This window comes from Agrobacterium sp. NPDC090283 (genome assembly GCF_044769685.1).
Lineage (GTDB): Bacteria > Pseudomonadota > Alphaproteobacteria > Rhizobiales > Rhizobiaceae > Agrobacterium.
This window is the reverse complement of record NZ_JBIVYG010000003.1, coordinates 228,692-286,362: the sequence shown is the minus strand read 5'-3', so window position 1 is coordinate 286,362 and position 57,671 is coordinate 228,692. Positions and strand designations below refer to the sequence as shown.

At 60.4% G+C, this 57,671-nt stretch carries 51 protein-coding genes and 1 other RNA gene (2 of these 52 running past the window's edge); 15 read left to right on the top strand and 37 right to left on the bottom strand.

Annotation, left to right across the window (positions count from 1 at the left end; translation table 11 throughout):
- Window positions 1-58 carry the 3' end of a hypothetical protein gene (locus ACIQUH_RS06850; RefSeq protein ID WP_003522343.1) on the top strand. Its footprint begins 116 nt before the window's first position, so the window shows 58 of its 174 coding nt (coding positions 117-174); its start codon lies beyond the left edge, outside the window; its stop codon occupies window positions 56-58.
- Window positions 59-205: 147 nt separating this feature from the next.
- Here ACIQUH_RS06850 and ACIQUH_RS06845 read toward each other — a convergent pair whose 3' ends face one another.
- The 3 genes from ACIQUH_RS06845 to ACIQUH_RS06835 all read right to left on the bottom strand — a co-directional run bounded on the left by ACIQUH_RS06845 (window position 206) and on the right by ACIQUH_RS06835 (window position 2,201).
- Window positions 206-1,084, bottom strand: coding sequence for a 50S ribosomal protein L11 methyltransferase (locus tag ACIQUH_RS06845; RefSeq protein ID WP_400813328.1), 879 nt, complete (start codon window positions 1,082-1,084; stop codon window positions 206-208).
- A gap of 80 nt (window positions 1,085-1,164) precedes the next feature.
- Window positions 1,165-1,773 (bottom strand): cytochrome oxidase assembly protein Sco, encoded by a 609-nt coding sequence (gene sco, locus ACIQUH_RS06840; RefSeq protein ID WP_400813327.1) that lies wholly within the window; start codon window positions 1,771-1,773, stop codon window positions 1,165-1,167.
- Window positions 1,774-1,913: 140 nt separating this feature from the next.
- The gene (locus ACIQUH_RS06835; protein ID WP_400813326.1) at window positions 1,914-2,201 is read right to left on the bottom strand and encodes a hypothetical protein; all 288 of its coding nucleotides are present in this window, start codon (window positions 2,199-2,201) and stop codon (window positions 1,914-1,916) included.
- A 97-nt stretch (window positions 2,202-2,298) separates the two neighbouring features.
- Between ACIQUH_RS06835 and ACIQUH_RS06830 the strand changes: the two genes are divergently transcribed.
- Window positions 2,299-2,766 carry a chemotaxis protein CheW gene (locus ACIQUH_RS06830; protein WP_004430791.1) on the top strand — a complete coding sequence of 156 codons (468 nt, stop codon included), beginning with the start codon at window positions 2,299-2,301 and terminating at the stop codon, window positions 2,764-2,766.
- Between the two features lie 235 nt (window positions 2,767-3,001).
- Here ACIQUH_RS06830 and ACIQUH_RS06825 read toward each other — a convergent pair whose 3' ends face one another.
- From ACIQUH_RS06825 to gcvA, 3 genes are read right to left on the bottom strand one after another with little or no spacing between them, the layout of a single operon-like run.
- Window positions 3,002-3,493, bottom strand: coding sequence for a CreA family protein (locus ACIQUH_RS06825; protein ID WP_035220532.1), 492 nt, complete (start codon window positions 3,491-3,493; stop codon window positions 3,002-3,004).
- Between the two features lie 46 nt (window positions 3,494-3,539).
- A complete protein-coding gene (locus ACIQUH_RS06820; RefSeq protein WP_400813324.1) occupies window positions 3,540-4,148 on the bottom strand; it encodes a 3'-5' exonuclease in 609 nt (202 codons plus the stop codon).
- Between the two features lie 43 nt (window positions 4,149-4,191).
- Window positions 4,192-5,094 (bottom strand): transcriptional regulator GcvA, encoded by a 903-nt coding sequence (gene gcvA, locus ACIQUH_RS06815; protein ID WP_400813322.1) that lies wholly within the window; start codon window positions 5,092-5,094, stop codon window positions 4,192-4,194.
- 198 nt (window positions 5,095-5,292) lie between these two features.
- Between gcvA and ACIQUH_RS06810 the strand changes: the two genes are divergently transcribed.
- Window positions 5,293-6,219 carry a DMT family transporter gene (locus tag ACIQUH_RS06810; RefSeq protein WP_400813321.1) on the top strand — a complete coding sequence of 309 codons (927 nt, stop codon included), beginning with the start codon at window positions 5,293-5,295 and terminating at the stop codon, window positions 6,217-6,219.
- Between the two features lie 38 nt (window positions 6,220-6,257).
- On the opposite strand, the gene ACIQUH_RS06805 is transcribed toward ACIQUH_RS06810, so the two are convergent.
- The 9 genes from ACIQUH_RS06805 to ACIQUH_RS06765 form a co-directional block, all read right to left on the bottom strand.
- Entirely contained in the window at window positions 6,258-7,154 is an 897-nt protein-coding gene (locus tag ACIQUH_RS06805; RefSeq protein ID WP_400813320.1) for an aminoglycoside phosphotransferase family protein, read from the bottom strand.
- A 65-nt stretch (window positions 7,155-7,219) separates the two neighbouring features.
- Window positions 7,220-9,394, bottom strand: a complete 2,175-nt coding sequence (gene ligA, locus ACIQUH_RS06800; RefSeq protein ID WP_400813319.1) for an NAD-dependent DNA ligase LigA — start codon at window positions 9,392-9,394, stop codon at window positions 7,220-7,222.
- A 115-nt stretch (window positions 9,395-9,509) separates the two neighbouring features.
- Complete coding sequence (gene recN / locus ACIQUH_RS06795; RefSeq protein WP_400813318.1) at window positions 9,510-11,183, bottom strand: DNA repair protein RecN; 1,674 nt, start codon at window positions 11,181-11,183, stop codon at window positions 9,510-9,512.
- Between the two features lie 15 nt (window positions 11,184-11,198).
- A complete protein-coding gene (locus ACIQUH_RS06790; protein ID WP_400813317.1) occupies window positions 11,199-12,065 on the bottom strand; it encodes an outer membrane protein assembly factor BamD in 867 nt (288 codons plus the stop codon).
- Between the two features lie 233 nt (window positions 12,066-12,298).
- Complete coding sequence (gene lpxC / locus ACIQUH_RS06785) at window positions 12,299-13,258, bottom strand: UDP-3-O-acyl-N-acetylglucosamine deacetylase (protein WP_400813316.1); 960 nt, start codon at window positions 13,256-13,258, stop codon at window positions 12,299-12,301.
- A 265-nt stretch (window positions 13,259-13,523) separates the two neighbouring features.
- Entirely contained in the window at window positions 13,524-15,278 is a 1,755-nt protein-coding gene (gene ftsZ / locus ACIQUH_RS06780; protein ID WP_400813315.1) for a cell division protein FtsZ, read from the bottom strand.
- Between the two features lie 92 nt (window positions 15,279-15,370).
- Window positions 15,371-16,702: a cell division protein FtsA gene (ftsA, locus tag ACIQUH_RS06775; protein ID WP_004442783.1), complete on the bottom strand. Its 1,332-nt coding sequence runs from the start codon at window positions 16,700-16,702 to the stop codon at window positions 15,371-15,373.
- Window positions 16,699-17,631: a cell division protein FtsQ/DivIB gene (locus tag ACIQUH_RS06770; RefSeq protein ID WP_400813313.1), complete on the bottom strand. Its 933-nt coding sequence runs from the start codon at window positions 17,629-17,631 to the stop codon at window positions 16,699-16,701. Before ACIQUH_RS06770 ends, ftsA begins: the two co-directional genes overlap by 4 nt.
- Window positions 17,619-18,545 (bottom strand): D-alanine--D-alanine ligase, encoded by a 927-nt coding sequence (locus ACIQUH_RS06765; RefSeq protein WP_400813312.1) that lies wholly within the window; start codon window positions 18,543-18,545, stop codon window positions 17,619-17,621. Before ACIQUH_RS06765 ends, ACIQUH_RS06770 begins: the two co-directional genes overlap by 13 nt.
- Before the next feature lie 543 nt (window positions 18,546-19,088).
- Here ACIQUH_RS06765 and ACIQUH_RS06760 point away from each other — a divergent pair.
- Entirely contained in the window at window positions 19,089-20,393 is a 1,305-nt protein-coding gene (locus ACIQUH_RS06760) for an MFS transporter (RefSeq protein ID WP_400813311.1), read from the top strand.
- A 71-nt stretch (window positions 20,394-20,464) separates the two neighbouring features.
- Here the strand turns inward: ACIQUH_RS06760 and ACIQUH_RS06755 are convergent, their stop codons facing one another.
- From ACIQUH_RS06755 to ACIQUH_RS06665, 19 genes are all read right to left on the bottom strand, one after another.
- Window positions 20,465-21,274 (bottom strand): GGDEF domain-containing protein, encoded by an 810-nt coding sequence (locus ACIQUH_RS06755; RefSeq protein WP_400813310.1) that lies wholly within the window; start codon window positions 21,272-21,274, stop codon window positions 20,465-20,467.
- A gap of 203 nt (window positions 21,275-21,477) precedes the next feature.
- Window positions 21,478-22,443: a UDP-N-acetylmuramate dehydrogenase gene (gene murB, locus ACIQUH_RS06750; RefSeq protein ID WP_400813309.1), complete on the bottom strand. Its 966-nt coding sequence runs from the start codon at window positions 22,441-22,443 to the stop codon at window positions 21,478-21,480.
- The gene (murC, locus tag ACIQUH_RS06745) at window positions 22,440-23,855 is read right to left on the bottom strand and encodes a UDP-N-acetylmuramate--L-alanine ligase (RefSeq protein ID WP_400813308.1); all 1,416 of its coding nucleotides are present in this window, start codon (window positions 23,853-23,855) and stop codon (window positions 22,440-22,442) included. The genes murB and murC overlap by 4 nt, the downstream gene beginning before the upstream one ends.
- Window positions 23,852-24,988: an undecaprenyldiphospho-muramoylpentapeptide beta-N-acetylglucosaminyltransferase gene (gene murG, locus ACIQUH_RS06740; protein WP_400813307.1), complete on the bottom strand. Its 1,137-nt coding sequence runs from the start codon at window positions 24,986-24,988 to the stop codon at window positions 23,852-23,854. The genes murC and murG overlap by 4 nt, the downstream gene beginning before the upstream one ends.
- Before the next feature lie 6 nt (window positions 24,989-24,994).
- A complete protein-coding gene (gene ftsW, locus ACIQUH_RS06735; RefSeq protein WP_004430748.1) occupies window positions 24,995-26,149 on the bottom strand; it encodes a putative lipid II flippase FtsW in 1,155 nt (384 codons plus the stop codon).
- 5 nt (window positions 26,150-26,154) lie between these two features.
- The gene (murD, locus tag ACIQUH_RS06730) at window positions 26,155-27,564 is read right to left on the bottom strand and encodes a UDP-N-acetylmuramoyl-L-alanine--D-glutamate ligase (protein ID WP_400813306.1); all 1,410 of its coding nucleotides are present in this window, start codon (window positions 27,562-27,564) and stop codon (window positions 26,155-26,157) included.
- A 3-nt stretch (window positions 27,565-27,567) separates the two neighbouring features.
- Window positions 27,568-28,668, bottom strand: a complete 1,101-nt coding sequence (mraY, locus tag ACIQUH_RS06725) for a phospho-N-acetylmuramoyl-pentapeptide-transferase (protein WP_003522196.1) — start codon at window positions 28,666-28,668, stop codon at window positions 27,568-27,570.
- Between the two features lie 23 nt (window positions 28,669-28,691).
- Window positions 28,692-30,125, bottom strand: coding sequence for a UDP-N-acetylmuramoylalanyl-D-glutamyl-2,6-diaminopimelate--D-alanyl-D-alanine ligase (locus tag ACIQUH_RS06720; protein WP_400813305.1), 1,434 nt, complete (start codon window positions 30,123-30,125; stop codon window positions 28,692-28,694).
- On the bottom strand, window positions 30,122-31,591 hold the full coding sequence (locus tag ACIQUH_RS06715) for a UDP-N-acetylmuramoyl-L-alanyl-D-glutamate--2,6-diaminopimelate ligase (protein ID WP_400813304.1): 1,470 nt from the start codon (window positions 31,589-31,591) through the stop codon (window positions 30,122-30,124). The genes ACIQUH_RS06720 and ACIQUH_RS06715 overlap by 4 nt, the downstream gene beginning before the upstream one ends.
- A gap of 57 nt (window positions 31,592-31,648) precedes the next feature.
- A complete protein-coding gene (locus tag ACIQUH_RS06710) occupies window positions 31,649-33,391 on the bottom strand; it encodes a peptidoglycan D,D-transpeptidase FtsI family protein (RefSeq protein WP_400813303.1) in 1,743 nt (580 codons plus the stop codon).
- Complete coding sequence (locus ACIQUH_RS06705; RefSeq protein WP_400813302.1) at window positions 33,391-33,951, bottom strand: hypothetical protein; 561 nt, start codon at window positions 33,949-33,951, stop codon at window positions 33,391-33,393. The genes ACIQUH_RS06710 and ACIQUH_RS06705 overlap by 1 nt, the downstream gene beginning before the upstream one ends.
- A 1-nt stretch (window position 33,952) precedes the next feature.
- Window positions 33,953-34,978: a 16S rRNA (cytosine(1402)-N(4))-methyltransferase RsmH gene (gene rsmH, locus ACIQUH_RS06700; protein WP_400813301.1), complete on the bottom strand. Its 1,026-nt coding sequence runs from the start codon at window positions 34,976-34,978 to the stop codon at window positions 33,953-33,955.
- A gap of 14 nt (window positions 34,979-34,992) precedes the next feature.
- Window positions 34,993-35,433, bottom strand: coding sequence for a division/cell wall cluster transcriptional repressor MraZ (mraZ, locus tag ACIQUH_RS06695; RefSeq protein WP_400813299.1), 441 nt, complete (start codon window positions 35,431-35,433; stop codon window positions 34,993-34,995).
- A gap of 400 nt (window positions 35,434-35,833) precedes the next feature.
- An RNA gene (gene rnpB / locus ACIQUH_RS06690) (RNase P RNA component class A) lies at window positions 35,834-36,235 on the bottom strand.
- A gap of 56 nt (window positions 36,236-36,291) precedes the next feature.
- A complete protein-coding gene (locus ACIQUH_RS06685) occupies window positions 36,292-37,482 on the bottom strand; it encodes an NAD(P)/FAD-dependent oxidoreductase (protein ID WP_400813297.1) in 1,191 nt (396 codons plus the stop codon).
- A 59-nt stretch (window positions 37,483-37,541) separates the two neighbouring features.
- The gene (locus ACIQUH_RS06680) at window positions 37,542-38,729 is read right to left on the bottom strand and encodes an NAD(P)/FAD-dependent oxidoreductase (RefSeq protein ID WP_400813296.1); all 1,188 of its coding nucleotides are present in this window, start codon (window positions 38,727-38,729) and stop codon (window positions 37,542-37,544) included.
- 92 nt (window positions 38,730-38,821) lie between these two features.
- Entirely contained in the window at window positions 38,822-39,361 is a 540-nt protein-coding gene (locus ACIQUH_RS06675) for a lytic transglycosylase domain-containing protein (protein ID WP_400813295.1), read from the bottom strand.
- 247 nt (window positions 39,362-39,608) lie between these two features.
- Complete coding sequence (locus ACIQUH_RS06670) at window positions 39,609-40,388, bottom strand: N-acetylmuramoyl-L-alanine amidase (protein ID WP_400813294.1); 780 nt, start codon at window positions 40,386-40,388, stop codon at window positions 39,609-39,611.
- Window positions 40,385-41,125: a DnaJ family molecular chaperone gene (locus tag ACIQUH_RS06665; RefSeq protein ID WP_003522185.1), complete on the bottom strand. Its 741-nt coding sequence runs from the start codon at window positions 41,123-41,125 to the stop codon at window positions 40,385-40,387. Before ACIQUH_RS06665 ends, ACIQUH_RS06670 begins: the two co-directional genes overlap by 4 nt.
- A gap of 319 nt (window positions 41,126-41,444) precedes the next feature.
- On the opposite strand from ACIQUH_RS06665, the gene ACIQUH_RS06660 reads away from it, so the two are divergent.
- The 7 genes from ACIQUH_RS06660 (at window position 41,445) to ACIQUH_RS06630 (ending at window position 49,094) form a co-directional block, all read left to right on the top strand.
- A complete protein-coding gene (locus ACIQUH_RS06660) occupies window positions 41,445-42,656 on the top strand; it encodes a pyrophosphate--fructose-6-phosphate 1-phosphotransferase (protein WP_400813293.1) in 1,212 nt (403 codons plus the stop codon).
- 52 nt (window positions 42,657-42,708) lie between these two features.
- Entirely contained in the window at window positions 42,709-43,344 is a 636-nt protein-coding gene (locus ACIQUH_RS06655; RefSeq protein WP_400813292.1) for a LysE family translocator, read from the top strand.
- Window positions 43,345-43,480: 136 nt separating this feature from the next.
- The gene (locus tag ACIQUH_RS06650) at window positions 43,481-44,563 is read left to right on the top strand and encodes a transglycosylase SLT domain-containing protein (RefSeq protein WP_400813291.1); all 1,083 of its coding nucleotides are present in this window, start codon (window positions 43,481-43,483) and stop codon (window positions 44,561-44,563) included.
- A 199-nt stretch (window positions 44,564-44,762) separates the two neighbouring features.
- The gene (locus tag ACIQUH_RS06645) at window positions 44,763-46,013 is read left to right on the top strand and encodes a DUF3419 family protein (RefSeq protein ID WP_059756626.1); all 1,251 of its coding nucleotides are present in this window, start codon (window positions 44,763-44,765) and stop codon (window positions 46,011-46,013) included.
- Window positions 46,010-46,729 (top strand): class I SAM-dependent methyltransferase, encoded by a 720-nt coding sequence (locus tag ACIQUH_RS06640; protein WP_400813289.1) that lies wholly within the window; start codon window positions 46,010-46,012, stop codon window positions 46,727-46,729. The genes ACIQUH_RS06645 and ACIQUH_RS06640 overlap by 4 nt, the downstream gene beginning before the upstream one ends.
- A gap of 234 nt (window positions 46,730-46,963) precedes the next feature.
- Window positions 46,964-47,743, top strand: a complete 780-nt coding sequence (locus ACIQUH_RS06635; RefSeq protein WP_400813288.1) for a GH25 family lysozyme — start codon at window positions 46,964-46,966, stop codon at window positions 47,741-47,743.
- A 124-nt stretch (window positions 47,744-47,867) separates the two neighbouring features.
- Window positions 47,868-49,094, top strand: a complete 1,227-nt coding sequence (locus tag ACIQUH_RS06630; protein ID WP_400813287.1) for a lytic murein transglycosylase — start codon at window positions 47,868-47,870, stop codon at window positions 49,092-49,094.
- Window positions 49,095-49,559: 465 nt separating this feature from the next.
- On the opposite strand, the gene metF is transcribed toward ACIQUH_RS06630, so the two are convergent.
- The 3 genes from metF to ettA all read right to left on the bottom strand — a co-directional run bounded on the left by metF (window position 49,560) and on the right by ettA (window position 53,278).
- Entirely contained in the window at window positions 49,560-50,453 is an 894-nt protein-coding gene (gene metF / locus ACIQUH_RS06625; protein WP_400813286.1) for a methylenetetrahydrofolate reductase [NAD(P)H], read from the bottom strand.
- 1 nt (window position 50,454) lies between these two features.
- Complete coding sequence (locus tag ACIQUH_RS06620; protein ID WP_400813284.1) at window positions 50,455-51,468, bottom strand: ArsR/SmtB family transcription factor; 1,014 nt, start codon at window positions 51,466-51,468, stop codon at window positions 50,455-50,457.
- Window positions 51,469-51,628: 160 nt separating this feature from the next.
- The gene (ettA, locus tag ACIQUH_RS06615) at window positions 51,629-53,278 is read right to left on the bottom strand and encodes an energy-dependent translational throttle protein EttA (RefSeq protein ID WP_400813283.1); all 1,650 of its coding nucleotides are present in this window, start codon (window positions 53,276-53,278) and stop codon (window positions 51,629-51,631) included.
- Window positions 53,279-53,424: 146 nt separating this feature from the next.
- On the opposite strand from ettA, the gene ACIQUH_RS06610 reads away from it, so the two are divergent.
- From ACIQUH_RS06610 to ACIQUH_RS06595, 4 genes are all read left to right on the top strand, one after another.
- The gene (locus tag ACIQUH_RS06610) at window positions 53,425-54,405 is read left to right on the top strand and encodes a lysophospholipase (protein ID WP_400813456.1); all 981 of its coding nucleotides are present in this window, start codon (window positions 53,425-53,427) and stop codon (window positions 54,403-54,405) included.
- A 169-nt stretch (window positions 54,406-54,574) separates the two neighbouring features.
- Window positions 54,575-55,777 carry a CaiB/BaiF CoA transferase family protein gene (locus ACIQUH_RS06605; protein WP_400813280.1) on the top strand — a complete coding sequence of 401 codons (1,203 nt, stop codon included), beginning with the start codon at window positions 54,575-54,577 and terminating at the stop codon, window positions 55,775-55,777.
- Window positions 55,774-57,441 (top strand): thiamine pyrophosphate-binding protein, encoded by a 1,668-nt coding sequence (locus tag ACIQUH_RS06600; protein ID WP_400813279.1) that lies wholly within the window; start codon window positions 55,774-55,776, stop codon window positions 57,439-57,441. The genes ACIQUH_RS06605 and ACIQUH_RS06600 overlap by 4 nt, the downstream gene beginning before the upstream one ends.
- A gap of 195 nt (window positions 57,442-57,636) precedes the next feature.
- Window positions 57,637-57,671 carry the beginning of a HugZ family protein gene (locus ACIQUH_RS06595; protein WP_400813278.1) on the top strand. Its footprint extends 730 nt past the window's final position, so only the first 35 of its 765 coding nucleotides appear in the window; it begins with the start codon at window positions 57,637-57,639; its stop codon lies beyond the right edge, outside the window.

The following is a 57,671-nucleotide window of genomic DNA, read 5'->3' as shown; positions in this document are numbered from 1 at the left end:
GCTCGGCATGAACCGCGCCGATCTGCGTCGCAAGGCAAAGTCCAGCTACGTATTCTGATCACATCAGGCGCGGCGATCCTCCCTCCCCCGCGTCTGAACAAGAATACGTCGACCCGCTTGAGCAAGCTCCTCCCATGCTCGTGGGTTCCCAGGCGGCGCGAAAGCGCCGCCTTTTCTTTTGTCCGAAAGGGATGTTGCGAAAACTTCAGTCCTTGCGCAGATGCAGCGTCACCCAGCCATTGCGCCAGATGGTGCGGACGTGGGAAAGCCTTGCGCCATTATAGGCGGAAAGCACCTTCCAGCGCTGTGATGCGAGAATTCCCGACAGGATGACGGTGCCGCCGGGTGCCAGATGCGTGACGAGCTGCGGTGCCATCTTGATGAGCGGCCGCGCCAGAATATTGGCGATGATGAGATCGAACGGGCCATGCTTGCGGAAGGCATCCGAATGGAAACCCGGCGCGGTCTCCAGCGCCATCCCCGAGACGATACCGTTCAGCCGCACATTCTCCTTCGCCACCTTCACGGCGATGGGATCGATATCCGTCGCCAGCACCGGAATGGGACGCATCTTGCGCACGGCGATGGCAAGAACGCCACTGCCGGTGCCGAGATCGAGCGCATTGCGCACGGTCCGTGCCCGCAGAACCTCCTCGATCATTTCAAGGCAGCCTGCCGTCGTGCCGTGATGGCCGGTGCCGAAAGCCTGACCCGCCTCGATTTCAATCGCCAGATCGTTCGCCTGCACCTTGTCGCGATCATGCGCGCCATGCACGATGAAGCGCCCCGCCCGAACCGGCTTCAGCCCCTCGAGAGACTTGGCGATCCAGTCGACATCAGGAACGGTCTCCTTCTCGATGACGAGACCGGGGAAGACAGGAGCAAGCAGCGCGCTGACGCGCTCGCGGAACTCCTCTTCCTGATCGGCCATTAGATAAACCGAGGCTTCCCAGATGTCGCGCTTCTCATCCACCTCGGTCGTGGCGATCGCGACATCCTCCTCACCGAAATAGTCCGACATGAGATCGAGGATTTCACCAGCCTGGATTTCGGTCGTGGTGACATAGAGGCGGATTTCGCTCACGGCGGGCTGCTTTCTCTGGCTAGGGCTACTCAATCTGCCTTTGCCACAAAACCTTCATCAGTCCAATAAGCCCGGTGCAATTATGCCTTCGCGCCCTTCAGAAGATTCTGGAGCTTCTGCTCGGCAACATCAGGGTTTTCACCATAGGCGATCGTTCCGGCAAAGCGGCCATTGGCGTCAAGCAGGATCACCGATGCGGTATGATCCATGGTGTAATCGCCATTTGGATCCTTCTCGTCCACCGGCACCTTCTTGGCATAGATGCGATAGCCTTTCAGCGTCTCGGCAATCTTGTCGGCCGGGCCGGTGATGCCGGTGATCCGCTTCGAGACGTTGGAGACATATTGCCGCATGATCTCAGGCGTATCGCGCTCGGGATCGACGGAAACGAAATAGGCCTGCAGCTTGTCGCCGGCCGGATCCACCTTTTCCATCCAGCCGTTCAGCTCGAACAGGGTTGTGGGGCAGACTTCCGGGCAATGGGTGAAACCGAAGAACAGCGCGGTCGGCTTGCCCTGAAACGCCTTTTCGGTGATCGGCTGGCCGTTTTGCGCGGTCAGTTCGAACGGCACGCCATAGGCCGTCTCGACCATCTGCTCGCGGGTCTTCGTCATCTCGATCGTCAACCAGCTGACGACACCGGCGAGAACGAGCACAACGGCCCACAATACGATGCGAATGTTTCTCATTGTCCAATCCTACCCCGAAAGCTGGCGGCATGTCGCAAGCCTGGCAGACAGATAACGAAAGGCGACGGGGACGGCAAATCAACTGGACGTATTTGGACTAACCGCGCTGATTTGTCACAAAGCCCGGACTGGAAAACGCGTCACAGACACCAGGCAATGCCGCTCTGCACCGTGGACAGGAAAATATCCGTGCTGTGCCGCACCCAGCCGTCAAAGGCAAGAAGCACAACGGCAAGTGAGGCCGCCACCGCAAGACTTGCCAGAATAAACTTCAGCGGATGGGAAACGAGCATGTTCATATGCTCATCATAACCTGTTTGCGTGAGCGCGAAAACCGCCAAAATACCGGGTTTTGCCGGCGGGACCGGGGCAATTGTTAGGGAAAGTTTAAAATCTTGCTGTGCATTATGACCATAGCGGTTTTTCAAGCCTCGACATGATGTCTCCCGGTCCATTCTCCGGCCACCGCATAAAGCTCAATCCTGCGCGGGCCTGTTAGAGAGCCATCAGAGGAAACCTGCCGTCATGTCCAACGCCATCAAGCAATCCGGCGCATATCTCGAAATCGTTTCCTTCCATCTGAGCGATCAGGAATTCTGCATCGACATCATGGCGATCCGCGAAATCCGCGGCTGGGCACCGGTCACCCCGATGCCGCACACGCCGCCCTATGTTCTCGGTCTCATCAACCTGCGCGGCGCCGTCATTCCCGTCATCGACATGGCCGGCCGCCTCGGCATGAAGATGACCGAACCGTCCGAGCGCTCCGCCATCATCGTCACCGATATCGGCGGCAAGCTGGTCGGCCTCCTGGTGGAACAGGTCTCCGACATGATGACCATCCGCTCCGAAGATCTGCAGCCCGCGCCCGATATCATTCCCGAAGAGCAGCGCAGCTTCTGCCGCGGCATCGTGGCGCTGGAAAAGAGCATGGTCTGCTTCCTCAACCTCGACACGGTCATTGCGGACGAGCTGGCGCGCGAAGCGGCCTGACTGGGCCGGCTATTGCCTCTTGATAGGATTTGGAGCGCCTAGCGCCAGCACCGTTGAAGCGGCGCGGGGCTCATAGTCTGGCAGTCCCGTTGCATCCGCACACCGTCACCCCGGACTAGATCCGGAGTCCAGCGCGATCAAGTCCTTTATCGCAATAGACTCTTCTCACGGCGCAGACGCGCCGTGGCTGGATGCCGGATCAAGTCCGGCATGACGGACAGGGTCTGACAAACCCTCAAGGCTTGCCCTTCTGCCACGTCACCTGCTGATTATAAAGCGGCACCGTCGATATCGCCATCTTGGCCGAACCGTCGGTCAGTTCCCGCGCATGGACCAGGTAGATCAGCGTGTCATTCGCCTTGTCATAGACGCGGCTGACGACGAGCTTCTTCCACACCAGCGACATGCCCTGCCGGAACACCTCTTCCCCGCCCTTCGACAGATCGATATCGCCGATCTCCACCGGTCCCGTCTGGCTGCAGGAAATGGCGTTGTTGGACGGGTCTTCGAACCAGTTGCCGTTCTTCAGCCGATCGATGACGCCGCGCTCGAAATAGGTAACGTGGCAGGTGACACCCTTGATCTTCGGATCCGCGATCGCCTCGATGACGATGTCATTGCCGATCCAGTCGACGCCGACCTCGCCAACGACCTGCGAATGCGCCGCTGTCACCGGAAGCAATGCCAGAAAGCCCGCAAACAAACCCGACAGAGTTTTCATCGTCATCGCATCTTCTCCGTTACGCTGCTTCAAACATAGGTGGAAGAAGGCGTTACGCAACCCGGGAGACAGCGCGTTTTTTCATGCTGCAGGGCTGGTAACCGGTGGAAGTGAGACGGCCGACCACCATGCCGATCTTTTCCGGCAGGTCGCGGACATGGGCAACCCGCAAGGCCTTGGCAGCGGCAATAGACGCAGCCGCGCAGACAACCGCGTCTTCGGCGGCATTGTGATGCACGAAACGCAGCTGGAGGTGATGGGCAATCACATTCAGCTTGTGCGATGCCAGATTGGGCCAGACATGGCGGGCAATCTTGACGCTGCACAGGTAGGAAAGATCCGGATAGGACTGCCGGTATTTGTCGAACGACGCCCGCATGACGCTGAAATCAAAGGCGGCATTATGGGCGATCATGGTGGCGCCCTGGATATCGTCGATGAACTCCTCCATCACCTCGGGAAACTCCGGCGCATCCTCGACATCATCGGGGCGAATGCCGTGCACGGCAATGTTGAAGGGCGAAAACCGCATGTCCTTCGGACGGATGAGACGTTCTTCCACGCGAACGATCTCACCCTCTTCTATCCACGCAAGCCCGACGGAGCAGGCGCTGCCCCGTTCCTCATTGGCGGTTTCGAAATCGATGGCGATGGTTTTCAAGAGTGATTCCCGTTGTTTCATTCCGGCATAGACCGTATTGGCCTCAAAGAGAACCGGCCTCGGTCGAACGCGCCTCCGAAAGCATCCAGTCAATCAGCGTCACCAGATCGGGATTATCCAGCATGCGCCGCGGATAAACGAGAAAATAGGCGAGCGTGCTGGCCATGTCCTTCCCGAAGGGCGCAATCAATGCGCCTTCAGCCAGTTCGCGGGAAACGAGCGAACGCCGGGTGAGCGCAATGCCATGCCCAGCTTTTGCCGCATCCAGCGCGCCATTGCTGTCGATGAAGACCGTGCCTCCGGAGGCATCGACCTCGGATGCTCCTGCCGCCTCCAGCCAGCGCCGCCACTCATTGCGGTTTTCATCATGCAGAAGCGGCACGGATTTCAGATCTCCCGCCTCCTGAAGCGGCCCATATTTTTCCAGAAGCTGCGGCGAACAGACCGGCAGGGTGCTGTCATCGATGAAGCGGATGCTCTCCAGCCCTTCATATCGGCCAAAACCGTGCCGCACGGCGAGATCGACATCGTCCCGCGAAAAATCCACCAGCCGGTTCGTCACGCTGATGCGAACATCCACATGCGGGTGTTGCTGCTGAAAGGCAGGCAATCTCGGCATCAGCCATTGCACGGCGAAAGTCGGCGTACAGCTCAGCGTCAGAACCGTGATCTCGGAGCGCGCCGTCAATTCCGCCGTCGCTTCGCGCATCATCCGAAAGGCGGTGCGGAGCGCGCCGTAATAACGTTCCCCCTCCCGCGTCAGCTGGATGCTGCGCGGCTTTCGGGAAAAAAGCTGCACGCCAAGGCGCGCTTCCAGCTCCCGGATCTGCAGGCTGACCGCGCCGGGCGTGACGTTCAATTCGTTGGAAGCAAGCGTTACGCTGCGATACCGCGCTGCGGCCTCGAAGGCCTGCAACCCTTTCAGAGAGGGAAGTTCGGCTGCCATGATTTAGCTCATCTCAATTATCGCGCGAGAAACAATCGTTTGAATACACCATAAAACAGGGAGTAAATAGGCGCAACAGGACATGAAGCGTGGCGAAACACACACATTATCAGTTTGAGATAAACTCAACCGATATCGGGTGGATGACGGCAGTCCCGTCTGCGATCATGTCGATACTGATGCTTTTGGGAGACGACGATGGCGATACAGAAACAGATGGATGCCGGTGAATGGGCGATGCTCGTCGCGCTTTCGCTCCTGTGGGGCGGATCGTTCTTTTTTATCGGCGTCGCCGTCAAGGAACTGCCGCCCGTCACCATCGTCACGCTGCGCGTCAGTCTTGCGGCAATCGCGCTTCTGATCGTCTGCCGTCTCATGGGCCTTCGCCTGCCGCGCGAATGGGCGGTGTGGCGCGCCTTTTTCGGAATGGGGCTGCTCAACAACATCATTCCCTTCTGCCTGATCGTCTGGGGCCAGACCCAGATTGCCAGCGGGCTCGCCTCGATCCTCAATGCCACCACGCCCCTCTTCACCGTCATCGTCGCGCATTTTCTGACCGCTGACGAAAAAATGACCGGCAACAAGCTCACCGGCGTGCTGATCGGCTTTGCCGGCGTGGCGACGATGATCGGCCCGGCCGCCTTTGCCGGCTCGTCCGGCCTCTGGGGTCAGATCGCCATTCTCGGCGCCGCCATCTCCTATTCCTTCGCGGGCATATTCGGCCGCCGTTTCAAAGCCATGGGCGTGCCGCCGCTGATGACCGCCACCGGCCAGATTTCGTCTTCAACACTGATGCTGATCCCGGCCGCCCTCCTCATCGACAAGCCATGGACGCTCGCCATGCCGAGCCTTGGCACCTGGGGCGCGCTGATCGGCATCGCCCTCCTGTCGACGGCGCTCGCTTACCTCATCTTCTTCCGTATTCTCGCAAGCGCCGGCGCCACCAACCTCGCTCTCGTCACCTTCCTCATCCCGGTCAGCGCCATCCTGCTCGGCTCGCTGCTTCTCGGGGAACAACTGGAAATCAAGCACTTCGCCGGCATGGCGATGATTGCTGCCGGGCTGGCGGCGATCGACGGCAGATTGCTTTCCAGATTGCGCCCGCCTCGCCAGCGGCTGCAGTGAAGGCGATACCTATTGCATGGCGCGTCTGCGATAGCGGTTCAGACGGCGGCGGCGTGATCCGCAAACACGTGCCGAATGGTCCGTCGCGACCATTCGGCCATTTTTTCGTGACGCCCGCGCTCGGCATCCAGCACGATCAGCGCCTTCCACAGTGCCCAGCCGCGCCCGCGCTGCCATGCAGTCTCATCCAGATCAAGCGCCCGGCGAAAAACGGCGCGGCTTTCGGCATCAAGCACATTCCATGCGAGAATAAGATCGGACGACGGGTCACCCACACCGGAACTGCCGAAATCGATAACGGCCGACAGGCGGCCGTCCTGCACCAGCAGATTACCTTCGGCAATGTCGCCATGCACCCACACGCCCTGCCCCTGCCAATGGCTCGAAAGCGCGAGCTGCCATATCTCCATGGCCAGCGCCTGATCCACCTCATCGGAAAGGCGCATCGCCGAGGCCCGCGCTTCTCTATCATAAACCGCGAGCGAACCGCCGCGATGAAAGTTATGCGCACCGGCCCGCGGACCGTCTGAAGCATCGATGTGATGCAGCGCCTTCAAAAACGCCGCAACATCACCGGCTATGGCCGAAAGATCGATGCTGTCCAGATGCCGGGCGAGAGGTTCGCCCTTTAGCCAGCGATAAACGGACCAGCAGAACGGATAAGTTTCGTCCGGCCGCCCCAGCGCCAATGGCACCGGGATTGGGGAAGGCAGAAACGGTGCAAGGATCGGCAACCACCGATGCTCCTTCTCCACCTGCGCCACATAGCGCTCAGCGCTCGGCATGCGGACCAGCATATCGTCACCCAGGCGAAAGCTGCGATTGTCCCAACCGCTCAGTTCCACCGGCTGAACATTGAGCGCCGCCCATTGCGGAAACTGGCTGGCGATCAGCGCCCGGACCTGCTGAGCGATGACAACGATACGGTCATCCATGATGCACTTCCCCGTTGCGGGCGCAAACCTCTGGCGGTGCAAGACAACACGGCGATGACGGCATATCAGCCGCCGATCAGCGCCAGCCACTCATCCTCGTCCATGGTTTGAACGCCCAGTTCCGTCGCCTTGGCAAGCTTGGAGCCCGCTCCCGGTCCTGCGACGAGAATATCGGTCTTTTTCGAGACGGAACCGGCCACTTTCGCGCCAAGGCTTTCGGCGCGAGCCTTCGCCTCGTCACGAGTGAATTTTTCCAGCGAGCCGGTGAAAACCACGGTCTTGCCGGCCACCGGGCTGCCTTCGGTCGAAGGCTTTTCAGCCTCCTTCGGCTGCAATTCGCGTATCAGCCGGTCGATGACATCGAGATTGCGCGGTTCCTTGTAGAACTCGATGATGGCGCGGGCCACGACCTCGCCAATGCCGTCGATACTGTTGAGTTCGGCCCAGGCGTCGCTTGCCAGATCCGCCGCCGCCTTCATGCTCTCTTCGAAATGGTCGTAGGTGCCATAGGAGCGCGCCAGAAGCTTCGCCGTCGTCTCGCCCACATGGCGGATGCCGAGCGCGAAAATCAGGCGATGAAGATCGATCTCGCGGCGGGCATCGATAGCATCGAACAGCTTCCTGACGCTGACCTTGCCGAAACCATCGATATTTTCGAGCTTGGTCAGATGGGATGCTTCCTGCCGCGCCTTCAGCGTGAAAATGTCAGGCGCGGTCTTGATGGAGAGTGCCGGATCGTCGCTTTCGAAGAAGAAATCGATCTGTTTGGTGCCGAGCCCTTCGATATCGAAGGCATTGCGCGAGACGAAATGTTTGAGATGCTCCACCGCCTGCGCCCGGCAGACGAAACCGCCCGTGCAGCGCGTGACCGAATCGAGCTTGCCGGTCTTTTCATTGCGCTCCCGCACCGCATGGCTGCCGCAGACCGGACATTTCTCCGGGAACGCATATTTCACCGCCTCGGCCGGGCGTTTCTCCAACAGCACGTCCAGCACCTGCGGAATGACATCGCCGGCACGCTGCACGATGACCGTGTCACCGATGCGAATGTCATGATCCTCAGGGCGAATGCGCTCACCGCTATTGCCGATGCCTTCGATATAATCGGCATTATGCAGTGTCGCATTGGTGACCACGACACCACCGACGGTGATCGGGGTAAGACGTGCCACCGGCGTCAGCGCGCCGGTGCGTCCCACCTGGATTTCGATATTCTCGACCGTGGTGAAAGCCTGTTCGGCCGGAAATTTATGCGCGGTCGCCCAACGCGGGCTGCGCGAACGGAAGCCCAGCCTTTCCTGCAGATCGAGCCGGTCGACCTTATAGACCACGCCATCGATATCGTAATCGAGATCGGGCCGCGCGATGCCGATTTCATTATAATGCTCAAGCAATTGTTGGGCGGAGGTGAATCGCTTCATCAGCGGGTTGACCGGAAATCCCCACTCCCGGAACTTCTCGACAATGCCATATTGCGTATCGGCAATCCGTGCCGGCTGACCGCCATTCGAAACCTCACCCAGGGCATAGGCAAAGAACCGCAGCTTGCGTTTCGCCGTCACATTGGCGTCGAGCTGACGCAGCGAACCGGACGCCGTGTTGCGCGGATTCACATAGGTCTGCTTGCCTTCCGCCTCCATCTGGGCGTTGAGCGCCATGAAGTCGCTCTTGGCCATATAGACCTCGCCGCGCACCTCCACCACATCGGGCGCATCGGCAGGCAGGCTATTCGGAATTTCCTTGATGGTCATGATATTGGCGGTGACATTTTCGCCCGTTGTGCCATCGCCGCGCGTCGCCGCTGTCTTCAGCCTGCGATTCTCATAGCGGATGGACATGGAAAGTCCGTCGATCTTCGGCTCGGCGGTAAAGGCGATGGAATCGTCGGGCAGATGCCCGAGGAAACGATAAACCGAAGCGGCGAAATCCCGCAGATCCTCTTGCGAAAACGTATTGTCGAGCGACAGCATCGGCCGCGCATGCACGATGGGTGCGAAGGTCGGAAGCGGCGTGAAACCGACTTTTTTCGACGGGCTGTCGGCCCGCACCAACGCCGGGAAAGCCGCCTCGATGGCATCGTTACGCCGCTTCAGCGCGTCATATTCCGCATCTGAAATCTCCGGCGCGTCGTTGCCGTGGTAAAGCGCGTCATGGCGCGCAAGCTCAGCCGCCAGAAACGCAAGCTCGGAAGAGGCTTCAAGCTCGGTGAGGTTTTCGACGGATTTCTGGTCTTTCGACATGACGGCCTCTTTTCGAAATTACCGAACGCTTTTAGCCGAAATAAAACACAATAAAAACAGGTTTTGCCGTTGGACTCACAAGCCCAATCCGTCCGCGCAGCGCAGTCGGCAGCCGTCAGTCCTTGGCGGCCAGCAGCCGCGCCGCCGCAGCCCTCGCCTCGTCCGTCACCGATGCGCCGGCGAGCATGCGGGCGATTTCTTCGGTGCGGTGTTTCGGCTCCATCGTCGCGACGCGGGTGGCGATGCGCTCGCTGCCGTCGCCGGATGGACCCTTGGAAATGAGAAGATGGGTCGCCGCCCGCGCCGCCACCTGCGGCGCATGGGTAACGGAGAGAACCTGCACGGTCTTCGACAGGCGCCGCAGCCGCTGGCCGATGGCATCCGCCACCGCGCCGCCGACACCCGTATCGATTTCATCGAACACCAGGGTCGGTGCCGAACCGCGATCCGCCAGCGCCACTTTCAGCGCCAGCAGGAAGCGGGACAATTCGCCACCCGAAGCCACTTTCATGATCGGGCCGGGGCGCGTGCCCGGATTGGTCTGGACGTGGAATTCCACCGTGTCGATACCATCGGCCGTCGCCTGCTCGGGATCGGAGGTCACCTCGACGGTAAACCGCGCCCGTTCCAGCTTGAGCGCCGGTAATTCTGCCATGACAGCATTGGAAAGCGCATCCGCCGCATGGCGGCGTTTATCGGAAAGCGACTGGGCGGCCCGGTCGAAATCGGCCTTCACGACGCCGAGATTTGCTTCCAGCTTGCCGAGCTTTTCTTCACCGGCATCGAGATCGGCGAGATCGGCCACCATTTTTTCGGCAAGAGCCGGCAGGTCAGGCACGGCGACATTATATTTGCGACCGGCGGCGCGCAGCGCAAACAGCCGCTCCTCCACCCGCTCCAGCTCACGCGGATCGAATTCGGTGCGACGCAGCGCCGCCTCCACTTCCATCTGCGCGTTGGAGAGGCTGTCGAGCGCGGCATCCAGCAATTGCACGGTGTCTTCCAGCAGCCCGGGCGCTTCGTGGCTCTTGCGCTCCAGACGCCGCATCATCGAAGCGATGACAGGCACGGGCGAGGCATTGCCGTTCAGGAATTCGCTGGCCTCGGCGATATCGCCGGCAATGCGTTCGGATTTCTGCATCACCGCCCGGCGCTCGGCCAGTTCTTCCTCTTCACCATCCCGTGGCGAGAGTGTCTCCAGCTCCTCGACGGAAGAACGCAGGTAATCCGCCTCACGGGCGGCGGCCTCCACCTTGGCGCGATGCGTCTTGAGCGCACGCTCGGCATCCTTCCAGGTGCGGTAAAGGCCCTGAACGGTACGGGCTTCATCGCTCAGCCCGGCAAAGGCATCCAGCAGCGTGCGGTGGGCATCGGTGTCGACAAGCGCGCGATCATCATGCTGGCCATGGATTTCGACCAGCAATTGCCCGAGCTGGCGCATCATCTGCACGCTGATGGCCTGATCGTTGATATAGGCCTTGGTGCGCCCGTCCGAGGATTGCACCCGGCGGAAAATCAGGTCGCCATCGTCATCGAGACCGTTTTCGCGCAGAAGAAGCCGTGTCGGGTGACTGTTCGGGACTTCGAACGTGGCGGTCACCTGCCCCTTGTCCTCGCCATGCCGCACAAGGCCGCCATCGCCGCGGCCACCAAGCGCCAGCGAAAGGCTGTCGAGAAGAATGGATTTGCCGGCGCCCGTTTCACCCGTCAACACGGAAAGGCCCGCCTCGAAACCGAGGTCGAGCCTTTCAATCAGGACGATATCGCGAATCGAGAGCTGGACCAGCATGGCCTATGCCCCGTCTCAGGCGCCGATAAGCTTCTTGCCGGCGCGCGAAATCCAGGACCCCTTGTTTTCCCGCGGTTCCAGCCCACTGCCCTTCAGCAGCTTGTAGGAATCCGAATACCATTGGCTGTCAGGATAGTTGTTGCCGAGAACGGCGGCAGCGGTCTGCGCCTCGTCCACCAGGCCCATCGCATAATAGGCTTCCGTCAGACGCGCCAGCGCTTCCTCGATCTGGTTGGTGTTCTGGTATTGCTCGACGACGATGCGGAAACGCGAAACGGCGGCGAGATATTCCTTGCGCTCAAGGTAATAACGACCGACCTGCATCTCGCGGCCGGCGAGCTGGTCGCGGGCGAAACGAATCTTGGCCTGCGCGTCGGCGACATATTCCGAATCGGGATAGTCGTTGACGACCTTGTTCATCGCCTCGACGGTGCGCTGCGCTGCGCGCTGATCCTGTGTCACGTCGGAAATCTGCTTCGAATAGGCAAGGCCTATCATGTACTGAACGTAGGCCGCATCCTTGGAGCGCGGATATTGCCGCAGGAACCGGCTGCCGGTCGCAATGGCCACATCGTTCTTGTTTGTGCGCGTGGCGATGAAGGTCTGCATGACAAGCGCCTTCTGGCCCCATTCGGTGAAGGGATATTGCTTGTCGATCGCCTCGAACTTGCGCGAAGCTTCCGTCATGTTGCCGGCGTTCATGTTGGCAAGCCCCTGCTTGTACAGAACGTCAGGCGGATCGGTCTCGACGCCGAGCTTGGTAATGTCGATATCCGGATCGGACTGGCAGGCCGTGACGGCGACACTCGCGCCGACCAACAACAACGAAACGGCGATCCCCCGCATCGTACCCTTCATCGCACCAGACCCTACATGCTTCATTCGACAGTTCCCACTTCCCGCGCAAATACATAAGCATCGGCTTTGCACTGGCGTTCTAGCCATAAAAGCATCCGCAGGGCAACGCAATGATGACGCATTAACGCATTTTTATGGCATCGACCCGTGCAATCGCATGAATATCAGACGATATAACGCAACTTCTTGTTCGCATCACAAAAAAGCCGCCCCAAAGGGAGCGGCTTTTTCTGTCAATTGATAGCCTGCGAACAAACTCACGCAGACCAGGGTGCGAATTCCGGCATGTTGACCGCAACGAATTCGCGGGCGCGCACCATCTGGTGGCGGGCGGCCGGCGCTTCGACGATCTCATAGGCGGTGCGGTCGCTCAAAAGCGCCTTCAGCGCATTCGCATTGACCTTGTGACCGCCGCGATAGGAGCGGTAGCAGCCGATGAACTGCGCGCCGGCAAGCGCCAGATCGCCCACGGCGTCCAGCGTCTTGTGACGGACGAACTCGTCCTTGGCGTAACGCAGGCCTTCCATGTTGATGACGCTGTTGTCGTCGGAGATGACGACCGAATTCTCAAGCGAGGAACCGAGTGCATAACCGGCAGCCCACAGACGCTCCACGTCACGCATGAAGCCGAAGGTGCGGGCGCGCGACAGCTCGCTCTTGAAGCTCTCCGCGGTCAGGTCACCCTTCCAGGACTGCCTGCCGATCAGCGGCGTATCAAAATCGATATCGACCTCGAAGCGCGTGCCGTCATAGGGGCGGAACTCCGCCCAAGAGGCACCCGAATCGATACGCACCGGCTTGATGACGCGAATATAACGACGCTTCACGCCGAGGTTCTTGATGCCGACCGACTCGATCGCTTCGATGAAGGGCGCGGAGCTGCCGTCCATGATCGGCGCTTCCGGACCGTCGACTTCAACGACGAGGTTGTCGAGGCCCATGGCGTAGATGGCAGCCATGACATGCTCGATCGTCGCCACCGACTGGGAAAGCGAACGGCCGAGCACGGTGCACAGGTCGGTATTGCCGACATTGGCCGAAACCGCCTTCAACTCGGTAACGCTGCCATTGTCATGAAGGCGATGGAAGACGATGCCCGTTCCGGCTTCTGCGGGCTGGAACGTCATCGAAACCGGATTGCCGGAATGCACGCCAATGCCTTTAAGCTGAACAGCATGGGCGATAGTTGTCTGAAATCCGAGCAGTCCGATAGTCATGCGTATATGCCTTGTTTTGCAAACCGCGCCGCCTGGCGCCGTTCAAGTTTTCAAGCCGGTTTTGGCAACCGGCCAAGTCCGTATTTTCCCTTACCCAGCCTCATACATACGCACATGTAGGTGCCACGACAAATCACTGTTCGTTTCGGATTGTTACACGCGTAAACCTTTGAAAAGGCGAATTAATTTAGTGTTAATAACGTAAAATAAACAAAACGCCCGGATCGTGAAACCCGGGCGTTTGAAGAGGCGGATGGAATCGCTCTTAGTTGGACTGGCGGCGCAGGAAGGCCGGGATTTCCAGCTGGTCGTCGTCGTGATGGCTGGACGATGCAGGCGTTGCACGACCGTGGTCGTCAAGCTGGCCACGACGCGGCGCGTAGAGGCTGGCTTCCGGCGAAAGCGGTGCGCGGCGCTGCTGCGGAGCCATGCTCGGCGCATCCATCATGTCGGAGGGAACTTCTTCTTCTTCGCGGCGGCCAAGCGAGTTGGTGATGCGCTTCAGAAGACCCATCGGGCCACGCTCTTCCTGGGCAGCAGGAGCAGCGTGGGTGCGATGGTCCAGCTCGGCTTTGACGACCGGCGGGAAGTCTTCGACCTTCGGCATGCGAACCGGCTCGGGCTGGCGGGCAACCGGTGCGGGTTCCTGATAGACCGGAGCCTGCGGCTGCTGCATGCGCGGTGCCGGAGCGGCGACCTGTTCCGGAGCATGATAGACCGGTGCCGGAGCAACCGGAGCCGGAGCGGCCTGCTGAACCGGCTGGGCCGGACGAAGGGCCGGTGCTTCAGCCGGAGACGATGCGAACAGCTTGCTCTGCGGACGGAAGTCCTGGGCGGGCTGCTGGTGCGCGGCAAAACCGAGTTCACGTTCCATTTCAGCTTCCGCCGAACGGATGGTCTGGGCGATCGGGTCTACGGCCTTCGGTGCCTGCGAGACTGCTGCAGGCTGTACTGCGGCCGGAGCGGAAGCAACGGCCGCGGAAGGACGGATAAGCGGCTTGGCAACGGCAGCTGCGGCGCGCATATCGGCGATGTTCTGCTCGCCAACGCCTGCAACGCGATCGATGCCGGTTGCAACGACGGAGACGCGGATGAGACCTTCAAGCGCTTCGTCGAAGGTCGCGCCGAGGATGATGTTGGCATCCGGATCGACTTCTTCGCGAATGCGGGTAGCCGCTTCGTCGACTTCGAACAGGGTAAGGTCGCGACCGCCGGTGATGGAGATCAGCAGGCCCTGCGCACCCTTCATCGAGGTTTCGTCGAGCAGCGGGTTGGCGATTGCCGCTTCCGCAGCCTGCATTGCGCGGCCCGGACCGGAAGCCTCGCCCGTACCCATCATCGCGCGGCCCATTTCGCGCATGACCGAACGGACGTCGGCGAAGTCGAGGTTGATGAGACCTTCCTTCACCATCAGATCGGTGATGCAGGCAACGCCGGAGTAGAGAACCTGGTCGGCCATGGCGAAGGCGTCGGCGAAGGTCGTCTTGTCGTTGGCAATGCGGAAGAGGTTCTGGTTCGGAATGACGATCAGCGTATCGACGGACTTCTGCAGTTCCTCGATGCCCTGTTCGGCAAGACGCATGCGGCGACCGCCTTCGAAGTGGAAAGGCTTGGTGACGACGCCGACCGTCAGGATACCCTTGTTGCGGGCAGCCTGTGCAACGACCGGGGCAGCACCGGTGCCGGTGCCGCCGCCCATGCCGGCGGTGACGAAGCACATGTGGGTGCCGTTCAGGTGATCGATGATCTCATCGATGCATTCTTCAGCGGCGGCGCGGCCGACTTCCGGCTGGGAACCGGCGCCGAGACCCTCCGTGACGTTGACGCCGAGCTGGATGACCCGATCCGCCTTCGTCATGGTCAGAGCCTGCGCATCCGTGTTGGCGACAACGAAGTCGACGCCCTGGAGGCCGGCCGTGATCATGTTGTTGACAGCGTTACCGCCACCGCCACCCACACCGAAAACGGTAATGCGTGGCTTCAGCTCGGTGATATCAGGCTTTTGCAGCTGTATCGTCATTTTACCATTCCTTCTTTCTCTGGCCGCATCGCCCCGCTGGCCGATTCTTGAAAACTCAACTCTGAAACCTCCGGCTTACGCCACGAAGCCACTCAAAAACTCTCTTTCAGCCATTGCCCCACCCGGGCTATCCGGCCGCTACCGTTACCAAACGGCGAGAACATTCCGCCTTGCGCCGCATGAATTTCGATATCTGCCACCTGCGGATAGATCATCAGTCCGCAGGCGGTTGAAAATGCCGGTCCCTTCGCCGCTACCGGAAGACCGGCCACGCCCATCGGGCGGCCGATACGAACGTTGCGGGCGAGAATGCGCCGTGCCGTTTCCGGCAGCCCCGTCAGCTGGCTTGCGCCGCCGGTGAGGACCACGCGCTTGCCGACAATGGGGCTGAAGCCGGACTTCTGGATACGATCACGGATCAATTCCAGCGTCTCTTCGATACGCGCCCGCACGATGCGGGTTACAAGGGCTCTTGAAACCTGCGATGGTTGATCGCGATCATCTTCGCCAATCGGCGGGATCGAAATCATGTCGCGCTCATCCGCGCCATTCAGCAAAGCCGAACCATGCACCACCTTCAGTCTCTCCGCATCTTCGATTCGTGTCGAGAGGCCACGTGCAAGATCTGTCGTAACGTGATGGCCGCCAAGGCCGATCGCGTCGGTGTGAATGAGCCGGCCTTCGGCGAAAACCGAGATCGTCGTGGTGCCACCGCCCATGTCGATGGCCGCGCAGCCGAGTTCGACTTCGTCATCCACCAGCGCCGCAAGGCCGCTGGCGTAAGGCGTCGCCACCATGCCTTCGACGGACAGATGCGCGCGGTTGACGCAAAGCTCGAGGTTCTTCAGCGCCGTGCGCTCCACGGTCACCACATGCATGTCGACGCCGAGAAGATCGCCATACATGGAGAGCGGATCGCGAATGCCGCGCTCGCCATCCAGCGAATAACCCGTCGGCAGCGAATGCAGGATCGCCCGGTCCTGACGCATGGACTGCTGGCTTGCAGCCACCAGAACCTTGCGCAGATCGCTTGCTTCCACTTCCTGGCCGCCGAGATCGATGCTCGCGGTGTAGATGTCGCTTGCCAGCCGTCCAGCGGAAACATTGACGATCAGGCTGTCGACGGTGAGACCCGCCATGCGCTCGGCCGCATCGACCGAAAGACGGATGACGCCTTCCAGCGCGTCGAGATCGGCGATCACGCCTGACTTCACGCCGCGCGAGCGCTGGTGGCCGATGCCGATAATTTCGACCTTGTGGGTGCGGCCGGGCAGAATTTCGCTTTCCTGACGCGGCGTCAGCCGGCCGATCATGCACACGACCTTGGTCGAGCCGATGTCCAGCACAGAGACGATGTGGCTGCGCTTGGAGGAAAGCGGCTTCAGGCGCGGCAGACCGAAATGGGAAGAACCGAAAAAGCTCATGTGTTCTTCTCCGCCTTCTTGAGAGCCTTGGTGCGCGCATCGACGGCGGTCTGGCGACGGGCCGTGGCGCCTTCGGTCAGCTGGATCGTGGTACGGTCGGCCAGTCGGAGATCGACGGCGGCGACATCGCGCGACAGAACCTTTTCCTCGAGATCAAGCCGCGCCAGCAATTGCAGCGCCTGCGGCAGGTTTTCTTCCGGCAGCTTGACGACGATGCCGTTATCGAGATGCAGATCCCAGCGGCGGCCGGCAATGCGGACATAAGCGCGGACACGGTTGCGGATTTCCGGCCAGTCGGCCAGCTGCTCGACGAAACCGGCGGCACCCGTTTCCGCGTCGCGGCCGACGAACAGCGGCAGGGCGGCGAATTTATTGTCCCGCAGCGGCGCGATCACGCTGCCGCTTTTTTCGATCAGCGACAGTTCCGTTCCATGCTGCCAGATGCCGAAGGCCTGACGCTCCTTCAGCCGGACTTCCACGGTCTTGGGATAGACCTTGCGAATATCGACATCTTCCACCCAGGGAAGCTGGACCAGCTTGCGGCGCGCCGCATCGATATCGAGCGCGATCAGCGAGGTGCTGCCATCGAGGCCGAGAAGCTGGAAGACATCGATTTCCGAAGTCTGCAGATTGCCGGAAACCTTAACGTCCTCGACCGCAAAGCCCGCGGCCGATGTCGTGGTCTGGGTGACGATATTGGTGTGGCCGCCGAGCGACATGCCGTAAAGCCCGGTCACCGCGTAAAAGGCGATGGCAGAAATCGTGCCGGTATGGGCAGGAATATGAATGCGTCCGGTCGCAAGGCTGACACCGAAACGCACGAAGCGACGCAGCGGACGCGGCAATACCATGCGGTCGTCGGCGCTGGCTGCCGCCGCGAATTGTTCGCGCTTTTTTGCCGTCGACTTTTTGCCGGTCACCGCAAACACGAAGCGTCCTCCACCATCCAGCTGACAAGGTTACCAAAGGAGCGGCCAGCATGGGCCGCCATTTCCGGCACCAGGGAGGTCGGCGTCATGCCCGGCTGCGTATTCACTTCAAGCCAGATAACTTCGCCATCTTCTGAGAAACGGTCGTCGTAACGAAAGTCTGAACGGCTTACGCCACGGCACCCGATCGCCTGATGCGCCATAACCGCCAATGTTTGAATCTTTTGGTAAATTTTCGGTGAAATTTCTGCGGGAATGACATGTTTCGAGCCACCGGCCGCGTATTTCGCATCGTAATCATAGAAATTGTGACCAAGCGGCACCACTTCGGTGACGCCCAGCGCCTGGCCGTCAAGCACGCCACAGGTCAGTTCGCGCCCATGAATGTAGCGCTCGACCATGACCTGATCCCCATAACGCCATTCCGACGAGGTGAGAATCTGCGGCGGATGCGACTGGTCTTCCTTGACGATCACGACACCGAAGCTCGATCCCTCGCGCACCGGCTTCACCACATAAGGTGGCGCAAGCGGATGTTCGCTGGTGAAATCGAAGCGGTTCATGACGCGCTCGGCAGCAACCGGGATGCCGGCGGCAGCAGCAACCTTCTTGGCCTGCGCCTTGTCCATGGCAAGGGCGGAAGCCAGCACGCCGGAATGGGTATAGGGAATGGCGAGATATTCGAGAATGCCCTGAATGGTGCCATCCTCACCGAAGGGGCCGTGCAGTGCATTGAAGGCGACATCCGGGCGCAACTCATCGAGTACGGCAGCGACATCGCGCCCCACATCGACACGGGTGACCTTGTAGCCCTCGCCCTCAAGCGCGAGCGCGCAGGCATTGCCCGACGACAGGCTGACCGGCCGCTCCGACGAAAACCCACCCAAAAGAACAGCTACGTGCTTGCCGCTCATGAAACCCTCTGACACCAACTCTCCGTTACGAACCACGCCCGAACCGACCGAATTAAGCGGAGGGTGATTCTGGCACATGATCCTTGAGATCAGTTAAACGCCATTAAGGTTAATGAATCGTTTACTTTCGTTAACCGCCGCGCCCAACATGCCGAGTTCCGTTAAAGAATCAGCATCGATCCGGATTCCCTCCTTGGAATCAGAGAGTTGCGCGGATTGCAACATGCAGGTTTTCAATGATCGGAAATAAAACCGCCCTGGCGGGTTCGCCGCTTCGCGATGAAGGCAAGGTCGAAACGTTAACGGACGGGCTTATTCCCCAGACAAAATTATCTGGCGTTTCAGCATTTTAAATCCGGGGCCTGAATCAGTCTCTCAATCGCGGGACTGCGACCGGCGGGCCCCCGCAAGTCCGGTCATGTTCAACAATCACATTATTTGCATTATTTCTTTTTTAGCATTCCATAAGAACAAAAATTGCGTTAACGCAGTCATCGCCTCCCAAGGCATGACATTGCAATCATCCAAAATGGAACCAATACCATGACCGACGCGATATCTCCGGTATCGCCGACCGCTGACACTTCGAACGCTGTAAAGACAAATTCGCCTGCACGAGTTCTCACTGCCAGCCTGGTCGGCACGACCATCGAGTTTTTCGACTTTTACGTTTACGCCACGGCCGCAGTGCTCGTGTTCCCAGCCTTGTTCTTCCCGAACAATGACCCGATGACGGCGCTTCTGGCGTCCTTCGCCACCTTCTCCATCGCCTTTTTCGCCCGCCCGCTGGGCGCTGTGGTCTTCGGCCACTATGGTGACCGCGTCGGCCGCAAGACCACCCTTGTCGCTGCCCTGCTCACGATGGGCGTCTCGACGGTCGTGATCGGCCTCCTGCCTTCCTATGAGACCGCCGGCGTCCTCGCCCCGCTGTTGCTCGCGCTTTGCCGCTTCGGTCAGGGCTTCGGCCTTGGCGGCGAATGGGGCGGCGCCGTCCTGCTCGCCACGGAAAATGCCCCGCCAGGCAAGCGCAGCTGGTACGGAATGTTCCCGCAGCTCGGCGCACCGGTCGGCCTGTTCCTCTCCTCCGGCGTCTTCTGGATCCTGCTGCACTTCATGTCGCAGGAAGCGCTTCTGAGCTGGGGTTGGCGCATTCCCTTCGTCGCTTCGATCATCCTGATCGCGGTCGGCATGTGGGTTCGCCTGTCGATCACCGAAACGCCCGACTTCCAGAAGGCGATCGAAAAGGAAGAGCGCGTTGCCGTGCCGGTCGCCGAACTCTTCCGCAACCACAAGCGCAGCCTCGTGCTCGGCACTTTCGTGGCGCTCGCCACCTTCGTGCTGTTCTATATCGGTACTGCCTATCTTCTGTCCTACAACGTCAAGGTCCTGAAAATTCCGTTCCTCGACGCGTTGGAAGTGCAGATCCTCGGCTCCATCGTCTTCGGCATCTTCATCCCGATTGCCGGCAAGCTCGCCGAAAAATTCGGCCGTCGTGAAATCCTGATCCTGACGACGGTGCTGATCGGCCTGTTCTCCTTCCTGCTGCCCGGCCTGATGTCCGGCGGCGAAGGTTCGATCTTCGTCTTCGCGGCTCTCGCCATGATGCTGATGGGCATGACCTACGGCCTGATCGGCACGGCGCTCGCCGCGCCCTTCCCGACCCGGGTGCGCTACACCGGCTCGTCCATCACCTTCAACATGGCCGGCATCTTCGGCGCATCGCTGGCGCCTTACATCGCCACATGGCTGCAGGTGAATTACGGCATGGGTTACGTCGGCTATTATCTCTGCGTATCGGCCCTCATCACGCTGGCCTGCATTCTTCTGTCCCGCAAGGACGAAGTCTGATCCCAGATCACCGACGACAAAAAGCCCGCGAAACCTCCGTTTCGCGGGCTTTTCCTTGTCTGCTTTTGCCCTTAAGCCACCGCCTGGCGACGCTCGACATGGCCGGTCATACAGACGCGATTGCGCCCCCCGCCCTTTGCCCGATAAAGCGCCAGATCGGCATTGTGCATGACCTTGTCGAAGATTTCGGCGTCGCCGCGAAAGGCGACCCCAATCGAAATCGTCACCGTGATCCGCAGATCCTGATACTCTACCGGCGTCGTTTCGATCGCCGCGCGCACCCTTTCGCACATTTGCAGAAAGGCAAGCGGGCTGGTTTCCTGCACGACCACAAATTCCTCGCCGCCCAGACGGGCGACATGGGCCGGGGGATCGAAATGCTCTCTTATCCTGCGGGCGACGCCTGAAATGACGAGATCACCAACGAGATGGCTGTATCTGTCGTTCACCGACTTGAAATGATCGATATCGAGAAAGGCGACGCAATAGTCGCTGCCGAGTTCGGCGCATGCCGCATAAAGGCCGAGCCGGTTACTGAGGCCAGTCAGCGCATCCGTATGGCTCAGATGCAGGAAGCGCTCGTGGGATTGCATGAGAATTTGCACTTCCTTGGCATTCAGCCAGCAAACCAGCAACGTCACCGTAAACGCCACAGCCCCACCAAGCGTCACGCTCAGCATGATACCGTTGATGAGATCGGTCACCAGCCCGAATTGTGCAAGAAGCGTCAGGCCACCCGTGCACATCACGATGACGATGACCGTGACGAGGCACGCGATACGGATGGAGAATTCCAGAGGGTCGAGCCGCCGCCGGCCCTCCAGCGTCGCGACCGAAAAACTCATCATTTCGATCGGTTTTTTCCAAAGACCCAAGATCATGCTCAAAAGTGCCTAAATCACGTAATGTCGTTGGTATTTCCGAATAAAAAAGCAATTTAATATTGAAGGAACGAGACCTCGTCTCACTCACTCTCGTATTTTCCCCCGATATTACGGGAAAAACTGTTGATCGACCGTTACGATACACGCAACGGCCGGATCAACAGCAGGATTTTCTTGCAATACGCAGCATCCGCCGGGGATTACGCCCCGAGGAAGGGTTCCACTTCACGGCCCGGCATGAAAAGGCCTAGCCGCTTGATTTCCCATTCCAGCCGGATGCCCGACTTCTCGAACACGCGCTTGCGGATGGTCTCGCCCAGATATTCCAGATCGTAACCGGTCGCATGGCCGGTATTGATCATGAAATTGCAATGCAGCGACGACATCTGTGCGCCGCCGATGACGAGACCGCGCCCGCCCGCCTCATCGATCAGCTCCCAGGCGGAATGACCTTCGGGATTTTTGAAGGTGGAGCCGCCCGTCTGCTCGCGGATCGGCTGAACGGTCTCGCGATGGTGGCGCACGGCGTCCATATCGGCGCGGATTTTCGCCTTGTCTTCCGGATAACCCTCAAACAGCGCGCCGGTGAAGATCAGGCCCGCATCGGCGCCGGAATGGCGGTAGCTGTAGCCCATATCCGCATTGGATAGCACATGCTGGTTGCCCTGACGGTCCACCGCATAGACTTCCACAACGCGATCGCGCGTCTCGCCGCCATTGGCGCCGGCATTCATGCGAAGCGCGCCGCCGATGGAGCCGGGAATGCCGTAAAAGAAGTGGAACCCGCCAATGCCATTATCCATGGCCATCGCCGCAATATGCTTGTCCGGGCAGATCGCACCGGCCTTGATGCGGTTTTCGCCCGCCAGCTCCACCTGGCCGAAACCCTTGGCGGACAGACGGACGACCACGCCCGGAATGCCGCCATCGCGCACCAGAAGGTTCGAGCCGACGCCGACCACGGTCAACGGCACATCTTCCGGCAGAATTTTCAGGAAGGCGATCAGATCGTCGGTATCGTGCGGCTGGAACATGACTTCCGCAAGACCGCCGGCTCTGAACCACGTCACGCGGTCCATGGGCGCATCCGGTGTCAGACGTCCCCGCAATTCATTTACCCCGTCGCCGAGCCTCCCCAGCAATTTAACCCCATCGACCTGTCTCATTCAGACTTTCCTGATATGCTCTTCAATTCCGAAGGCAGTACTGCTGCCCATTGCGTGATATTTCCAGCCCCCAAGAGAACCACGAAATCACCCGGATTCGCAATGCCTGCAACCACTGAGGCGAGATCTTCCCGTTTCTCGAGAAAACGGGCGTCCCGATGGCCGGCGGCCTTGATGGCTGAAACCAGCGCTTCCGAGCTTGCGCCTTCGATCGGATCTTCGCCCGCGGCATAGACCGGAGCAAGGATAATCGTGTCGGCATCGTTAAAACAATGCGCGAAATCGTCGAACAGGCTGGAAAGGCGGCTATAGCGGTGCGGCTGGTGCACGGCGATGATACGGCCCTTGCAGGCCTCCCGCGCTGCTGCCAGCACCGCCTTGATCTCGACCGGATGATGACCGTAGTCATCAAAGACCTGAACGCCATTGGCTTCGCCCGTCAGCGTGAAGCGACGCTTGACGCCGGCGAAGGAGGCAAGCCCCTTCTTGATGTCGGCTTCCGAAATACCAAGACGATTGGCGACGGCGATTGCAGCCGTCGCATTCGACACATTGTGGCGGCCGGGCATCGGCAGGACGAGGTCCTTGAAGGAGAATATCTTGCCGGTGCGGCGACGACGTATTTCAACGTCAAAGATCGACCGCGTGCCATCGATGCGCACGTTCGAAAAACGAACGTCGGCCTGCGGGTTCTCGCCGTATGTGATGACCTTGCGGTCCTCGATGCGGCCGACCAGCGCCTGCACTTCCGGGTGATCGAGGCACATGACGCCGAAACCGTAGAAAGGCACGTTCTCGACGAACTGACGGAATGCGGCGCGCACGGCATCGAAATTGCCGTAATGGTCGAGATGCTCCGGATCGATATTGGTGATGACGGCCACATCGGCCGGCAGTTTCAGGAAGGTGCCGTCGGATTCGTCGGCCTCCACCACCATCCACTCGCCCTCGCCCATGCGGGCATTGGTACCATAGGCATTGATGATGCCGCCATTGATCACGGTCGGATCGAGATTGCCGGCTTCGAGCAGGGTTGCGACCATGGAGGTGGTCGTCGTCTTGCCATGGGTGCCGCCGATGGCGATGGCGTTACGGAAACGCATCAGCTCGGCCAGCATTTCGGCACGGCGAACGATCGGCAGGTGCTTTTCGCGCGCAGCAATGAGTTCCGGATTGTTCTTCTTGATGGCGGTCGAAACAACCACCACTTCGGCGTCACCGATATTATCCGCCGTGTGGCCGACAAAAACCTCGATGCCCTTGTCGCGCAGGCGCTGCACATTGGCGCTGTCGGCCTGATCCGACCCCTGAACGCGATGGCCGAGATTGTGAAGCACTTCGGCAATGCCGCTCATGCCGATCCCGCCTATGCCGATGAAATGCACAAGGCCTATGGCTTTCGGCATCTTCATGCCCCAACTCCTTCATTCTTCTTCTTGAATTCCTGTACGGACTGGCCGGAAGCGATCGCCTCCACCAGATCGGCCAGCACATCCGCCGCATGCGGTTTGCCGGTCGCCTTGGCCGCAGCCGCCGTTGCCGAAAGCCGATCCGGTTCCGAAAGCGCCGACATCAGCAGGCCGGACAGCTTCTGCGGCGACAGTTCCGCCTGCTTGATGACGCTTGCCCCGCCCGCCGCCGAAAGCGCGGCCGCGTTCGCCGCCTGATCGTGATCCAGCGCATGCGGATAGGGCACGAGGATCGACGGCCGGCCGATTACCGAAAGCTCGGATACGGTCGAGGCGCCCGAGCGGCTGATGACCAGATCGGCCTCACCGATGCGCGAGGCCATGTCGCCGAAGAAAGGCGAAACGTCAGCCTTCACGCCGAGCTTCTGGTAAGACGTTATCACATTGTCCTTGTCTTCGGGACGCGCCTGTTGCGTCACGACGATGCGCTTGCGCTGTTCGTCCTTCAGCAGGCAGATCGCTGCCGGAACGGCGCTGGAAAAGAACTGCGCGCCCTGGCTGCCGCCGAAAACCACGAGCTGGAAGGGTTCGCCCGTCTTTGAGGGCGTATAGGGAATTTCAGACGCCGCCAGCACCGCCGGGCGCACCGGATTGCCCGTCGCCACCGTCTTGTCGGAATATTGGCCATTGGCAGGCGGCAGGAAACCGCCGGCAATCGCCTTCACGCGGGCAGCCAGCGCCTTGTTGGCGCGGCCCATCACCGCATTCTGCTCGTGGATGATGGAGGGAACGCCAAGCCCGGTCGATGCCAGAAGCGGCGGCACGGTGGGATACCCGCCAAAACCGACGACTGCGACCGGCTTCAGTTTGGCGACCAGCCGACGCGCGGCGCGCAGGCCCACCCACAGCTTCCAGAGCGATCGCGCCACCGAAATCGGGTTCTTCGAGCCGATGGTGGCGGAAGGCACCACATGGATTTCATCCGCCGGAAACTTGCCGGCATAACGTTCAGCGCGGCTGTCGGTGACGAGATGCACCGAAAACCCACGCGCTTTCAGCGTATGCGCCAACGCCTCGGCTGGAAAGACATGGCCGCCGGTTCCCCCGGCGGCAAGAAGGACAATACCCTTGCTCATAATCGTTTACTCCGCGGGAACGCCGGAACCGACGCGGAAGAAACTCCGCTCCTGCGCCCGCTTTTCGGGTCTGTGGCGCGTCAGCGCCAGAAGGAAGCCAGCGGTCACGCAGATCGCCATCATCGACGAACCACCATAGGAAATCAGTGGCAGCGTCATACCCTTGGCGGGCATAAGCTCCAGATTAACGCCGATATTGATCATCGACTGCATGCCGATTTGAAGGACCAGACCGGCCACGGCGAAACGGCAGAAATCGTCTTTTTCCTTGAAGGCGTGCGACAGGCCGCGCAGTACGATGAAGGCGAAGATGGCCACCAGGAACATGCAGAAAACAATGCCGAATTCTTCCGCCGCCACCGAGAAGATGAAGTCGGTATGGCTATCGGGAATGATGCGCTTGACGATGCCCTCACCCGGTCCGCGACCGAACCAGTCGCCGCGAATGATCGCCTCGCGCGCCGTGTCCACCTGAAACGTATCGCCCTCGCCCGTCCAGAACCGGTCGATACGGCCCGCGACGTGCGGCAACATGAGATAGGCGGTCACAATGCCGCCGACGCCGAGGCCGCCGAGCATGATGATCCAGAACCACGGAACGCCGGCCATGAAGAACATGCCGCCCCAGACCACCGATGTCAGAATCGTCTGGCCGAAATCCGGCTGGGCGATCAGGAGTGCGGCCACGATGCCGAAGGTGATGATGGCGAAGAGATTACCGGGAATTTCAGGATGACGCGCCCGTTCGGCAAACAGCCATGCGCAGACGATCACGAAGGCCGGTTTCATGAATTCCGAGGGCTGGATCGAAAAGGTGCCGATGGAAATCCAGCGCCGCGCGCCCTTGACCTCGATGCCGAAAAACAGCGCGAAGATCATCATCAGCAGCGAAGCGATGAGCATGATGACCGCGACGCGGCGCACCTGGCGCGGCGACAGGAAGGACAGGCCGACCATGATCGCCAGCGACGGCACCATGAACATCGCCTGACGCTCGACGAAAAAGAAGCTGTTGAGGCCGATACGCTCGGCAACGGCGGGCGAAGCGGCAAAGGACAGCATCAGGCCGATGCCCATCAGTGCGATGAACGCCGCCAGAAAGAAACGGTCGATGGTCCAGAACCACTCCGCGACCGGACCGCGATCAACTCGGCTTACCATGGCCTTCAGCCCCCTTTTCCAGAGTGAACGAGCATCGTCATGCCATCGAGCGCCGCGACCTGCGCGACGAACGAATCACCTCTGACTTCAAAGTTCTTATATTGATCGAAGCTTGCGCAAGCCGGGGATAACATCACGATATTGCCGGCCGTCGCGTCTTTTTCCGCATCCGCCGCCGCGTGTTGCACGGCCTTGTCCAGTGTGCCGGATATTTCGTAAGGCACCGCCTCGCCGAGCGTCGCCGCAAATTCGGCCGCCGCCTCGCCGATCAGATAGGCCTTGGCGATGCGCGGGAAGAGCGGCGAAAGGCTGCTGATGCCGCCGGCCTTCGGCAGACCGCCGGCGATCCAGTAGATACGGTCGAAACTCGAAAGCGCCGGCGCTGCCGCATCCGCATTGGTGGCCTTGCTGTCATTGACAAAGGTGACATTGCCACGGCGACCCACCGGCTGCATGCGATGCTTGAGGCCGGGGAAGGACTTGAGACCGGCACGAACCTCATCTTCCGATACGCCGACGGCGAGGCAGGCTGCAATCGCTGCCGCAGCGTTCTGTGCATTGTGGCTGCCGCGCAGGGTCTGGATACCGTCGAGATCGACCAGCAGCGAAGACGTGCCGCCATGCGCCCTGAGAATCCGGCTGCCCTCGGCATAGAGACCTTCGGAAACGACATTGCGCTTGGAGATGCGCTCCACCTTGACGCCGGCGCGCTCGATACGATCGGCAATCAGCGTCGAGTGACTGTCATCCACACCGACAATCGCCGTGCCGCTACCCGCCACCAGCCGTTCCTTGACGTCGGCATAATGCTGCATAGTGCCATGCCGGTCGAGATGATCAGGCGTCAGATTGAGCAGGATACCGGCCGTCGGATTGATCGTCGGAGCCAGATCGATCTGGTAGGACGAGCATTCCACCACGTAGAAACGTTGCGCCTTCGGCGGATCGAGGCTCAGCACCGCCGTGCCGATATTGCCACCGAGCTGCGTATCGCGGCCCGAAGCGTTGAGAATATGGGCGATCAGCGCCGTTGTCGTCGACTTGCCGTTGGTGCCGGTAATCGCGATGAAAGGGCAATCCGGTGCATGTGCCCGGCGCTCGCGGATGAAAAGCTCGATATCGCCGATCACTTCGACGCCCGCCGCCTTCGCAAGGTCCACCGACCAATGCGGCTTCGGATGAGTCAGGGGCACGCCGGGCGCCAGCACGAAGGAGGAAAACGAAGACCAGTCAATCGTGTGAAGGTCCGCAGTCGTAATGCCCTCGGCCGCGGCCTTGGCAACGCTGTCGGGATTGTCATCGAAAGCCACAACGTCAGCGCCACCGGCGACAAGCGCCCGGGCGGTGACGAGACCGGAACCGCCGAGCCCGAAGAGAGCGACCTTCTTACCTCTAAACGACGTGACCGGGATCATCGCTCACCTCAGCTTCAGGGTGGCGAGGCCAAGCAGCGCGAGACCCACGGAGATGATCCAGAAACGGATGACCACCTGGCTTTCCGTCCAGCCCTTTTTCTCGAAATGGTGATGGATCGGCGCCATCAGGAAGACGCGCCGGCCGGTGCGCTTGAACCAGAACACCTGGATGATGACCGACAGCGTCTCCATGACGAACAGGCCGCCGACGATGACCATGACGATCTCGTGCTTGGTGGCAACGGCGATGGAGCCGATGAGGCCGCCGAGCGCCAGCGAACCCGTATCGCCCATGAAGATGGCGGCGGGCGGCGCGTTGAACCACAGGAAGCCGAGACCCGCGCCGATAACCGCGCCGACAATGACGGCAAGCTCACCCGTGCCGGGCACGAAATTGATCTGCAGGTAATTGGCGAAAACCGCGTTGCCGGCGAGATAGGCGATCACGCCGAAGGTGGCGGCTGCGATCATGACAGGCACGATGGCGAGACCATCGAGACCATCCGTCAGGTTCACCGCATTGCCAGCCCCGACGATGACGAAAGCGCCGAACAGCACGAAGAAGTAGCCAAGATTGATCACGAATTCCTTGAAGAAGGGAAAGGCGATGGAGCTGCCGAGCGTGCCACCATGCGGCGCGGAGGCAAGCGCCATCTTCATCATGAAAAACACGGCAATCGCCGCGATCAGGAATTCGATGCCGAGACGGGCCTTGCCGGAAAAACCCTTGTCGCTCTGTTTCGTGACTTTCAGATAATCGTCGTAGAAACCGATGGCGCCGAAACCGAGCGTCACCATCAGGACGGCGACGACATAGACATTCGACAGATCACCCCAGAGCAGCGAACCGCCGAGAATACCGGCAAGGATCATCAGCCCGCCCATGGTCGGCGTGCCGGCCTTCTTGAAATGCGTCTGCGGTCCATCGGCACGGATCGGCTGACCCTTGCCCTGGCGCACGCGCAGCGAGTTGATGATGGCCGGTCCAAACAGGAAGACGATCAACGCAGAGGTGAACATCGCCGCACCCGCCCGGAAGGTGATGTACCGGAACAGGTTGAAGATTTGAATTTTATCCGACAGTTCGACGAGCCAGATCAGCATAATTGCCCTTTCAAAAGGCTATTTCAGACTTGGCGTTCCGTCTCGGGGAATGCCGGATACTTGTCAAGCAGGGCGGCGACAATCTTGCCGAAACCAAGCCCAAGTGACGATTTTACCATCAGCGCGTCTCCCGGTTGCACCCATTGCAGGGCAAAATCGGTGAGTTCCGCCGTCGTCGGGAACCAGATGACGGTGACGCTGTCAGGCAGCGCGTCGCGCAACGCCGCCATCGCCTCGCCCGCGAGCCAGACATGTTCGATACCGGCAGCAAGCAGCGGTCCCGCCAGTTCCTCGTGCAACTGCGCGGAAAACTCGCCCATTTCCAGCATGTCGCCGAGAACCGCGACGCGCCGGCCATGGCCCTGCGTTTCCGTTTCCGCCAGAACGGCAATCGCCGCGCGCATGGAGGCCGGATTGGCATTGTAGCTTTCATCGATCAGCAGGAAGGATCCGCTTTCAATCGTCAGGCGGTGGCGCTGGCCGCGCCCCTTCACCGCCTCAAGCGTTCCGAGCGCCTCGAAAGCCCGGTCAAGATTGGCGCCGGTGACGGCAACGGTGCCCAGCACGGCCATGGCGTTATCGGCAATGTGCCGGCCGGGAATGTTGATGTGCAGCTCACTGGTTTCGCCGTTCAGGATCGCCCAGATCGTCGAGCCCGTCGTCGTGCTCTCGAAATCCGCAAGGCGGAAATCGGCCTTGGCGTGCTGCCCGAAGGTAAGGATATGTTCGATACCCTGTTCCTGCGCCGCTTCTTCAAGCTGCTCGAACTGGGCATTGTCGCGGTTGAGGATGACCGAACCGCCCTCTTCCAAGCCTTCGAAAATCTCCGCCTTGGCGGCGGCGATCTCTTCGATATTCTTGAAATTGCCGAGATGGGCCGACGCGATGGTGGTGATGATCGCCACATGCGGACGGACCATCTTCACCAGCGGCCGGATTTCGCCGGAATGGTTCATGCCGATTTCGAAGACACCGAATTCCGTGTCCGCCGGCATGCGCGCGAGCGTCAGCGGCACGCCCCAATGATTGTTGAAGGACGCCACCGCCGCATGCACCCGGCCCGAAGGAGCCAGAGCCTGCCGCAGCATTTCCTTTGTCGTTGTCTTGCCGACAGAGCCGGTCACCGCAATGATGCGCGCAGACGTTCTTTCGCGCGCCGCAATGGCAAGCTTGCCAAGGGCTGCGAGCACGTCTTCGACGACGATCATCGGCACGGTCAGGCGACCGAGCGCCGGCAGCTTGGCTTCGGCAACGACCAGAAGACCGGCGCCGTTGGCAACGGCGAAGCTGGTATAATCATGACCGTCCACCCGATCACCCTTGATCGCGAAGAAGGCCTCACCCTGTTTGACTGTCCGGCTGTCGATGGAAATGCCGGTGATACCGGTCGGCAGGTTGCCCACGGGGCGTCCTGCCGTGATGGCGATCATGTCAGCGACTGTCCATAACCAGCTCAAATCTTCGATCCTTCCAGCCCTGCCAGTGCACCGCGCACCTGTTCATGATCGGAAAACGGCAGGGTCATGGAACCGACGATCTGCCCTTCTTCATGCCCCTTGCCGGCAACGATCAGCGTGTCGCCATGCGACAGCATCGACACCGCATGGCGGATCGCCTGCGACCTGTCGCCGATTTCCAATGCGCCGGGTGCCGCCGCCATGACTTCTGAACGGATCGTCGCGGCATCTTCCGAACGCGGATTGTCGTCGGTGACGATGACGATGTCGGAGAGACGCGTCGCCACCTCACCCATGATCGGACGCTTGCCCTTGTCGCGGTCGCCGCCACAACCGAACACGGTGATGATGCGGCCCGAGGTGAAGGGGCGCACAGAGGTCAGAACATTTTCCAGCGCATCCGGCTTGTGGGCGTAATCCACATAAGCAAGCGCGCCGTTCTTCGTCTGGCCGACAAGCTCCAGACGGCCGGCAGCGCCGATCAGCTTTTCAAGCGCCTTCAATGCTGTCGAAGTCGGAACGCCGGTGGAGATGGCAAGACCGGCGGCAACAAGCGCATTCGCAACCTGGAAATCACCCGCCAGCGGGATATCGACTTCATAGATCACGCCGTCATGATGCACTTCGATCATCTGCTTGTGACGGAAATGCTCGACACGCTTCAGCGTCAGATATTGGCCCTTGCGGCCGACGGTGCGCACATCGAGACCCGCTTCGCGCGCCGCCTGTATGGCCTTGTCCGACCATGGGTCGTCAGCGAAGATCACGGCGGGCGCGCCTTTTTCCATCAGCGTATCGAAGAGCCGCATCTTCGCGGCCATGTAATCCTCGATGGTCGGATGGTAATCCATGTGGTCGCGGCCAAGATTGGTGAAGCCGGCGGCTGAGAGCCTGACGCCGTCGAGACGGCGCTGGTCGAGGCCGTGGCTCGAAGCCTCCATTGCCGCATGCGTCACGCCTTCGGCGGCAAGTTCAGCCAGAAGCGCGTGCAGCGTCACCGGATCAGGCGTCGTCAGCGCGCCATAATCCTCGCGACCGGGAGCGATGACGCCCGTGGTGCCGATCTGCGCGGCGGCATGGCCGGCAAAAGCCCAGATTTGCCGCACGAAGGAAGCAACGGATGTTTTGCCCGCCGTGCCGGTGACGGCAACCATGATTTCAGGCTGTTTTCCATAAAAACGGGAAGCGGCAAGGGAGAGATAAAGGCGTGGGTCCGCAACCACCAGAACCGGTACTTCGGCTTCCACCGCGTGCCCGGAAACAACGGCGACCGCACCTTTGGCAACCGCGTCCTTCACATAGGCCGCACCATCAGCCCTGGTGCCCGCAACCGCCACGAACAGGCTGCCGGGCTGAGCCTTGCGGCTGTCTGCGGTGATCCCCCCGATTTCGATCGCCCCGATCCTGGACAGGAGCAATTCATTCAATTCCGGAAACGCATTTCCGGATATATCTCGCAAATTCATCGACTGTTTCCGTCTTGTCCCCCCGGCACGAATCGCCGGAACATCATAAGCTAACAATCAATAAGACACGAGCAAGGCCGAGCCATCCTTGCCGAACTTCGGCTTTACGCCCAGCACCGCCGCCGTGCGGGTGATGATGTCGTGCACCATCGGCGCTGCGGACGTGCCGGCGAGCGCCGCACCGTTGCCCTTGTCCGTCTTCGGCTCATCGATGAAGGACAGCACCACATATTGCGGGTCGTCCATCGGGAAGGCCGACAGGAAGGCGTTGAAGTTCTTGTCGTGCACGTAACGTCCGTTGACGACCTTGTCGGCCGTGCCGGTCTTGCCGCCGACGTTGAAGCCGTCGACGCGCGCATTGCGGCCCGAACCGTTGACGCCGTTCCATTCGAACAGGAAACGCATGTCCTTGCTGGCGCCCGGTTTCAGAACCTGCTTCGCCACCTGATCCGCCTGTTCGCGGGTACGCGGCAGGAATGTCGGCTCGATCAGTTTGCCGCCATTGACGAGTGCCGCACCGGCGACCGCCGTCTGCAGCGGTGTCGTGGAAACGCCGTGACCGAAGGAAATGGTGATGGAGTTGATCTTCTTCCATTCGCGCGGCTGCGACGGCAAAGCCACTTCCGGCAGTTCGGTCTGCATGCGGGTCAGGAGGCCAAGCCGGGTCAGGAATTCCTTGTGGCCTTCGGTACCGACGGTGTCGGCGATCTTGGCCGTACCGATGTTGGACGAATACTGGAAGATTTCCGGCACCGAAAGCATCCGGCCCTTGCCGTGGAAGTCCTTGATGGTGAAGCCGCCGATGCGGATCGGGTAACGCGCATCGAACATGTCACCGAGACGGACACGGCCCGAATCGAGACCCATGGCAATCGTGAAGGACTTGAAGGTGGAGCCCATTTCGAACGTGCCGTTCGACATGCGGTTGAGCCAGCCTTCCTTGGCGCCTTCGGCCGGGTTGTTCGGATCGTAATCCGGCACCGAGGCCATGGCGAGAACTTCACCGGTATGCACATCCAGAACCACGGCGCCCGCACCGATCGCCTGGAACTTGGCGATCGCCGCGGTCACGACTTCACGGACGATGGACTGCACGCGCAGATCGATGGAAAGCTTTACCGGCTCCAGCGGCTGGTCGCTGGTCATGCCGAGCGCCGTCAAATCGGCAAGGCCCTGGCTATCGACGTAACGTTCCATGCCGGCAACGCCACGATTGTCGATGTTGACGTGACCGACGACATGGGCGGCGGTCGGCCCGCCGGGATAAAAGCGGCGCTTTTCCGGGCGGAACCCGACGCCGGGAATGCCGAGCGCCAGGATCTGGCTCTGCTGCTTCGGCGTCAGCTGGCGGCGCAGCCACTGGAAACGCGAATTGGAGGAAAGCTTCTGATAGGTACTGCGCTGATCGAGGTCAGGCAGCACGGTGCGCAGCTTCTCGATGGCCTCGTCGATATCGACGATGCGATGCGGTTCGGCAAACAGCGAGACGGTTCTGATATCGGTGGCCAGCACCTCGCCGTTACGGTCGAGGAGATCGGGTCGCGACGCCATCAGCCGGTCTGCGGGCGCGATGCTCGACACCGTTTCCTGCTCCGCCATACCATATTGCACGAGACGGCCGCCGACGACGGCGTAAAAGGCGACGAAACCGAAAATGAGAAGGCCGACGCGGCTTTTCGCCTGGGCGGCGCGCTTCTTGCGGGCGCCCTCAAAAGCCGCATGATCCGTATAGACACCGGTGGTGCTGGCGGAAAAGTGAGCCTTGCTCTTCAGAACCATGACGCGGGAGAGAAAAGACATCAGCGGTTCACCGATCCTGTTATGGTTTCATCCATCTCGCCGGTTTCATCGCCAGCGGTGGCGGAAGCGACCGGTACAGGTGCCGGCGCCGGACGTGAAACGCGTGCGCGGGGCGTGGGCACCGGAACGCCGTTCACGGCGATCTGGCCTGCAGGCGGCGATTTCGGCTTCGAGGCACCACCGAGCGTGGCACCCGGCTTGGAACCGTTGACGGCGGCGGCAATCACGTCCTCGACGCTCATGCCCTCAGGTTCGGGCGGCTGCGGCAATTGCGAACGCAGCATGGGAAGCTCGCGCGGCTGCGCCAGTTGCGTCGGCAGCGTCGGCGAAAGGCCAAGTTCCGTCTGATAGGCATTGACCAGACGGTGCAGACGGTTCGGCTGCGTCAGCAGCGCCCAGTCGGCCCGCAGAAGATCGATCGTATCCTTTTCAAGCTTGATCTCGGCTTCCAGCTTGCGGACTTCCTCAAGTTTGAGGTCGGCCTTGTGCTTGATCGAATAGGTGACGACCGCGGCCGCGACCATCACACCCATCAAGATGACATCGAAAGTGCGCAGCATATCAGCCTCCCATCTTTTCAAGGCTGGCGAGATCGGGAAGTTCGAAGATCGAGAAATCCGCGGCCCGTGCCGGTGCGGTGGTGCGCAGGCCAGCCCGCAATTTGGCGGAACGGGCACGCGGATTAAGCTCCGCCTCCTCGTCGCTGGCAGCGATCATCGGCTTGCCGATAGCATCGAAAATAGCGGGCTTGTCCTCGACCATCGGCAGATGCCGGGAACCGGCGGCCTTGCCGGAACGGTCGGAGAAGAATTTCTTGACGATGCGGTCTTCCAGCGAATGGAAGGTGACGACGACCAGCCGGCCGCCGGGTTTCAGAACCTGCTCGGCCGCAAACAAAGCCTGCGCCAGCTCGCCAAGCTCGTCATTGACGAAAACGCGAAGCGCCTGGAACACCCGCGTTGCGGGGTGAATTTTGTCTTTGGCTTTACGCGGCGTGACGATCTCGATGAGACCAGCCAGATCGCGGGTGGTGCGGAAGGGCTCCTCCGCCCGCTTCTTCTCGATGGCGCGGGCAATGCGACCCGGCTGCTTTTCCTCACCTAGAAAACCGAAGATACGAATGAGATCGCCGACCTTCGCACGGTTGACGACATCGGCCGCCGAAACGCCGGAAGCGGACATGCGCATGTCGAGCGGACCGTTCTTCTGGAAGGAAAACCCGCGCTCGGCCTCGTCGATCTGCATGGAGGAAACGCCGATATCGAGAACGACGCCATCAAGCCCACCCTCGGGGGCGTGCCTGGCCAGATCGGAAAATTGCGACTGGATGAGGCTCAACCGGCCGCCATTGCTGGCAACCATGGCCTGGCCACCGGCGATCGCTGTCGGATCGCGGTCCAGCGCGATGACATTTGCACCCTGATCGAGAATGGCCTGGGTATAACCGCCGGCACCAAACGTGCCGTCGAGAATGATCTTGCCGGGCGCAGGTTCCAGCGCGGCAATGACTTCGCGAAGCAGGACCGGGATGTGACGCTGAGGTCCGCCATCGGCATCAGAAGATCGTCCGCCAGAATTCGCCGCCATTCCGTGTCCCCGTCCTAGGCGGGGCGAGCAGCCGAAAAACCGCGCCCCGCTCTTGCTTCCGCCTGCGCCGCCAGAAACGCATTCGGTTGCCAAAGCTGAAAATGATCCGCCCGTCCGACGAAGGTGACCTCGGTGGATATGCCGGTGAATTCCCGCACGAAATCCGTCACCATCAATCGACCTTCCTGGTCGAGCTTCATGAAAACGCCGCCGCCGTGAACCAGCAGCGACATCGCGTTTGCCTCCGGCGAGAAGGCATCCATGGACGCTATCTGCCGCTCGTAGCGCTCCAGCAGATCCGGACCGCCGACACTGATCGCCGGAAAGGCGAAATCCTGAAGACAATAAAGCTCCTGAATGCCGCGCCTCGCCAGCACCGAACGAAACGGAGACGGAACCGAAACGCGCCCCTTGGCGTCGATTCTGTTCGTCACGTTCGATAAAAAGCGGTCCATTACTCAACTCGCCAAAACCGCATGCCGCAAAGCGATCCATCCGCTCCGCAGCCGACACCGGTACGCACGACACATCGCCAAGCGCCAGGGCGACGTGCCCTGCAGCAGCCCCTCGTAGGCTCCTCACTCGTTTCAGCGATTGCGGGTCAAAAACACGACCCAATGTGGTGTGCATTTGGGATATCATGGGACACTATGGGCGTCAATGGGAGAAGCCGGCACGATACCGACTTCGCATCGGAAATTCATAAGCCGTTAAGTTTAACGAATGGTTTACTTCAGGCGCGTCGATACGCTTTCACGGCGCGGAAAGGCGCTGTGAAACAAGAATTTTTCCTTTATGAAACAATAGAATGATTACGTCTTTTCGGAACTCCCGCTCTGGAGCCGAAAAGGAAAATTCGCCAGTTGGCCTGTAAGCCGGGTTCTGTATGGCCCCGGTTTAACCCGGAACGTGGCAGCCATTCATCTGGGACGGCATTTGCATGCCGCCTCGCGCAACCCACCCGGATGACGGGCCCGGAAACCGGCTGTGAACGGGCTTTCGCCCGCCCCGTGTCATCCCTATTCGGTCTTGCTCCCGGTGGGGTTTACCTTGCCGCCGCTGTTACCAGAAGCGCGGTGGGCTCTTACCCCACCCTTTCACCCTTACCATGCGATGCATGGCGGTTTGCTCTCTGTGGCACTTTCCCTGGGGTCGCCCCCGCCGGACGTTATCCGGCACCGTATTTCCGTGGAGCCCGGACTTTCCTCACCTTACCGTCTTTCGACATTGGTAAAGCGCGGCTGCCCGGCCAACTGGCATGGGCTGCATAACCATGTTCCGAAACGAAAGCCACCGAAAAGCGCAGAGAAAGATCAAAGAAATGCCGGTTTGAAATCCGTCGAGAAGGCCCCGTCGGCGATTTCCCCGTCCCGCAGCAGCACAGCACCGAGCCGGCCGATCTCATCGGAACTCTTGGCCGCCGTGCCGTTGCCACCGGTCAGAACCGCGATGCGCGGCGAGGCGGTGAAGCCGATGGCCGGATAACCGCTTTGCGTTTTGGAGACGACGCAGGCGGCCATCGAGACCCGCGAGAGATCGATGGAAGGCACCAGCGTTCCGACAATCCCCGAGAGATGATCGCGCACGCTTTCGCGTCCCCCGGAACGGAACCATTCCCGGATTTCCGGATCGCTGCCGAGCCTCTTGTCGTCCGGATCGCCACCGATCTTCAGGTAGAATTTTCCGTCGGGATAACGCACCGGCGGCAGGAGATAGATATGTTTGGTCGTATCACGCGGTTCATAGATCAGCGACGGCATGTCCGCATATTGCCCGAGGTAATCCTCGTCTATCTCGAAGAAAGCGACGGTACGGGCATAAACATCAAGCCCGACTGGTTGCGGCAGCAGATCTTTGGTGATCGAGAAGCCGCCGGCCGCCACCAGCACCCGGTCTGCGGTATAGATCGCGCCGGAAGCCGTGCGCACAGATGCACGGCCATCCTCTTCCCGCGTCGAGACGACAATATCGTCGATCAGCGTAACGCCCGCCTTTCCCGCCAATATGGCCTGCGCTTTCACCAGCGCGCGCGGGTTGACGTAACCGGCATTGTCCCTCTCAAACACGCCTTCGCAACCCTGTTCGAAGGAGAAATAGAGGAAGCGGCTTTTAAGGCTCCGGTCATCCAGCAGTTCCGTGGAAACGCCGAGCCGAGCCGCCGCTTTCAGAACATCGTCGACAAAGGGATTGGCGCCGCCCCGTTGAGGTCCAACCATCAGGCAACCGACCGGCGCGTAAAACTCGACACCGCTGCGTGTGGCAATATCGGCATAACGTGCGATGGAACGGTTGGCGAGCAGGGCCCAGTCGGCATCGCCATCGATGGTGCGGGTAATCCGCGCCTCGTCATAGTGGCTGGCGAAGACGCCCTGATGCGATTTGATGTCGGCAGGTTCGCCGGGACCGATCAGCGCGACGCCATCCACCGTTTCGGCCAGATGGCGGGCGGCAGCCGCACCCATCATGCCGCGACCCACGACGATGTATTTGAAATGTCCCGACATGCCGCCCTCTTCACCCGCTCATTTCCGTCGCAACCTTGTAGCCGCTTCCTCCCTGAATGTCAGACGAAAACCGGCGATATTTCGGCGGCGAATTCATCCTCGGTCAGCTGTCTGTTCAAAAGCAGCATCGCGCCCAGCCGTCCGATCTCGTCCGAAGACTTGGCGGAGACGAAATTGCCGCCTGTCAGCACCGCGATATTGGAGGATTGCGTATAGCCGATATAGGGATAACCGCTGCGGGTAATCGAGGCGACACAGGAGCCTGAAGTGACCGAGCAACCGGCGAGCTCCGGCATCAAGGATAAGGCCCGCTTTTTCAGGAACTCCACCTCACCAGGCGTACCATCCGAATGGAACCAGTCCACCGCCTCCGCAAGCGTTTCAAGCCGGCCCTTTTCGCTCTCGCCGCCGATCTTCAGATAGACCTTGCCATCAGGATAACGTACCGGCGGCAGGATGTAGACGATATCGTCCTCGGTTTCCGCCAGTACGATGGTCGAAGGCATCGCACCAAAAAGGGCCTGCCGTGCCTCATCCAGTTCGAAAAAGACGATGGTGCGGCCCGTGGCCGCCATATCCACCGGTGACGGCAGAAGCTCCGCCATATTGGTGAAACCACCCGCCGCGACGATGACCTTTTCGGCGGTATGAACGGCGCCTTCGCGCGTCGAAACCTCCACGCCATGAGAGGTATCGCGGATATGCGCCGCCGTCTCCCGCACAAGCCGCGCGCCCTGCGCTCCGGCAATCGCGCATTGCGCCTTCACCAGCGCCCGTGGATTGACGTGGCCGGCATTGCTGGCCTCGAAATAACCGCCATGATCGGCAGGCAGCGAGAACATTGGAAATCGGTCGGCCAGCGCAGCGTTGCCAAGCGTTTCCACATCAAGACCAAGACGATCCGCCGAGGACAGCGCCCGCGATACATAGTCTCCCGCAAGCCCCTTGCCGTTGCCGGTGAACAGGCAGCCCGCTTCGGTGAAAAAGCGGATGCCGCTTTTCGCTTCGATCTCCGCATAACGCTGGATCGATCGCAACGCGAGTTCGGCCCAGACAGGATCGCCGTCAAACCCGCGGGTAATGCGCGCTTCATCGTAATGGCTTGAAAACACGCCCTGATGGGTCTTGCGATCGGCTGGCTCGCCCGGCCCGATCAGCGCCACGCCATCCGTTTGCACGGAGAGATGCCGCGCCGCGGCCGCTCCCATCATCCCGGCCCCGACCACGATATATTTGAAATCCGGCATGTCATGCTCCGTATCAGATTTGCTTCTGACTACAGCATGCCGGCCCGAACCGGAATCGCTTTTCGCAATTTCGCAGATGAACGATGGCGGCCTCAGCCGGCCAGCAGCGCCTGCACCTTGCCGCAATAGCGCTTGGAGACCGGGTTCATGCGGGTGGCGCCATGGCCTGCATTGTAACGCAGGATCGTGCTGCACACCTGACCGCCGCCAAGCTGATGCGCCGTCGCCAGATATTGCATGCCCCAGCGGATATTGGTCTCGGGATCGTAGAGCGCCTTGGTCGTGCCGCGATAGCCCATCATCCGCGCCGTTGCCGGCTTGATCTGCATCAGCCCGACCTCGCCGGCGCTGCCGCGGGCCTTGGGGTTGAACTTGCTTTCCACCGAAACCACGGCATGCGCCAGATTGGTGGGAACGCCGTAACGCTTGGCATATTTGACGATCAGATCGGAATAGTCGTTTCTGAGCGAAGAAGGCAGGCTCTTTTCGGGAATGGGATAACCGGGCTTGCGGAAGAAGGTCTCCAGCGTCACGGTTTTGGTCTTGACGTCCTCGTCTTTGGCAAAAGCAATCCCCGCCTGCGAAGCGAGCATAACAACGCTCGCCGCGACAGCAACAACAACCCTGTTCATATGTAGAAAAAGTCTCCAGATCGGATGACAGAAACAATGAAGCGACACAAATAATCTGCGCCCGGAAAGTCGATCTCGACCCTCCGCTGTCCGGTCTCCTTGATTGATATTGACGGCAGGTTCCCCTGAAGAACGTCACCGCATGCAGTGACGTTCTTAAACTTCCTCAATGCGGATTAACTGTGGCACAACAAAAAAAGCGACTTGAAGAGCGATAAAAAGGGGAACGCTTTTCCATAATTCGCGTTTAAGCGGCCGAAAATCTCGGCAGGCTGGCGATCAGCCGGTGCAGCGTGTCGATGGTGGAAAAATCGGCGATGCCATCCACCAGAGCGGGACGGAAATGCCGCTGGAAGGCAGCCACGGCACCTTCGGTTTTTTCGCAATAAGCACCTGTAATTTCAACGCCGTATCCATAGATGGACAGCATCGACTGCAGCGCTTCGACCGGCTGGCCATGATCGCCGCGCTGGAAAAAGCGGCCGCCACGGATCGGCGCGGGCTCCACCCAATGGCCGACACCGTGCTGCGACAGGATGTCCCACGGGAATTTTTCACCCGGATCGACCTTGCGGATCGGCGCGACATCCGAGTGCGCCAGCACCCTTTCAGGGGCGATAGACCAGCGCTGGCCGCAATCGCGACACAATTCGATGACGGCTTCCACCTGTTTCTTCGGAAATTCCGGCAGGCCGCCGGGATGGCCCTGATTGGCGATCTCGATGCCGATGGAGCGGGAATTGATATCCTCATTCCCCGCCCAGATGCTTTTGCCCGCGTGCCATGCACGGCGGGTTTCCGGCACGAGCTGGACGACGCGCCCATCCTCGAAGACGAAATAATGGCTGGAAACCTGACTTTCCGGATTACAGAGCCATGACAGCGCGCCATCGGCCGTCGTCATGCCGGTATAGTGCAGCAGGATAATATCGGGACCGGCCACATCGAGCCTTTCGCCATGGTTAGGCGAAGGCGCAACGGCTGCGCCCCCGAAATCCGGGGTAAAATCCGGCAGACATTCACTCATGCGACGCGGCGTTCTTTCTCGATGGCCGCATAGGCGGCGTTGAGAGCCGCCATACGCTCATTCGCGGCCGCATGCAATTCCATGGGAACGCCGCGTGCAATGAGCTTGTCAGGATGGTGTTCGGCAACCAGCGAACGATAACGCCGGCGAATATCGGAAAAATCGTCGGAAGGCGAAACGCCGAGCACGCGATAGGGGTCGCGCCCGTCCATATGGACATGCCGCGCCATGATCGTTTCGAAGTGATCTTCGGTGATACGGAAGATTTCCGCGATCCGGCCGAGGAAGGCCAGTTCCCGCTCATGGATCAGCCCATCGGCCTTGGCGATGTGGAACAGACCGTCGATGACGCTTTCCAGCATCTCGCAATTGGCGTGTCCGGAACCGCACAGACCAGCAAGCCGCTCCGCATAGGCCTCGTAACCGGCAACGTCCTGACGCGCGAGGTTATAAAGACGGGCTACGTTCTTGGCTTCTTCTTCCGGGAAATCGAAGATTTGCCGGAAGGCGCGCACCTCGGCATCGTTGACGACACCGTCGGCCTTCGCCATCTTGGCGGAAAGTGCGATGATGGCCACGGAAAAGGAAACCTTGCGGCGGGTTTCCGGGTCACCCTCAAACAGGGTGCGGATGGCTTCCACCACGCGCCCGAGCGCACCGCCTGCCGCGTCGCCGATTGCGCCGAGCAGCCGTTCCCACAGGGATGAAATTTGCAGACAGGCGAAATCGAACATCATGCGACAAGCATGACGGGATATTGCCGCGAATGCAATATGTCCGGAGGACCGGCGGCATTAACTTTTATTCATCTTTGCGACAGTTTTGCTTCAGGAACAAGAGTGCGGCACACGATGGGGTCATGGTTTTCCACAGACGACGGGGAACCGGCCACCGGCCATGCCGATTGAAACGATTATATTCCGCCACTTTGCCCAAGCCGCTGAAAAACCGCGAGAAATCGGCATTGTTCTTCATAAATTCACTTTACACCTACACGCGGCTGTCGCATCCATTTGCCAGACATGTCTTTGGGTATATGTGAAAAGGAGAGCCATGATGGCCAAACAGAAAGTCGCAATGCTGACCGCGGGTGGCCTTGCGCCCTGTCTCTCTTCGGCCGTGGGTGGCCTTATCGAACGCTACAGCGACATCGCGCCTGAGATCGACATCATCGCTTACCGCTCCGGTTATCAGGGCGTGCTTCTGGGCGACCGCATCGAAATCACGAAGGACATGCGCGAAAAGGCGCATCTGCTGCACCGTTACGGCGGCTCGCCGATCGGCAACAGCCGCGTCAAGCTCACCAACGCCGCCGATTGCGCCAAGCGCGGCCTGGTCAAGGAAGGCGACAATCCGCTGCGCGTCGCGGCTGACCGGCTGGCGGCTGACGGTGTCACCATTCTCCACACCATCGGCGGTGACGACACCAATACGACGGCTGCGGACCTCGCCGCCTATCTCGGCGCCAACGGCTACAACCTCACCGTCGTCGGCCTGCCGAAGACGGTCGATAATGACGTGGTGCCGATCAAGCAGTCGCTCGGTGCCTGGACGGCGGCCGAAGTCGGCGCCGCCTTCTTCGACAATGTCAGCAACGAGCAGAGCGCCGCACCGAAAACCTTCGTCATCCACGAAGTCATGGGCCGCCATTGCGGCTGGCTGACGGCCGCCACCGCCCGCGCCTATATCCAGAAGACCAGCGGCAATGACTATGTCGAAGGCCTGATGATGAACACCCAGATGAAGAACATCGACGGCATCTATCTGCCGGAAATGGCCTTTGACATCGAGGCGGAAGCCGAACGTCTCAAGGACGTCATGGACAAAAACGGCTATGTCACGCTGTTCGTTTCCGAAGGTGCCGGCCTCGATGCCATTGTCGCAGAACGGGAAGCTGCCGGCGAAGCCGTCAAGCGCGACGCCTTCGGCCATGTGAAGATCGACACCATCAATGTCGGCGGCTGGTTCCAGAAACAGTTCGCCGGCCTTATCGGCGCCGAGCGTTCCATGGTGCAGAAGTCGGGTTATTTCGCCCGCTCCGCCGCTGCCAATGGCGACGATCTTCGCCTCATCCAGGGCATGGTCGATCTCGCCGTCGAAAGCGCGCTTAACAAGGTCTCCGGCGTCACTGGCCATGACGAAGACCAGAATGGCAAATTGCGAACCATCGAGTTTCCGCGTATCAAGGGCGGAAAGCATTTCGACCTCTCTGCAAAATGGTTTACCGAAGTGATGGAACACGTCGGTCAGCCGTTCACAGCGGCCTGATTTTACGATAGTCTAAAATAAGACGGCGACAGGGAGGGCAAGGAGGAAGAGAATGTCTGGACAGGCCTGGCTGATTTTCTGTGCAGCATGTGCCGTTGTGTTCGCACTCCCCTCTCCCCTTGTATTCTCTGTCGCCTCCTATGCCGCCATTCGCGGCAAAAAGACGGTCTTCGCCTCCGTTATCGGCGGCGCGCTCGGCATCGTCACGGCCATGACGATTTCCGCCATTCCGGTGGCCGGCCTCGTCTGGCTGCCGCAATCCTTCGTGGAAATCGTGCAATGGGCCGGTATCGGCTGGCTGATGCTGTTCCTCCTGTGGACCTTCGCCACCCCCGCCGCCCAGGCGGCCAATGCCGACAATGACAATCTGCCGGGCAAATCCTGGAGCGGTATCTTCCGTGATTGTTACGCCATTGCCGCCCTGCGCCCGCGCTACTTCGCTTTCTTTCTCGCACTGCTGCCGCAATTCGTGTCAACCTCCGGCAATGCAATTGAAACGCTTGCCATGGCGCAGGCCGCCATCCTGCTTCTGGCGCTTGTGATTTTAACCGCGCAGGCGCTGTTTGCCGGTTCGACTCTGGCGCTGGTGCGCCGCATGTCGGGCGATAAAAAAATCCGGCCGAAATACCGCACCCACTTCATTTCCGGCCGCGCCGTCAGCGCCGGATACAGGCGCATCGCGGCCTGAAAAACCGTCCGAAAGCCGGGGAGAAACGTCCCGGCTTGCCGCTATCCTTACAATAGGTTAATGAAGGCTCGACGGGACACTGCCTGCTTCGCTCGACGCGGGGGTATCGAAAGACAGGCATAACGAAGGCGGCAACATGCGAAATTCGGGAAAATTCCGCGGAAGAAGTGCACTTCTTCTGTCTTCCACCGTGGGTCTGGCACTGGCATTGAGCGCATGCACCAGCGTCGAATATACCGCGAAGGAAGGGCCGGACGGCCCGAAGATTGCAACAATCAATCCCGCTGCCACGCCTGCGCAAACATCGGCGCAGCCGGCAACGGCCGAAGCCGCAGCGGGCGCGACCCCGGCAGCAGCGGCAGTGCAGACCGCCGAAACCGCAACCTCTTCCCAGCCTGCAGCACTTCCCACCGCCGTCGCCGTCAAGGGCGGACGCGTGGCTCTGCCGCCGGCTTCTGAAATTGCCGCAGCCGCCGCCATCGCCGCCCAGATGCAGCCGCAGCAGAACGAAGTCGCTCAGGCAAGCGTGACGACATCTGCACCGACAACGGCCGCAGCCCTTGCGCCGACGAGCGCCACTCCAGCGGCGACAGCCATCGAAACGGCGGATCTGGCGGCAAGACCGGCCGCCCACAATGCCGCAGCCGATCTGCCGCAGGTGGTTGCCGTCAAGGGCAGCTTCCCGCCGGCACCGCCGCCGCCCGGCTCGCCCTCCATCGGCACCGAACTGACGGCCGAACGGAAAGTCATTCCGCTGCCGAAGCCGGACAGCACGGTTCTCGCCTATGCCGCCGGCCCGACCAATGCCGCGCTTGCCGCCATCCGTCAGAACGAATCAATGACGGCGCCGCTCAATTCTGCGCCGGCCGGACGCGAAAAGCTGAGCGGGCTGATTACCAAATACGCCACCATGTATGACGTGCCGGAAGATCTGGTTCACCGCGTGGTGCAGCGTGAAAGCCGCTATAATCCCGGTGCCTATAGCAGCGGCAATTTCGGCCTGATGCAGATCCGGCACGCCACCGCCCGCTCGATGGGCTTCGATGGCCCCGCCTCCGGCCTGTTCGATGCCGAAACCAATCTCAAATATGCCGTCAAATATCTGCGCGGCGCATGGGTTGTGGCGGGCAACGACCGCGATAACGCGGTCCGGCTTTATGCTCGTGGTTATTATTACGACGCCAAGCGCAAGGGCATGTTGCACGTTCTGCGCAAGTGATGGCCTCCGGCTCTGTTATGCGAGTGCAACCACGCGGCTTTTCTTAAGCCGCCGGGTGTTTTCATTTCGTCATGCTGATTGGACAGCGCCGGCCGGTTTTCCACCGTCTTCCCTATTCCCCGCCTTTGCCCACAGCCCCTGTCATCAAATTGTAGTGTCACGGCTGTAGACGCCTCTCAATCGACTGAGAGGTGAACATATGACGAGTGCGGCACCCAAGACCGGCTTCAGCAAGAACACGAAACTGAAGTCCGCATTGCTCCAGCACAAGGCACTCTCCAAAAGCGGTCTGTCCGAGCGGTTCTTCGGCGTCCTCTTTTCCGGCCTCGTCTATCCGCAGATATGGGAAGACCCGGAAATCGACATGGAAGCGATGGAGCTTGGCGAGGGCCACCGCATCGTCACCATAGGTTCGGGCGGCTGCAACATGCTGGCCTATCTCTCCCGCAACCCCGCCAGCATCGATGTGGTTGACCTCAACCCGCATCACATCGCGCTGAACAAGCTGAAGCTCGCCGCCTTCCGCCATCTGCCGGCGCACCAGGATGTGGTGCGGCACTTTGGCCGCGCCAACACCCGCAGCAACAGCCACGGTTACGACCGCTTCATCGCCGAGCATCTCGACGCGACGACAAAGGCCTATTGGTCGAAGCGCACCCTTTCCGGCCGCCGCCGCATCTCGGTGTTCGACAGGAACATCTATCGCACCGGCCTGCTCGGCCGCTTCATCGGCGCCGGCCATCTCATGGCCCGGCTGCATGGCGTGAAGCTCACCGAAATGGCCAAGACCCGCACCTTGGACGAACAGCGCCAGTTTTTCGACAGCAAGGTTGCTCCCCTTTTCGACAAGCCGGTGGTGCGCTGGCTGACGAAGCGCAAAAGCTCGCTCTTCGGCCTCGGCATTCCACCGCGCCAATATGACGAGCTGGCGAGCCTTTCCGCCAATGGCACGGTTGCCTCCGTGCTCAAGGAGCGCTTGGAAAAGCTCGCCTGCAACTTCCCGCTCAGCGACAATTATTTCGCCTGGCAGGCCTTCGCGCGCCGTTATCCCGAGCCGCATGAGGGCGCGCTGCCCGCCTATCTCAAGCCGGAATATTACGAGACGATCCGCAACAATACGGCGCGCGTCGCCGTACACCACGCCACCTATACCGAGCTTCTTTCCCGCAAGCCGGCAAGCGCCGTCGACCGCTATATCCTCCTCGATGCGCAGGACTGGATGACGGACACGCAGCTCAACGAATTGTGGTCGCAGATCAGCCGCACCGCCGCTTCGGGCGCGCGCGTCATCTTCCGCACCGCAGCCGAAAAGAGCGTCATCGAAGGCCGGCTTTCTCCTGATATCCGCAACCAGTGGGTCTATCTCGAAGAGCGCTCCAACGAGCTCAACGCCATGGACCGCTCCGCCATTTATGGCGGCTTCCATATTTACCAGAGGGCTATGGCATGAAAACCATCGGCGAGAATGTGGGCCTTGCAGATAGCGCGCATGCGAGCCTGATGGACCGCATGTATCGCCACCAGCGGCATATCTACGATATCACCCGCAAATATTACCTTCTCGGCCGCGACAGGACCATTTCCGGCCTCGACGTGCCGAAGGGCGGCACGCTGCTGGAGGTGGGCTGCGGCACCGGCCGCAACCTGCTGCTCGCCAGCCGCAAGTTTCCGGACGCGAAGCTTTTCGGCCTCGACATCTCCGCCGAAATGTTGCTGACCGCGTCCGAGAATTTTTCCGGCAAGGCGGAGCGCCCCATTCTGCGTGTGGCCGATGCCACCGCTTTTCGCGCTTCAGAATTCGGCCAGCCCGACGGCTTCGACCGCGTCATGATCCCCTACGCGCTGTCGATGATACCGGACTGGGAAAAGGCGATCGAACAGGCGCTCACGGCGCTGAAACCCGGCGGCTCCTTGCATATCGTCGATTTCGGTCAGCAGGAACAATTGCCGAAGTGGTTCCGCACCCTTCTGCAAGCCTGGCTCACGCGTTTTCACGTCACGCCCCGCGCCAATCTCCGTTATGTTCTGGCCAATATGGCCGGCCGTTTTGACGGCAATCTCGAATTCGAGGAAATTGCCCGGGGTTATGCATGGCGGGCGATCATCACTCTTCCGGTCGTTGAAGCGCAGCAGCCGAAAATCCACCGCATATTGGCCGACGCCTGATTCCCGAAGGCTTGCGCATCGCACCTGGCCGCAAGGGGTGTCGCTTTCAGGGTTGCTGCTGGGTCAGATTTCTGCAGTAAAACCGCAAATCGCTTCAAATCCAGCGACTTGCGAGGTGCAAAAAGCACGTTGCCCCTTGCCATATCACTTTGTTTACCATGTTATGCGCAAATCGGGAGATACGGTACGCCCATTCGCGGCCGTGGGATGGTCAACATTTTCATCAGGGTTCCAATGCGGCTGCGTTTATCGGCACTACTCACGGCTATGCTGTTGATCGGCGGCTGCACCTCCACGAGTTACGACCTGCTTGAAACCGCATCCGTTTCCAAACCGAAATTTTCCGATACCGATCCCCAGGATTTCGGTATGAACAACCCGCACCGCCACGAAGTGCACGGCATCGACGTGTCCAAATGGAATGGCGATGTCGACTGGCAGACCGTGCGCAAGTCGGGCGTGTCCTTCGTCTTCATCAAGGCGACGGAGGGGTCGGACCGCATCGATCCGAAATTCGGCGATCATTGGCGCAGCGCGGCGGCGGCAGATGTTCTGCACGCGCCTTACCACTTCTATTATTTCTGCTCGACGGCAGACGCCCAGGCCGACTGGTTCATTCGCAACGTGCCGAAGGAAGCCGTCACCCTGCCGCCGGTTCTCGACGTGGAGTGGAACCCCGCCTCCCCCACCTGCAAGACACGTCCCGCACCCGGCATCGTTCGCGCCGAGATGCAGCGTTTCCTCGACCGCATCGAGGCGCATTACGGCAAACGCCCGATCATCTATACCTCGGTCGATTTCCACCGCGACAATCTCGTCGGCCAGTTCAAGAACTATCATTTCTGGGTGCGCTCGGTTGCCGCGCATCCGACCAAGATCTACGAAGACCGGCAATGGGCCTTCTGGCAATATACGGCAACCGGTGTCGTGCCCGGCGTGAACGGCCCGACCGATATCAACGTCTTTGCCGGCAGCGAGAAAAACTGGCGCAAATGGGTCGCTTCCGCCAAATAAACACGGCCAAGAAGCAACACATTCAAAAAAACCGCGTTCTCACCTATCGCCAGACCGCGAGACCCGTTTTTTTGTCGCAAACATATGGGTAAAGCGGGCCTTACAACCCATTGAGGAAATTCCCATGTCCACCTTCCGGTCGCGCAGCATCGTTTTTGCCGCCGCTTTGTCGCTTCTTTCCACCGGCTCCGCTTTCGCCACGCCGCCCGTGGCCTCGCCTGACGATCCCAAGCAGGTTGCCTGCGGCGGTGATCTCGGCGCATTTCTCGAAGGCGTAAAAGCCGACGCCCTCGCCAAGGGCATTCCGGCCGATGCAATCCAGAAGGCGCTTGCCGGCGCACAGATCGACCCTAAGGTGCTCTCGCGTGACCGCGCGCAGGGTGTCTTCCGCCAGACCTTCCTGGAATTCTCCCAGCGCACCGTCAGCCAGGCGCGCCTCGATATCGGCCGCAAGAAACTGCAGGAACTCTCTTCCACCTTCGCCCGCGCCGAAAATGAATTCGGTGTCCCGGCCGGCGTCATCGCCGCCTTCTGGGCCATGGAGACCGATTTCGGCGCCGTTCAGGGCGATTTCAACACCCGCAACGCGCTGGTGACCCTTTCGCATGATTGCCGCCGCCCGGAACTCTTCCGTCCGCAGCTGCTGGCGCTGATCGAAATGGTCCAGCATGGCGATCTCGATCCTACCTCCAACACCGGCGCATGGGCCGGTGAAATCGGCCAGGTGCAGATGCTCCCCAAGGACATCATTGCTTTCGGCGTTGATGGTGATGGCAACGGCCACATCAACGTCAAGGATAGCGCCCCGGATGCCATCCTGACGGCTGCGAAATTCATCCAGCATCTCGGTTTCAAGAAGGGCGAACCTTGGATTCAGGAAGTATCGCTGCCTGAGAACCTGCCCTGGGAAAAATCCGGACTCGGCGGCCCGCTTACCGCCGGCGAGTGGTTTGCGCTCGGCGTGACCCCGCGTGACGGCAACAAAAACTTTGCCTCCCTGCCCGCCGCCCTCATCATGCCGCAGGGCCGCAAGGGACCGACCTTCATCACCTATCCGAACTTCAACATCTATCTGGAATGGAACCAGTCGTTCATCTACACGACCTCGGCCGCCTATTTCGCCACCCGCCTGATGGGCTCCCCCGTCTACAACAAGGGCAATCCCGAGCCCGGCTTCGACGACACGACCATGAAGGAGCTTCAGACCAAGCTTGAGGCGCGCGGACACAATGTCGGCAAGGTGGATGGCATTCTCGGTTCCGGCACCCGTGTCGCCATCCAGAAGGAGCAGCAGCGTCTCGGACTTCCCGCCGATGGCTGGCCTTCGACCGCGCTTCTGCAGGCGCTTTAAGCAATCTTAACGGCGCCTTCCGGCCCTTAATCTGTCGGACGGAATCAAGGCATAAAGTGTTAATCTCGACCTGATGACTGGGGATAACACCCCGGTCATTTACTTTTTTTAAACATATGAAGCACTGCGTGATAAGAAAATAATCTTTTAATTTCAAATAATTACAGAAATTTCTTTTTTATGCCGTCTGCAGACGTGCTGCACTGCATCACAAAAACCGCTTTTCAACTGCCACAAAACGGTCATATTATCGAACCTGTCAACAACAGGAGGCACCCATGGGACTTACAAAATCTCTCAATGCCTTGGCAGTCGGTTTGGCGTTTTTGTTCGTAGCGATGATGCTTTTCATCTGACGAGACGTGAAGACCAAACGCAGATAAGAACCGTAGATGACACGAGTTTAAAAAGCGCAGGCCCTGAGGGACCTGCGCTTTTTTCATGTCGGTCATCCGCTGCGTGAAATCAGGCGGCGCTGCGGCGCAGACGCTCCAGCCCGAGATTTTCAAGCACCGCATCAACCAGCGGAGCACGGTTCATGGTGTAGAGGTGGAACTCGTTGACGCCGCGTCGTTGCAGATCGGCGATCTGCTCGGCGGCAACCTCTGCGGCCACGCGGGCACGCCCCTCCAGATCGTCGTCATAACCTTCGAACCGCTCATCCAGGAAACCGGGAATGCTCGTGCCGCAGCGGCCGGCGAAACGCTTGAGCTGGGTGAGGTTCTGGATCGGCATGATGCCCGGAACCACCGGAATGGTGATGCCCGCCGCCGTCACCCGCTCCATATAACGCTCGAATACGTCATTATCGAAGAAGAACTGCGTCAGCGCGCGCGTTGCACCATTATCGGCCTTGCGCTTCAGCATATCGATATCAACAGCTTCGCTTGCGCTTTCCGGGTGCTTTTCCGGATAGGCCGAAACGGAAATCTCGAAGTCGGCAATTTCGCGCAGCCCCTTCACCAGAGCAGCGGCGTTCTCATACCCTTCAGGATGCGGCTTATAGGCCGTGCCGATGCCGGTGGAGGGATCGCCGCGCAGCGCCACGAAATGGCGAACGCCGGCATTGCGAAACTCTTCGATGACCTGATGCACGTCGTCACGGCTGGCATCCACGCAGGTCAGATGCGCGGCGGTGGCCAGATGGCTGTCGCCGATCATGCGGCGCACCGCATCCAGCGTCGGCGCCTTGGTGGAACCGCCGGCACCATAGGTGACGGACACGAAATCCGGGTTCCACTTCTTCAGCTCGGCAACCGTTTCCCAGAGCTGGGTTTCCATCTCGGGATTCTTGGGCGGGAAAAATTCGAAAGACAACCGGATATCGCCATCACGGCGTGCGGTTTCCGACCTCAACATATCATGCCCTCCCGGAGCGAAGTAAAACCGCCTCTTGCACCACATCGTCTGCCATCAGCAGCCGCTGGTCGCGGGCAACCCATATCGTCACGTCCAGAGCTTCGTCGGACGCTTTTTCAGAATGAAGATCGACGGCGCGCTCCAGAGACAGCCCGGCCTTTTTCAGCCATTCTTCCATCAGCGGATGCGAAAAGCCGAGCCGCACATGCGCATGCTCGTCGCGCAGATATTCGAAGGAATGCGGCGCAAGATCGATGACGATCAGCCGCCCGCCCGGCCGCAGCATGCGCGCGGCTTCGGACAGCGCGATTTCCGGCTGGTCAAGAAAATGCAGAACCTGATGGATGACGATCAGATCGAAATCCTGACCTTCCAATGGCAGATTGAGAATATCGCCATGGCGAACCGAGGCATTGACCACGCCCGCCTTGTCGAGATTGGCGCGCGCCACCGACAGCATGTCGCGGCTGGCGTCCACACCGATCGCACGGCGATAAATGCCGCTCAGAAGCTGCAGGATACGGCCGGTACCCGTGCCGAGATCGAGCAGCGAATCGACCGGCGTGGTGCCCACCAGTTTCAGGAGCGCGCCTTCCACAGCCTCGTCGCTGACATGCAGGCGGCGCAGCTCGTCCCAGGCGGAGGCGTTACGGCTGAAATAATCCTGCGCCCGCTCCGCCCGCACCCGCTTGACGGTGGCAAGCCGCTCGCTGTCGCGCTGGAGAACGGCGTCGGAGGGCGATGCGGCGCCAAGCAGCTGCCGGACGACGCCCGCAGGCTCGCCATCCTGCCGCAAACGGAAATAGGCCCAGGCACCTTCCTGATAACGTTCGATCAGCCCCTCTTCCGTCAAAAGCTTGAGGTGGCGGGAAATGCGCGGCTGCGACTGGCCGAGGATTTCGGTAAGATCGGTAACGGTCAGATCGCCGGCCGAAAGAAGCGCGAGCAAACGAAAGCGCGTCGGCTCACCCGCCGCCTTCAGGATATCCACCAATTTGTCCAGACCGAACGCCACTCTGCTGCGCCTCGCAAGCTAATCAAGATATAAAGATATCTTTATGTCGATGTGGCGTTCGATGCAAGCGCAAAGTGTCCTGCGCCGCCATCAACTCCATTTATTGCACAAGAAAAGGCCCGCTTTGCGGCGGGCCTTTCTGAAGCGATGCGGAAAAGGATCAGCGCGTCAGGCGCTTGTAGCTCACCCGGCCGGGCTTGATGCTTTCCGGGCCGAGGCGGCGGACCTTGTCCTTTTCATAGTCTTCGAAGTTGCCTTCGAACCATTCCACGTGGCTGTCACCCTCGAAAGCGAGAATGTGGGTGGCCAGACGGTCGAGGAACATACGGTCGTGGCTGATGATAACGGCGCAGCCGGCGAAGGCTTCCAGCGCTTCTTCGAGCGCTGCCAGCGTTTCCGTATCAAGGTCGTTGGTCGGTTCGTCGAGAAGCAGCACGTTGCCGCCGGCCTTCAGCATCTTGGCGAGGTGCACGCGGTTACGCTGACCACCCGAGAGGTTGCCGACCTTCTGCTGCTGATCGCCGCCCTTGAAGTTGAAGGCGCCGCAATAGGCGCGCGAGTTCACCTCGAACTTGCCGAGCTTGATGATGTCGTTGCCGCCAGAGATTTCCTCCCACACGGTCTTGTCGCCCGCCAGCGTATCGCGGCTCTGGTCGACATAACCGAGCTGAACCGTCTCGCCGACAGTCACCGAACCGCTATCCGGCTGTTCCTGACCGGTGATCATCTTGAACAGCGTGGACTTACCCGCACCGTTCGGACCGATGACGCCGACAATACCGCCGGGCGGCAGCTTGAAGGACAGGTTTTCGATCAGCACGCGGTCGCCATAGGACTTCGTCAGATTGTCAGCTTCGATGACGACGCGGCCAAGACGTTCGGCAACCGGAATGACGATCTGCGCATCGCCGGGACGGCGGTTTTCCGCCGCTTCCACCAGTTCGTCATAGGCCTTGATACGCGCCTTGGACTTGGTCTGGCGTGCCTTGGGGCTGGAGGCGATCCACTCGCTTTCGCGGCTGATGGCCTTCTGGCGCGACGCATCTTCACGCGCTTCCTGCTGCATGCGCTTGGCTTTCGCCTGCAGGTAAGCGGAATAGTTGCCTTCGTAAGGAATGCCGCGGCCACGGTCGAGCTCGAGAATCCAGCCCGTTACGTTGTCGAGGAAGTAACGGTCGTGGGTGATCATCATCACGGCGCCGGGATAGTCGCGCAGGTGCTTTTCCAGCCAGGCGATGGTTTCGGCGTCAAGGTGGTTGGTCGGCTCGTCGAGCAGCAGCAGGTCCGGCTGCGACAGCAGCAGACGGCACAGCGCCACGCGGCGGCGCTCACCACCCGAAAGACCTGTCACGGCCGAGTCGCCGGGCGGGCAACGCAGGGCGTCCATGGCCATTTCGACCTGATTTTCCAGATCCCACAGGTTCTGGCTGTCGATCATGTCCTGAAGCTTTGCGCCCTCATCCGCCGTTTCGTCGGAGTAGTTCATCATCAGTTCGTTATAGCGGTCGACGATGGCGGTCTTATGCGCCACGCCTTCCATGACGTTTTCCATCACGGTCTTGTTTTCGTCGAGCTTCGGCTCCTGCTCGAGATAACCGAGCGTCGCGCCTTCGGCGAGCCAGGCTTCACCGGTATATTCCTTGTCGAGGCCGGCCATGATTTTCAGAACGGTCGACTTACCGGCGCCGTTCGGGCCGAGGATACCGATCTTGGCATCGGGGTAGAAGGAGAGATGAACGTTCTCCAGAACCTTCTTCGCGCCATAGGACTTGTTCAGCCCAGCCATGTGATAGATGAATTGACGTGCCATTGTAGCGAATGCTCCACATCGGATTTTTAAGAGTACGTATCGGGAAATTTGCCGCTATGTAGGGTAAATAGGACCTTGGGGCAACCTCTGGCACGATTATGACCCCATGATTATGACAAGCTGCGTGATGAGGCGATGGCGCGATGATGAATGAGACGACCGATAATTTCGCCTTCAGCCAGATCCAGAGGCTGGAAGCCCCTTCCGGCGCATCCATCGCCTTCCGGTATCAGCCTTCCGCCCTATCCCCCGCGCGCGGCGTCCTGATGATCTGCCACGGCCTCGTCGAACATGCCGGCCGCTACCGCCGTTTTGCCGATGTCATGGCGAAACAGGGCTTCGAGGTCTATGCCCACGACCATCGCGGCCATGGCCGTACGAAAGCGGCGGATGCGCCGCTCGGCCGCTTCGCCTGGAAGGACGGCGCGGAAAAGGTCGTCGCCGATGTCATGGCGATGCGCGTGATGGTCGCAGAAAAACATCCCGGCCTGCCGATCATCCTGTTCGGCCATTCCATGGGCGGCCTCGTGGCGCTCAACGCGGCCGTCAGCCATCCGGATGCCTTCGACGGCCTGTCGATCTGGAATTCCAATCTCAATCCCGGCGTCATGGGCCGCATCGCGCAGGTGGTATTGCGGCTTGAAAAAATGCTGAAGGGCTCGGACGTGCCGAGCGCCATCCTGCCGAAAGCGACCTTCCGCGCCTGGAACGCGAAAATGCCGGAAAGGCGCACCCATGCCGACTGGCTGAGCCACGACAAGGCGGCGGTGGACGCCTATGTGGAAGACCCGCTCTGCCAGTTCGAGGCCAGTGTTTCGCTCTGGCAGGATGTCTTCGAACTTTCCTATCGCGCGCCGAAACTCATCAAACGCCTGCCGAAGACCTTGCCGCTTTTGCTGGTCAGCGGCGATCAGGACGCCGCCACCAATGATGGCAGGGAGATCGTCTGGCTGGCCGAGCGTTTCCGGGAGGCGGGTTTCAGCCATGTCGAGCACACCATCTACAAGGGCATGCGGCACGAGACGCTGAACGAGATCGGCTGGCAGGCGGTAGCGGCGGATTTCGCCGCCTGGTGCGGCCGGGTCGTGGATGACAGTAAAACCCCCTCCCCGTCATTCCGGCCTTGAGCCGGAATGACGGAATTAGGGGACACCGAGAACGCAACGAATGTCGAAGCTGCCGTGTCATCCCCAATTTAGTGCCGTTCCAAAACGGAATAAGTCCATGAGATAAAATCACATGCGACGGGGCAAGCAGCGGTCTATAAACCGGCAAGAGAAAAACACCGGGGGACAGATGACCGACATGCCGAACAGGAAACCGCCGCTATCAGGCATTCGCGTCATCGAGCTGGCGCGTGTTCTGGCCGGCCCCTGGGCGGGGCAGATGTTGGCCGATATGGGCGCTGACGTCATCAAGGTGGAAAACCCCGAGGGTGGCGACGATACCCGCGCATGGGGACCGCCCTTCGTTGAAGGTGCGGATGGCGAAAACCTTTCCGCCGCCTATTACCACGCCACCAATCGCGGCAAACGCTCCATCGTTGCCGATTTGAAGACGCCCGAGGGCTGCGAACTGGTGCGCCGGCTGGTGCGCACCGCCGATGTCGTCATCGAGAACTTCAAGCGTGGCGGGCTTGCCAAATACGGCCTCGATTACGAGAGCCTGAAGGCGCTCAATCCGAAGCTGATCTATTGCTCCATCACCGGCTTCGGCCAGACCGGGCCTTATGCCAATCTCGCCGGCTATGACTATATCGTTCAGGGCATGTCCGGCTTCATGTCGATAACGGGCGAAGCGGACGGCCAGCCGATGAAGGCCGGCGTGGCGGTGGCCGATATCTTCACCGGCATCTATTCCGTATCGGCCATTCAGGCGGCCCTGATCCACGCCATCCGCACCGGCGAGGGCCAGCATATCGATATGGCGCTTCTCGATGTGCAATCGGCCGTGCTGGCCAACCAGAACATGAATTACCTGATTTCCGGCAGGCCGCCGGTCAGGCTCGGCAATGCCCATCCGAATATTTCCCCCTATGAGGTGGTGCCGACGGCCGATGGCTTCCTGATCCTCGCGGTTGGCAATGACGGCCAGTTCCGCCGTCTCTGCACCATTCTCGGCATAGGCGCGATTGCCGACGACGAACGTTACGCGACGAACAAGGCCCGCGTGGCCCACAAAACGGACGTTCGGCGGATCGTTTCCACTGAAACGCTGAAATGGCAGAAGGGCGATCTCCTGACCGCCTGCGAAAACAACGCCGTGCCGGCCGGACCGATCAATTCCATCGAGGAAATGTTCGCCGATCCGCAGGTGAAGGCGCGCGGCCTCCGCGTCGATCTGGAGGCGGAAGACGGCACCGTCATCCCCGGTGTGCGGACACCCATTATCATGTCACAGACGCCGCTGCGTTATGAGCGCCCGAGCCCGAAGCTCGGCGAACATCAGGCACAGGTGCTGGCCGAACTGGAAAACATCGAAAGGACCACCACGCCATGACTGCAGCCGGAATGAAAAGAACAGGCGGACAGTTGATCGTCGAAGCGCTGAAGGCCAATGGCGTCTCCCGCGTTTCCTGCGTTCCCGGCGAAAGCTATCTGGCCGTTTTGGATGCGCTATATGAAAGCGGCATCGAAACGGTCGTCTGCCGTCAGGAAGGCGGCGCCGCCATGATGGCCGACACCTGGGGCCGGCTGACCGGCGAACCCGGCATCTGCATGGTGACCCGTGGCCCGGGCGCAACCAACGCCTCGGCCGGCCTGCACATCGCAAGGCAGGATTCCGTTCCGATGATCCTGTTCATCGGCCAGGTGCAGCGCGAGGCCCGCGAGCGCGAGGCCTTTCAGGAGGTGGAATATCGCCGCGCCTTCACCGAATTCGCCAAATGGGTGGGTGAGATCGACGATGCCCGCCGCATTCCCGAATTCGTCACCCGCGCCTTCGCTGTGGCCACCTCCGGCCGCCCCGGCCCGGTGGTGCTGACGCTGCCCGAAGACATGCTGGTGGAAGAGGTCGAAGCACCTGCGGCAAAGCCCTACACGCCCGTCGAAGCGCATCCCGGCCCGTCACAGATCGCGGCCTTCGCCAAAATGCTGGGCGAAGCGAAACGGCCCATCTTCATCATCGGCGGCACGCGCTGGTCGGAGGAGAGCGTCGCAACCTTCCGGGCATTTGCCGAAAACCACAAGCTGCCCGTCGGCTGTTCCTTCCGCCGCCAGATGCTGTTCGATCATCTGAGCCCTTCCTATGCGGGCGACGTCGGCATCGGCATCAACCCGGCGCTGGCCAAAGAGATCAAGGAAGCCGATCTCGTGGTCCTCCTCGGCGGCCGCCTCTCCGAAATGCCGTCTTCCGGTTACACGCTGCTCGACATCCCCTACCCGTCGCAGAAACTCATCCATATCTATCCGGAAGCCGAAGAGCTTGGCCGCGTTTACCGTCCCGATCTCGCAATCTGCGCCGCGCCGGATGATTTCGTTGCCGCCCTCTCCTCCGTCACGCTTTCCGACAGCGCCGCATGGGCGGAGCGCACCGCCGCCATGCATGCGGCTTACCTCACTTGGTCCACCCCGCCGCAGACCGGCCCCGGCGCGGTGCAGATGGGTCCGATCATGGACTGGATCGAGGCCAATGTGCCTGATGACGCGATCTTCACCAACGGCGCCGGCAACTATGCCACCTGGCTGCACCGCTTCCACCGTTTCCGCCGTTACAACACGCAATCGGCTCCGACATCCGGCTCAATGGGTTATGGCCTGCCGGCAGCGGTGGCTGCCAAACATCTGTTCCCGGAGCGCGAAGTGATCTGCTTTGCCGGTGACGGTTGCTTCATGATGCACGGGCAGGAATTCATCACCGCCGTGCGTTATGGCCTGCCGATCATCACCGTGCTGGTCAATAACGGCACCTATGGCACGATCCGCATGCATCAGGAGCGGGAATACCCCGGCCGTGTCAGCGGCACCGATCTCGTCAATCCGGATTTCAACGCTTTTGCAAAGGCCTATGGCGGCCACGGCGAAACGGTGGAAAGAACGGAAGACTTCGCCGCCGCCTTCGAGCGGGCGCGTGAAAGCGGCAAACCGGCCATCATCGAGGTAAAGCTGGATGCGGAAGCAATCACGCCGACGCGCACGCTGACGCAGATCAGAACCCGGGCCTGACATTGCCGCCGATATTGGTGGTGGACACGGCTCCGGCATGGTGTAAATCCTGACGCTCCAGTCATCCTCGAGCCTGTCACGAGGGTCCAATCACGTATCGTAAAATTCATCGGTTGCAGATGCTCGGGACAGGCCCGAGCATGACGAACAGAGAGGTTCCACACTTCTCTCAGCAGCCCTGGATCAGGAAACGACATGCCGGATGTTGCCCCTCCCGTCATCACTCCACG

Excerpts from the sequence above, each read along its gene's own strand:
- ACIQUH_RS06605 (WP_400813280.1), top strand. The coding sequence starts at position 54,575 with ATGACCGACATGCCGAACAGGAAACCGCCGCTATCAGGCATTCGCGTC.
- recN (WP_400813318.1), bottom strand. The coding sequence starts at position 11,183 with ATGCTGGTCCAGCTCTCGATTCGCGATATCGTCCTGATTGAAAGGCTC.
- murB (WP_400813309.1), bottom strand. The coding sequence starts at position 22,443 with ATGAGACAGGTCGATGGGGTTAAATTGCTGGGGAGGCTCGGCGACGGG.
- murD (WP_400813306.1), bottom strand. The coding sequence starts at position 27,564 with ATGATCCCGGTCACGTCGTTTAGAGGTAAGAAGGTCGCTCTCTTCGGG.
- ACIQUH_RS06760 (WP_400813311.1), top strand. The coding sequence starts at position 19,089 with ATGACCGACGCGATATCTCCGGTATCGCCGACCGCTGACACTTCGAAC.
- ftsW (WP_004430748.1), bottom strand. The coding sequence starts at position 26,149 with ATGGTAAGCCGAGTTGATCGCGGTCCGGTCGCGGAGTGGTTCTGGACC.
- murC (WP_400813308.1), bottom strand. The coding sequence starts at position 23,855 with ATGAAGATGCCGAAAGCCATAGGCCTTGTGCATTTCATCGGCATAGGC.
- ACIQUH_RS06645 (WP_059756626.1), top strand. The coding sequence starts at position 44,763 with ATGACGAGTGCGGCACCCAAGACCGGCTTCAGCAAGAACACGAAACTG.
- mraZ (WP_400813299.1), bottom strand. The coding sequence starts at position 35,433 with ATGGACCGCTTTTTATCGAACGTGACGAACAGAATCGACGCCAAGGGG.
- ACIQUH_RS06810 (WP_400813321.1), top strand. The coding sequence starts at position 5,293 with ATGGCGATACAGAAACAGATGGATGCCGGTGAATGGGCGATGCTCGTC.
- ACIQUH_RS06675 (WP_400813295.1), bottom strand. The coding sequence starts at position 39,361 with ATGAACAGGGTTGTTGTTGCTGTCGCGGCGAGCGTTGTTATGCTCGCT.
- ettA (WP_400813283.1), bottom strand. The coding sequence starts at position 53,278 with ATGGCACGTCAATTCATCTATCACATGGCTGGGCTGAACAAGTCCTAT.
- lpxC (WP_400813316.1), bottom strand. The coding sequence starts at position 13,258 with ATGACTATCGGACTGCTCGGATTTCAGACAACTATCGCCCATGCTGTT.
- ACIQUH_RS06650 (WP_400813291.1), top strand. The coding sequence starts at position 43,481 with ATGCGAAATTCGGGAAAATTCCGCGGAAGAAGTGCACTTCTTCTGTCT.
- ACIQUH_RS06710 (WP_400813303.1), bottom strand. The coding sequence starts at position 33,391 with ATGTCTTTTCTCTCCCGCGTCATGGTTCTGAAGAGCAAGGCTCACTTT.
- gcvA (WP_400813322.1), bottom strand. The coding sequence starts at position 5,094 with ATGGCAGCCGAACTTCCCTCTCTGAAAGGGTTGCAGGCCTTCGAGGCC.
- ACIQUH_RS06765 (WP_400813312.1), bottom strand. The coding sequence starts at position 18,545 with ATGAGCGGCAAGCACGTAGCTGTTCTTTTGGGTGGGTTTTCGTCGGAG.
- ACIQUH_RS06825 (WP_035220532.1), bottom strand. The coding sequence starts at position 3,493 with ATGACGATGAAAACTCTGTCGGGTTTGTTTGCGGGCTTTCTGGCATTG.
- ACIQUH_RS06805 (WP_400813320.1), bottom strand. The coding sequence starts at position 7,154 with ATGGATGACCGTATCGTTGTCATCGCTCAGCAGGTCCGGGCGCTGATC.
- ACIQUH_RS06610 (WP_400813456.1), top strand. The coding sequence starts at position 53,425 with ATGAATGAGACGACCGATAATTTCGCCTTCAGCCAGATCCAGAGGCTG.
- ACIQUH_RS06755 (WP_400813310.1), bottom strand. The coding sequence starts at position 21,274 with ATGATCTTGGGTCTTTGGAAAAAACCGATCGAAATGATGAGTTTTTCG.
- ACIQUH_RS06635 (WP_400813288.1), top strand. The coding sequence starts at position 46,964 with ATGCGGCTGCGTTTATCGGCACTACTCACGGCTATGCTGTTGATCGGC.
- metF (WP_400813286.1), bottom strand. The coding sequence starts at position 50,453 with ATGTTGAGGTCGGAAACCGCACGCCGTGATGGCGATATCCGGTTGTCT.
- mraY (WP_003522196.1), bottom strand. The coding sequence starts at position 28,668 with ATGCTGATCTGGCTCGTCGAACTGTCGGATAAAATTCAAATCTTCAAC.
- ligA (WP_400813319.1), bottom strand. The coding sequence starts at position 9,394 with ATGTCGAAAGACCAGAAATCCGTCGAAAACCTCACCGAGCTTGAAGCC.
- rsmH (WP_400813301.1), bottom strand. The coding sequence starts at position 34,978 with ATGGCGGCGAATTCTGGCGGACGATCTTCTGATGCCGATGGCGGACCT.
- ftsA (WP_004442783.1), bottom strand. The coding sequence starts at position 16,702 with ATGAGCTTTTTCGGTTCTTCCCATTTCGGTCTGCCGCGCCTGAAGCCG.
- ACIQUH_RS06655 (WP_400813292.1), top strand. The coding sequence starts at position 42,709 with ATGTCTGGACAGGCCTGGCTGATTTTCTGTGCAGCATGTGCCGTTGTG.
- ACIQUH_RS06665 (WP_003522185.1), bottom strand. The coding sequence starts at position 41,125 with ATGATGTTCGATTTCGCCTGTCTGCAAATTTCATCCCTGTGGGAACGG.
- ACIQUH_RS06640 (WP_400813289.1), top strand. The coding sequence starts at position 46,010 with ATGAAAACCATCGGCGAGAATGTGGGCCTTGCAGATAGCGCGCATGCG.
- ACIQUH_RS06600 (WP_400813279.1), top strand. The coding sequence starts at position 55,774 with ATGACTGCAGCCGGAATGAAAAGAACAGGCGGACAGTTGATCGTCGAA.
- ftsZ (WP_400813315.1), bottom strand. The coding sequence starts at position 15,278 with ATGACGATACAGCTGCAAAAGCCTGATATCACCGAGCTGAAGCCACGC.
- ACIQUH_RS06715 (WP_400813304.1), bottom strand. The coding sequence starts at position 31,591 with ATGAATTTGCGAGATATATCCGGAAATGCGTTTCCGGAATTGAATGAA.
- sco (WP_400813327.1), bottom strand. The coding sequence starts at position 1,773 with ATGAGAAACATTCGCATCGTATTGTGGGCCGTTGTGCTCGTTCTCGCC.
- ACIQUH_RS06685 (WP_400813297.1), bottom strand. The coding sequence starts at position 37,482 with ATGTCGGGACATTTCAAATACATCGTCGTGGGTCGCGGCATGATGGGT.
- murG (WP_400813307.1), bottom strand. The coding sequence starts at position 24,988 with ATGAGCAAGGGTATTGTCCTTCTTGCCGCCGGGGGAACCGGCGGCCAT.
- ACIQUH_RS06670 (WP_400813294.1), bottom strand. The coding sequence starts at position 40,388 with ATGAGTGAATGTCTGCCGGATTTTACCCCGGATTTCGGGGGCGCAGCC.
- ACIQUH_RS06705 (WP_400813302.1), bottom strand. The coding sequence starts at position 33,951 with ATGCTGCGCACTTTCGATGTCATCTTGATGGGTGTGATGGTCGCGGCC.
- ACIQUH_RS06790 (WP_400813317.1), bottom strand. The coding sequence starts at position 12,065 with ATGAAGCATGTAGGGTCTGGTGCGATGAAGGGTACGATGCGGGGGATC.
- ACIQUH_RS06660 (WP_400813293.1), top strand. The coding sequence starts at position 41,445 with ATGGCCAAACAGAAAGTCGCAATGCTGACCGCGGGTGGCCTTGCGCCC.
- ACIQUH_RS06830 (WP_004430791.1), top strand. The coding sequence starts at position 2,299 with ATGTCCAACGCCATCAAGCAATCCGGCGCATATCTCGAAATCGTTTCC.
- ACIQUH_RS06680 (WP_400813296.1), bottom strand. The coding sequence starts at position 38,729 with ATGCCGGATTTCAAATATATCGTGGTCGGGGCCGGGATGATGGGAGCG.
- ACIQUH_RS06630 (WP_400813287.1), top strand. The coding sequence starts at position 47,868 with ATGTCCACCTTCCGGTCGCGCAGCATCGTTTTTGCCGCCGCTTTGTCG.